The organism is Paenibacillus sp. SAFN-117, assembly GCF_051966115.1.
GTDB classification, from domain to species: domain Bacteria; phylum Bacillota; class Bacilli; order Paenibacillales; family NBRC-103111; genus Paenibacillus_L; species Paenibacillus_L residui.
In genome coordinates this window covers 1-57,671 of record NZ_JBQCLK010000016.1, presented here as the reverse complement: position 1 = coordinate 57,671, position 57,671 = coordinate 1, and the positions used below count along the sequence as shown (strand labels likewise).

The 57,671-nt window shown below is 46.3% G+C and carries 50 protein-coding genes and 2 pseudogenes (1 of these 52 running past the window's edge); 8 read left to right on the top strand and 44 right to left on the bottom strand.

What is annotated here, in order from left to right; genetic code table 11:
- The 3 genes from ACTHRH_RS12345 to ACTHRH_RS12335 all read right to left on the bottom strand — a co-directional run.
- A protein-coding gene (locus ACTHRH_RS12345) for a GntR family transcriptional regulator (RefSeq protein WP_440415770.1) crosses the window boundary here: on the bottom strand, positions 1–229 show its beginning. The gene continues 926 nt to the left of window position 1, outside the view; 229 of the gene's 1,155 nt are visible here — the first part of the coding sequence; the start codon lies at positions 227–229; its stop codon lies beyond the left edge, outside the window.
- A gap of 207 nt (positions 230–436) precedes the next feature.
- Entirely contained in the window at positions 437–1,063 is a 627-nt protein-coding gene (gene rnhA, locus ACTHRH_RS12340; protein WP_379288822.1) for a ribonuclease H, read from the bottom strand.
- 129 nt (positions 1,064–1,192) lie between these two features.
- Positions 1,193–1,642 carry an SRPBCC family protein gene (locus tag ACTHRH_RS12335; RefSeq protein WP_440415768.1) on the bottom strand — a complete coding sequence of 150 codons (450 nt, stop codon included), beginning with the start codon at positions 1,640–1,642 and terminating at the stop codon, positions 1,193–1,195.
- A 178-nt stretch (positions 1,643–1,820) separates the two neighbouring features.
- Here ACTHRH_RS12335 and ACTHRH_RS12330 point away from each other — a divergent pair, with 178 nt between their 5' ends.
- Positions 1,821–2,660 (top strand): DUF6597 domain-containing transcriptional factor, encoded by an 840-nt coding sequence (locus tag ACTHRH_RS12330; RefSeq protein WP_440415766.1) that lies wholly within the window; start codon positions 1,821–1,823, stop codon positions 2,658–2,660.
- A gap of 119 nt (positions 2,661–2,779) precedes the next feature.
- On the opposite strand, the gene ACTHRH_RS12325 is transcribed toward ACTHRH_RS12330, so the two are convergent.
- The 3 genes and pseudogenes from ACTHRH_RS12325 to ACTHRH_RS12315 all read right to left on the bottom strand — a co-directional run bounded on the left by ACTHRH_RS12325 (position 2,780) and on the right by ACTHRH_RS12315 (position 6,147).
- Positions 2,780–3,343, bottom strand: coding sequence for a beta-class carbonic anhydrase (locus ACTHRH_RS12325; protein WP_379288816.1), 564 nt, complete (start codon positions 3,341–3,343; stop codon positions 2,780–2,782).
- A gap of 90 nt (positions 3,344–3,433) precedes the next feature.
- Positions 3,434–4,567, bottom strand: coding sequence for a response regulator (locus ACTHRH_RS12320; protein ID WP_144939141.1), 1,134 nt, complete (start codon positions 4,565–4,567; stop codon positions 3,434–3,436).
- Positions 4,568–5,056: 489 nt separating this feature from the next.
- Positions 5,057–6,147 (bottom strand): annotated as a pseudogene (locus ACTHRH_RS12315) (alpha-L-fucosidase).
- A gap of 425 nt (positions 6,148–6,572) precedes the next feature.
- On the opposite strand from ACTHRH_RS12315, the gene ACTHRH_RS12310 reads away from it, so the two are divergent.
- Positions 6,573–7,016, top strand: coding sequence for an OsmC family protein (locus ACTHRH_RS12310; protein ID WP_144940112.1), 444 nt, complete (start codon positions 6,573–6,575; stop codon positions 7,014–7,016).
- Positions 7,017–7,114: 98 nt separating this feature from the next.
- Here ACTHRH_RS12310 and murQ read toward each other — a convergent pair whose 3' ends face one another.
- The 12 genes from murQ to ACTHRH_RS12250 form a co-directional block, all read right to left on the bottom strand.
- Positions 7,115–8,026 carry an N-acetylmuramic acid 6-phosphate etherase gene (gene murQ, locus ACTHRH_RS12305; protein WP_440415763.1) on the bottom strand — a complete coding sequence of 304 codons (912 nt, stop codon included), beginning with the start codon at positions 8,024–8,026 and terminating at the stop codon, positions 7,115–7,117.
- A gap of 107 nt (positions 8,027–8,133) precedes the next feature.
- Positions 8,134–8,958: a carbohydrate ABC transporter permease gene (locus ACTHRH_RS12300; protein WP_379288810.1), complete on the bottom strand. Its 825-nt coding sequence runs from the start codon at positions 8,956–8,958 to the stop codon at positions 8,134–8,136.
- A gap of 12 nt (positions 8,959–8,970) precedes the next feature.
- The gene (locus tag ACTHRH_RS12295; RefSeq protein ID WP_379288808.1) at positions 8,971–9,900 is read right to left on the bottom strand and encodes a carbohydrate ABC transporter permease; all 930 of its coding nucleotides are present in this window, start codon (positions 9,898–9,900) and stop codon (positions 8,971–8,973) included.
- Between the two features lie 20 nt (positions 9,901–9,920).
- Positions 9,921–11,219 (bottom strand): ABC transporter substrate-binding protein, encoded by a 1,299-nt coding sequence (locus ACTHRH_RS12290; protein WP_379288806.1) that lies wholly within the window; start codon positions 11,217–11,219, stop codon positions 9,921–9,923.
- A gap of 656 nt (positions 11,220–11,875) precedes the next feature.
- A complete protein-coding gene (locus ACTHRH_RS12285) occupies positions 11,876–13,030 on the bottom strand; it encodes a response regulator (protein WP_379288804.1) in 1,155 nt (384 codons plus the stop codon).
- A gap of 515 nt (positions 13,031–13,545) precedes the next feature.
- Positions 13,546–14,490 (bottom strand): VanZ family protein, encoded by a 945-nt coding sequence (locus tag ACTHRH_RS12280; protein ID WP_440415759.1) that lies wholly within the window; start codon positions 14,488–14,490, stop codon positions 13,546–13,548.
- A gap of 375 nt (positions 14,491–14,865) precedes the next feature.
- The gene (locus ACTHRH_RS12275; RefSeq protein WP_440415757.1) at positions 14,866–17,892 is read right to left on the bottom strand and encodes a discoidin domain-containing protein; all 3,027 of its coding nucleotides are present in this window, start codon (positions 17,890–17,892) and stop codon (positions 14,866–14,868) included.
- Complete coding sequence (locus tag ACTHRH_RS12270; protein ID WP_440415755.1) at positions 17,889–18,767, bottom strand: hypothetical protein; 879 nt, start codon at positions 18,765–18,767, stop codon at positions 17,889–17,891. Before ACTHRH_RS12270 ends, ACTHRH_RS12275 begins: the two co-directional genes overlap by 4 nt.
- 15 nt (positions 18,768–18,782) lie before the next feature.
- Positions 18,783–20,738: a heparinase II/III family protein gene (locus ACTHRH_RS12265; RefSeq protein WP_440415753.1), complete on the bottom strand. Its 1,956-nt coding sequence runs from the start codon at positions 20,736–20,738 to the stop codon at positions 18,783–18,785.
- Positions 20,739–20,798: 60 nt separating this feature from the next.
- The gene (locus tag ACTHRH_RS12260; RefSeq protein ID WP_440415751.1) at positions 20,799–22,376 is read right to left on the bottom strand and encodes an extracellular solute-binding protein; all 1,578 of its coding nucleotides are present in this window, start codon (positions 22,374–22,376) and stop codon (positions 20,799–20,801) included.
- Positions 22,377–22,406: 30 nt separating this feature from the next.
- On the bottom strand, positions 22,407–23,279 hold the full coding sequence (locus ACTHRH_RS12255) for a carbohydrate ABC transporter permease (RefSeq protein WP_222126726.1): 873 nt from the start codon (positions 23,277–23,279) through the stop codon (positions 22,407–22,409).
- An 8-nt stretch (positions 23,280–23,287) separates the two neighbouring features.
- On the bottom strand, positions 23,288–24,271 hold the full coding sequence (locus ACTHRH_RS12250; protein WP_440415749.1) for an ABC transporter permease: 984 nt from the start codon (positions 24,269–24,271) through the stop codon (positions 23,288–23,290).
- Between the two features lie 60 nt (positions 24,272–24,331).
- Here ACTHRH_RS12250 and ACTHRH_RS12245 point away from each other — a divergent pair, with 60 nt between their 5' ends.
- Positions 24,332–26,449, top strand: a complete 2,118-nt coding sequence (locus ACTHRH_RS12245) for a helix-turn-helix transcriptional regulator (protein WP_440415747.1) — start codon at positions 24,332–24,334, stop codon at positions 26,447–26,449.
- 177 nt (positions 26,450–26,626) lie between these two features.
- Positions 26,627–27,748: a glycoside hydrolase family 88 protein gene (locus ACTHRH_RS12240; protein ID WP_440415745.1), complete on the top strand. Its 1,122-nt coding sequence runs from the start codon at positions 26,627–26,629 to the stop codon at positions 27,746–27,748.
- 104 nt (positions 27,749–27,852) lie between these two features.
- Here the strand turns inward: ACTHRH_RS12240 and ACTHRH_RS12235 are convergent, their stop codons facing one another.
- From ACTHRH_RS12235 to ACTHRH_RS12210, 6 genes are all read right to left on the bottom strand, one after another.
- The gene (locus ACTHRH_RS12235) at positions 27,853–29,193 is read right to left on the bottom strand and encodes a tetratricopeptide repeat protein (RefSeq protein WP_440415743.1); all 1,341 of its coding nucleotides are present in this window, start codon (positions 29,191–29,193) and stop codon (positions 27,853–27,855) included.
- Positions 29,194–29,264: 71 nt separating this feature from the next.
- The gene (locus ACTHRH_RS12230; protein WP_379288791.1) at positions 29,265–29,699 is read right to left on the bottom strand and encodes a UPF0158 family protein; all 435 of its coding nucleotides are present in this window, start codon (positions 29,697–29,699) and stop codon (positions 29,265–29,267) included.
- 188 nt (positions 29,700–29,887) lie between these two features.
- Positions 29,888–30,529 (bottom strand): hypothetical protein, encoded by a 642-nt coding sequence (locus ACTHRH_RS12225; protein WP_440415741.1) that lies wholly within the window; start codon positions 30,527–30,529, stop codon positions 29,888–29,890.
- Positions 30,530–30,861: 332 nt separating this feature from the next.
- A complete protein-coding gene (locus tag ACTHRH_RS12220; RefSeq protein ID WP_144940078.1) occupies positions 30,862–31,245 on the bottom strand; it encodes a retropepsin-like aspartic protease in 384 nt (127 codons plus the stop codon).
- Positions 31,242–31,499, bottom strand: coding sequence for a hypothetical protein (locus tag ACTHRH_RS12215; protein WP_144940076.1), 258 nt, complete (start codon positions 31,497–31,499; stop codon positions 31,242–31,244). The genes ACTHRH_RS12220 and ACTHRH_RS12215 overlap by 4 nt, the downstream gene beginning before the upstream one ends.
- A gap of 558 nt (positions 31,500–32,057) precedes the next feature.
- Entirely contained in the window at positions 32,058–32,639 is a 582-nt protein-coding gene (locus ACTHRH_RS12210; protein WP_440415738.1) for a DUF4236 domain-containing protein, read from the bottom strand.
- A 260-nt stretch (positions 32,640–32,899) separates the two neighbouring features.
- Here ACTHRH_RS12210 and ACTHRH_RS12205 point away from each other — a divergent pair, with 260 nt between their 5' ends.
- From ACTHRH_RS12205 to ACTHRH_RS12195, 3 genes are read left to right on the top strand one after another with little or no spacing between them, the layout of a single operon-like run.
- On the top strand, positions 32,900–33,397 hold the full coding sequence (locus ACTHRH_RS12205) for a MerR family transcriptional regulator (protein WP_440415736.1): 498 nt from the start codon (positions 32,900–32,902) through the stop codon (positions 33,395–33,397).
- Between the two features lie 5 nt (positions 33,398–33,402).
- On the top strand, positions 33,403–33,843 hold the full coding sequence (locus ACTHRH_RS12200) for an SRPBCC family protein (protein WP_440415734.1): 441 nt from the start codon (positions 33,403–33,405) through the stop codon (positions 33,841–33,843).
- 30 nt (positions 33,844–33,873) lie between these two features.
- Positions 33,874–34,344, top strand: coding sequence for an SRPBCC family protein (locus tag ACTHRH_RS12195; RefSeq protein WP_440415732.1), 471 nt, complete (start codon positions 33,874–33,876; stop codon positions 34,342–34,344).
- A 349-nt stretch (positions 34,345–34,693) separates the two neighbouring features.
- Here ACTHRH_RS12195 and ACTHRH_RS12190 read toward each other — a convergent pair whose 3' ends face one another.
- A complete protein-coding gene (locus tag ACTHRH_RS12190) occupies positions 34,694–35,086 on the bottom strand; it encodes a type II toxin-antitoxin system death-on-curing family toxin (RefSeq protein ID WP_144940065.1) in 393 nt (130 codons plus the stop codon).
- 1 nt (position 35,087) lies between these two features.
- A complete protein-coding gene (locus ACTHRH_RS12185) occupies positions 35,088–35,381 on the bottom strand; it encodes an AbrB/MazE/SpoVT family DNA-binding domain-containing protein (RefSeq protein ID WP_379288781.1) in 294 nt (97 codons plus the stop codon).
- A 273-nt stretch (positions 35,382–35,654) separates the two neighbouring features.
- Between ACTHRH_RS12185 and ACTHRH_RS12180 the strand changes: the two genes are divergently transcribed.
- On the top strand, positions 35,655–36,467 hold the full coding sequence (locus tag ACTHRH_RS12180) for an alpha/beta fold hydrolase (protein WP_222126724.1): 813 nt from the start codon (positions 35,655–35,657) through the stop codon (positions 36,465–36,467).
- A gap of 20 nt (positions 36,468–36,487) precedes the next feature.
- Here the strand turns inward: ACTHRH_RS12180 and ACTHRH_RS12175 are convergent, their stop codons facing one another.
- The 18 genes and pseudogenes from ACTHRH_RS12175 to ACTHRH_RS12090 form a co-directional block, all read right to left on the bottom strand.
- Entirely contained in the window at positions 36,488–37,243 is a 756-nt protein-coding gene (locus ACTHRH_RS12175; RefSeq protein ID WP_144940061.1) for an RQC domain-containing protein, read from the bottom strand.
- Positions 37,244–37,281: 38 nt separating this feature from the next.
- A complete protein-coding gene (locus tag ACTHRH_RS12170) occupies positions 37,282–37,854 on the bottom strand; it encodes a hypothetical protein (protein ID WP_440415728.1) in 573 nt (190 codons plus the stop codon).
- Positions 37,855–38,433: 579 nt separating this feature from the next.
- Entirely contained in the window at positions 38,434–39,192 is a 759-nt protein-coding gene (locus ACTHRH_RS12165; protein ID WP_379288776.1) for an ABC transporter ATP-binding protein, read from the bottom strand.
- A gap of 4 nt (positions 39,193–39,196) precedes the next feature.
- Positions 39,197–41,515: an ABC transporter permease gene (locus ACTHRH_RS12160; protein ID WP_379288774.1), complete on the bottom strand. Its 2,319-nt coding sequence runs from the start codon at positions 41,513–41,515 to the stop codon at positions 39,197–39,199.
- Between the two features lie 113 nt (positions 41,516–41,628).
- Positions 41,629–42,276: a TetR/AcrR family transcriptional regulator gene (locus ACTHRH_RS12155; protein ID WP_144940053.1), complete on the bottom strand. Its 648-nt coding sequence runs from the start codon at positions 42,274–42,276 to the stop codon at positions 41,629–41,631.
- Positions 42,277–43,004: 728 nt separating this feature from the next.
- Positions 43,005–44,044 (bottom strand): annotated as a pseudogene (locus ACTHRH_RS12150) (reverse transcriptase domain-containing protein); the annotation flags it as partial.
- 578 nt (positions 44,045–44,622) lie between these two features.
- A complete protein-coding gene (locus tag ACTHRH_RS12145) occupies positions 44,623–45,987 on the bottom strand; it encodes a UDP-glucose dehydrogenase family protein (protein WP_440415725.1) in 1,365 nt (454 codons plus the stop codon).
- A 982-nt stretch (positions 45,988–46,969) separates the two neighbouring features.
- Positions 46,970–47,953, bottom strand: coding sequence for a radical SAM protein (locus ACTHRH_RS12140; RefSeq protein WP_440415723.1), 984 nt, complete (start codon positions 47,951–47,953; stop codon positions 46,970–46,972).
- A gap of 80 nt (positions 47,954–48,033) precedes the next feature.
- Positions 48,034–49,191, bottom strand: coding sequence for a hypothetical protein (locus tag ACTHRH_RS12135; protein ID WP_440415721.1), 1,158 nt, complete (start codon positions 49,189–49,191; stop codon positions 48,034–48,036).
- A gap of 97 nt (positions 49,192–49,288) precedes the next feature.
- Positions 49,289–49,759: a nucleoside 2-deoxyribosyltransferase gene (locus ACTHRH_RS12130; protein ID WP_440415719.1), complete on the bottom strand. Its 471-nt coding sequence runs from the start codon at positions 49,757–49,759 to the stop codon at positions 49,289–49,291.
- Positions 49,760–49,780: 21 nt separating this feature from the next.
- Complete coding sequence (locus ACTHRH_RS12125; RefSeq protein ID WP_440415717.1) at positions 49,781–50,986, bottom strand: DegT/DnrJ/EryC1/StrS family aminotransferase; 1,206 nt, start codon at positions 50,984–50,986, stop codon at positions 49,781–49,783.
- A gap of 3 nt (positions 50,987–50,989) precedes the next feature.
- Positions 50,990–51,805, bottom strand: a complete 816-nt coding sequence (locus ACTHRH_RS12120) for a sugar phosphate isomerase/epimerase family protein (protein WP_440415715.1) — start codon at positions 51,803–51,805, stop codon at positions 50,990–50,992.
- Positions 51,806–51,826: 21 nt separating this feature from the next.
- Positions 51,827–52,786 (bottom strand): phosphotransferase, encoded by a 960-nt coding sequence (locus tag ACTHRH_RS12115; RefSeq protein ID WP_440415713.1) that lies wholly within the window; start codon positions 52,784–52,786, stop codon positions 51,827–51,829.
- Entirely contained in the window at positions 52,773–53,741 is a 969-nt protein-coding gene (locus ACTHRH_RS12110; protein ID WP_440415711.1) for a hypothetical protein, read from the bottom strand. The genes ACTHRH_RS12115 and ACTHRH_RS12110 overlap by 14 nt, the downstream gene beginning before the upstream one ends.
- Before the next feature lie 15 nt (positions 53,742–53,756).
- Entirely contained in the window at positions 53,757–55,127 is a 1,371-nt protein-coding gene (locus ACTHRH_RS12105; protein ID WP_440415709.1) for a hypothetical protein, read from the bottom strand.
- A gap of 203 nt (positions 55,128–55,330) precedes the next feature.
- Positions 55,331–55,705 carry a hypothetical protein gene (locus tag ACTHRH_RS12100; protein WP_440415707.1) on the bottom strand — a complete coding sequence of 125 codons (375 nt, stop codon included), beginning with the start codon at positions 55,703–55,705 and terminating at the stop codon, positions 55,331–55,333.
- 15 nt (positions 55,706–55,720) lie between these two features.
- Positions 55,721–56,722: a DegT/DnrJ/EryC1/StrS family aminotransferase gene (locus ACTHRH_RS12095; protein ID WP_440415705.1), complete on the bottom strand. Its 1,002-nt coding sequence runs from the start codon at positions 56,720–56,722 to the stop codon at positions 55,721–55,723.
- Positions 56,709–57,584: a radical SAM protein gene (locus tag ACTHRH_RS12090; RefSeq protein WP_440415822.1), complete on the bottom strand. Its 876-nt coding sequence runs from the start codon at positions 57,582–57,584 to the stop codon at positions 56,709–56,711. Before ACTHRH_RS12090 ends, ACTHRH_RS12095 begins: the two co-directional genes overlap by 14 nt.
- Positions 57,585–57,671: the final 87 nt, after the last annotated feature.

Here is a 57,671-nt window from a genome sequence, read left to right as displayed (position 1 = left end):
TGGCATCGACGACGAAAGACCCCTTACCGGGCTTGCGGGCAATTAGTCCCTGGCTTGCAATCATCTCCAGCGACTTCCGGCTCGTGATCCGGCTCACGTTATATTTCTCGGCCAGCTCCATCTCCGAAGGGATCCGCTGTCCTCTCCGGTACTTGCCGTTTCTAATATCTTGAACCAGGATTTCGAAGATTTTCTCATACATCGGCTTGGAGTCTTGATCGGATAGCACCCTGTATCACATCCTCTATTCCTTCGTATGTAAATGTTATATCATGTTATATATATTTGGGAAATCCTTCCTTATACCTTCTTTTATTTTAGTGAAAAGAAAAAAGACATCCGTTACGGCGTTACGGCATGCCTTTTTCTGAAAAGCGCTAAGATTTTCGGTTAAAACTGCGGCCGACAATCCGTATATGTCGGCCGTCTACTCTTATTACTTTCGGCCGTAGTCGGCTTTGATCTCTCCCCACTTCTCGGTCTCCCATTTCAACACCTTGTTGTCATAGCTGTTGTTCTGCAGCCACGCCAGCGCTCTGTCCACCAAATCCCATACTTCCTTCGTCGCTTCATTGCGCTCCAGAGTCGTAGCGACTTTCTTCTCCCTCACCCATTTCAGAGCGGTTCTCGAATCGCTATAGACCGTCTGCGAGCTGCCCTTGTTCTTCAGATACGCCAAGGAATGGACAATCGCCAGAAACTCGCCCAAATTATTCGTCCCATTAGGGATGGGGCCGTGAGAGAACAGAACCTCTCCCGTTTTCGTATAGACTCCCCTGTATTCAATCGGTCCCGGGTTGCCTCTCGTCCCTACATCTACCGAGATACTGTCATAATCAATCTCGGCCTGAGAAGGGGCAGCAGCGGTCTGCTTCGCAGCGGCCCCTTGACCCCAATGCTTCGTCCAGCCTTCCCGATAAGCCTTCTCCGCTTCCGCCTTGGAGGAGAAGGATTTATATTTCGCATCTTTGCGTCCGTCCACCTGCTCTTTGCATTCCGGCCAACTCGTATAGATCCCCGGCTTGTGGCCTACCCATACGACATAGTACTTTTGCTTCGCCATCTTCTAGTCCCTCTCTTCCGCATACATCATTGCCTAGTCTCTATATTTACATACGGAAGGACAAGACGTCAAAAAAACCAATCCTCCAACAAGGATCGGTTTTACTTAATCGCGGCAAAGCCCGGTTGTTTACCAACCGAAGTCCAACGTTTTGCCGGTTTCCGCCAACGTCTTGATATTGCTCAAAATCATCCACCAATGTCCTTTAGCATTCTCATAAGACGGATGGCCAGGCTTCCATTGGTCGTTGACCAGCGTCAGCTTCGTGCAGCTGCCCACCGGTTCCAGGGTGAAGGTTACCCTCGTTTCCAGCTCTGCGTGGTTGGAATGGTAGGATGGGCCGGGATGCTCGGTATAGCTGAGCACTTTATACGGCTCATAGGCCAGTATGCTGCCATATACATGGACCGTTTCCTCCCCGTCATTGCCCGGACCTACATACTCATAAGGATCTCCAGGCCGGAAAGTGGAACGGATGACACATCCAAAGAAGGTTTGGCGGGTCCCCTCCGGGGAAACGAACGCATCCCACACCTGCTCCGGGGCTGCTCCGATATAAAATTCGTATTTCAAATCCATTATCTTTCACTCCTTATTGAATAGTTGATCATTTGAACGGCTTTGCGGCTGTGCTACTATAATAGTAACTTGTCCGAAAAGGGTTGTATTGTAAAAACGCGACAGCCCCTTATGACAGAGTGTCTGCCTTGCCTATTCCCTATTCTGCCGAACCATCGGCCAGGCTGGAGTGATTCATATGAATTCTAACCAAAGTTCCATCCCGGACACAGGAAGACCCAGCCTCGGGGTGTTGAATTTCAGAGAGGGCACCAAGCGGTTCTTCGAACTCACCCGTTATCCCCCCTCGGAGGATATCGGCTATTTCGTCAAGCACTTCTGGATGGTTCGCTGGGATTTAAACGGACAACCCCCTTACCTGCAGCAGGTCGTCCCCAATCCGTGTGTGAATATGGTAGTCGAGAAGAACCGGACGTTGATTTATGGGGCTGCCAAACATAAATTTTCGCGGCTGCTCGAAGGGAAAGATATGGTGTTTGGCGTGAAATTTAAACCGGGCGGGTTCTATCCCTTTGCCAAGCGGCCCATCTCCAGACTAACCGGCCGTTTCATTCGCCTGGAAAGCATTTTTAACGTGGAGACCGAATCATTCGAGGAGCAAATCTTAAGCCAGGATAGCCCCGAGAAGATGGTGGAGCTGGCCGAAGCCTTGATCCGCAGGAACCTTCCGGGCAGGGATGAGAAGGTCGTCCGAATTAATCAAATCATCGACCGGATTCAGGCTGATCGCGGTATTACGAAGGTAGACCAGGTCTGCGATGGCTTTCAGATCAATATCCGGAAGCTTCAGCGCATGTTCGGCCAATACGTCGGCGTGAGCCCGAAATGGGTCATTAAGCTTTATCGCCTGCAAAATGCGGCCGAAACGCTGGACAAAGGCCGGGCCCCGGATTGGCTTGATTTGTCTTTGAAGCTCGGTTACTATGATCAATCGCATTTTATTAGAGACTTTAGATCGATTATCGGGAAAACTCCGGAGGAATTTCTGACCGAATCCAAGGAGACGATGGAGCATTAGGAAGGAATAAACCAAGGAACCGTCCATGCATTTTCGGACGGTTCCTTGGTTCGCGACCAAAGAAAAGAACGCCCGCCGGCGTCCCATCTCTGTGCTGCACTATTTTTCTTGATACTACGCTATTCCCTGTAATCCTCCACGAGGACTTCCAGTTTCCCGGTGACCGGGTCAATAACGAATCCATGAACGGGAACCGCCTTGGGAAATAACGGATGATTGCGGATCATCTTCACGCTTTGCATAACCCCTTCCTGCGCATTGGAGAATCCGCGCAGAAACTTCTCCATACGAATCCCGGAGTTCTCTAATGTGCTGATCACCGCAGGATCAATACCGTTCTCGATAAACTTATTGACCATCCCCTGCGTGTCCAGATTCGTCATGCCGCAGCCGTGATGGCCGATGACCAGAACCTCACGCGCACCCAATTCATAAACCGCCACCAGTATGCTTCTCATGGCGCTGCCGAACGGCTGTGTTAGGATGGCGCCCGCATTTTTGATGAATTTCGCATCCCCGTTTTTCAGTCCCAGCGCCTTCGGAAGCAATTCCACAAGCCGCGTATCCATACATGTAAGAATGGCTACTTTTTTATCAGGGAATTTATTTGTCAGATAAGACTCATACTGCTTCTCTTCGACAAATTTTTTATTAAACTCGAGTAAGCTTGGAATGATAGACATATTATGACCTCCTACATGATGTCTTCTAATCTATTATTCTACAGTTGTACCGGGGGCGTCAATTCATTTTATTGGTAATAAGCCCTATGCTTAAATACAGTGTCTCCATTGCTGATACCAATCATTGACCTCCTCACTCGGCTCAACACCCAATTCTTCCTTCATATTTTCCACAAGAAGCTGATATTGATTTTTCACCCCGCTATAATCACCTATGTTTGCATAAATTTTCATAAGCCCGAAATACCCATCCTCGGTGTATGGGAATTTCTCCTGGATTTTTTGATACAGCGGCACTGCCTCTGAATATTGCTCTTCCTGCATTAAGTATTCGGCCACTTGCTTGGCGTGGTCCAACCATATTAAGCGGATGCGCTCCTGTTCCCCTTCCGACCACCAGTATTGGTGCTCCTCCAGGTAGTCGCCGCGATATAAAATCAACAGTTCCCGATGCTGCCTGATCGTTTCGGGAGTCACTGCGGAAGTCGTCTGTACGCCCTTCTCCCATTCCTCCACATCCAGCTTCATGCCGTCCAATTCTATCCGATACCCTTCGTCCTTATAGGTGACTTTAATGCCGAGCCCCTTCTGCTTGATCACCCTTCGAATTTGATAGATGGTCGTATGCAGGAGCGCCGATGCCTTGTCCATATCATAGTCCGGCCATAACAAATCCATAATGACTTCCTTGCGCACGGTTTGACCGCGGTGATGGATCAAATACGCGAACAGCTCCTGCGCCTTCAATGTCCTCCATTGGAAAGACTGAGCCGCTTGATGATCATCCAGATAATGAAGACCGGACAGACAACAAAGCATGGGCTTCTTATCCGTCATGTCGGACATGCCTTTCGCTTCCGAGTGATTTAACCGCTGGAGTGTCTTTATGATCCTATCGCGTTGAACGGGTTTAAGCAGATAATCGAGTGCGTTCAGTTCAAACGCTTCTACGGCAAAATCATTGTACGCCGTAACAAAAACGATGTGGAGATGCGGTTGTATCTCTAATAAACGCTCCGCCAATTCCATGCCGCCGATTTCCGGCATTTCGATATCCAGGAAGACCAGATCTATCTTTTCGCGTTTTACCAGCTCCAGCGCCAGATGAGGGTCCTGAAAGAAGCCTACCAGTTCAAGCGCCGGCCGGCTCCCCCCTTCTTCTTGCAATAATTTCTCCATCCTTCTGAGAGCCAAGTGCTCGTCATCTACAATAACCGTTTTCACAGCTTTTCCTCCTTGGGGAATCGGACTATACCTGTCTGGTTATATCGAACATCGTCAGCTGCTTGTGAGTCGCCTTCGTGCTGTCTGCATATCTAGTTAATCTTATTGTTACATTATCCCTGACTTAATGACAAGAAGGGAGATTTGAACTCTTTCTGGACTTTATTGGGAAGCGGCATCGCTATGGTATATCAAAATGACCGGAATGATGTCTGCCGGAAAGCCTATCCTGGAGGCCTGCCCCAGAGAACTTGTTTTCATTGCATAACGCAGCTGAAGGGGCCTATAGAATAAGAAGCAGCCCCGATCCTGTAGAACGGGGCTGCTCTTGCTTTATGCTAAAGACAAGTTCGGGAAGGGCTCTGCGGACCTGACTTTGCCATTTCACTGAATGGAAGGATGCCTGTACCGTCCTAACGGCTTGCCGTTAATCCTGAGGGTCATCGCTACCCTATAGCTTCTCCCCGACATAATGAAACGATAGTTCTCTCACAATAGTTCGCCGTTCGACTCCAGCACTTCCATGACAACCTCTCGTGCGCGGATAGGCGCGAACCGGCATATTGCCTTATGCCCGACACTCTTTCCTTCGTAAACCGGGATTAATCTCTGTGATTTCTGAGTCATTACCGAAATTCTGAAGCTTCGAATGCTCTCCCCGTGAGCAAGCTCCTCTTGAATCACTGCATGATCCAGAAGGATGGGCCGTTCCGGTCTGAACGTCCAGCACTTGCCCTCCCTTTCGCAATCCGCGAGCGTAGCGATCGGGCTGGCGAAACGCTGCCGGATCACTTTGCCGAACTCCAAAATCCGTTCCGCATCCTTATCCGGCAGAAGCCCTCTCCGGTCGGGCCCGATATTTAACAGCAGATTGGCTCCGCGTCCGACCGAGTAATAATATAGCCCGATCAGTTCGTCGATGCTTTTGACCGTATGTTCGTCATGATCGCTGTAGAACCAGTTCGCCCGCAATTGGACGTCACATTCCGTGGGAAGCCACAAGCTCTCTCCCAACTGTTCTTTCCTCTCCGACTGAATGGAGAAATCGACGGCATCCACCGTATTCCAGCAGGGGTAGGGGGCGACCCCGTCCTCGTTGCCCACCCAGCGAAAATCAGGATCCCCCATATTAAAAATCAAAATATTCGGCTGAAGCCTGCGAATCTCCCCAATAATCCGCGGCCAGTCATATTCGTGGTCTTCCGATCCGCAGCCGTCGAACCACAGAATATCTATTTCTCCATACTTCGTCAGCAGCTCCGTTATTTGATTGACGAAATAATCGTCATAGGCCTTGCCGTCATGCAGGAAGCTCTCGGCGGAAGCATCATAGGGCGAATAGTACAGACCGGGCTTAACCCCGTACTTGCGGCAAGCCGCACAAATTCGCCGACGACATCACCCTTTCCGTCTTTCCATGGGGTATGAGCTACAGACATTTCCGTATAGGCCGACGGCCAGTTGGAAAATCCGTCGTGATGCTTCGCCGTAAACACCGCATAGTTCATTCCCGCCTGCTTGGCCGTTCTAATCCACTGCCCGCAATCCAGCTCGACGGGGTTAAATGCCGACGGAGACATGGGCCTCTCATCGAAATCCACGTATCCTTCATAAAAAGTACGCAAGCCAAAATGTATAAACAGCCCATACTCCCAATCCTGAAAAGCTAGCTGTCTGGCACTTGGAATGATCTGTCTGCCGCTCATTATTAACCGTCCCTCCCTATCTTATTCGAGTCCCCCAAATAGGACCGCCTTCAACCCCAGGCTTATCCATTCCCCTAAAATCCGCTGATTGACGACTTCCCATCCAAATACAGGAAAAGTTAGTTTTCCTTCAAGTATATACCGAGAAACGTTCCACCGGATTAAAAATTAACGAAATAGAAAATATATAATTTAAAATTAAATTCATACTAAACAGGTGGGTAAAATATGTTATAGTATTATAAACCGATAATAGTTAATCGGAAGACTTAAATTTACTATACAAGGGAGTGCTAATAATGCCGGTAGAAACTTTTAAAGCAACCGCCCATTTGCAGGACGGACTGGTCGTCAAGACCCGTTCCAGAAATTTCGAACTGTTGATAGACGAACCGAAAAGCTTGGGAGGAACGGATACGGCCATGAATCCGGTGGAAGCTCTGCTCTGCTCGCTGGGCGCGTGCCAATCCATCGTAGCCCGGGTGTATGCCAGGAAGTTTGATGTTCAGCTCGATGATTTCCGGGTAGAGGTGGAGGGGGATCTGGATACGGACGGCTTCATGAATAAATCGGATGTTCGCCGCGGGTATTCCGACATCCGTTACACCTTCCATATTAAAACCTCCGCTCCCCGGGAACGGGTCGAGCAGTTTATTCAATTTTTGGAACAAACTTGTCCGGTAGGAGATACGATTGCGAACCCCGTCAACCTTAAGTTAAACGGAATTATCATTGAAGAGTAAATATCGTGAAGACAATAAGCCAGAGAGCCATTTTGTTACGATTGTGGCCCTCTGGCTTATCCATTCGAGAATTTCAAACCTCTAAACATTTCCTCGTGCTAACGTCCCGCCAACAGCTTGTCCGCCTCTCCGAAATGCTCTCCCGTCCGCTTAAGGGCATCTAGCGCCTCTTCCCTGCCGATCGCGTAACGCTGCATAAGAATCGCCACTCTCGCGTCCCCGCCGGCCCGTTCGCAGTAATCGGCGGCCGTCGGCCGATCGACACCCGTCGCATCCATGACGATATGGACGACCCGCTGCTTCAGCTTATGGTTCGTCGCCTGCACATTGACCATCAGGTTGTCGTGTACTTTGCCAAGCTGAATCATAGTGACCGTGCTGAGCATGTTCAGGACGAGCTTCTGCGCGGTTCCGGCCTTGAGCCGGGTAGAGCCCGTAACGATCTCCGGGCCGACAGGCACCTCAATCGGCCACTCCGCCGCGGCGCTCAGCGGGGTGCCGCTGTTGCACGAGATGCTGGCGGTCACCGCGCCGATTCGCCTCGCCTTCTGGATGGCCGCGATCACATACGGCGTCCGGCCGCTTGCCGTAATGCCGACGACGGCGTCATGTGCGGTCACGACCGCGGCCGCATCGCGCCGCCCGGCTTCCGCATCGTCCTCGGCGTTCTCGATCGCGTGGCGGATGGCGCGGTCCCCTCCGGCGATGATCCCCTGCACCAGCTCGGGGCTGACGCCGAATGTCGGCGGGCATTCCGACGCATCCAGAACGCCGAGCCGGCCGCTCGTTCCGGCGCCGATATATATCAATCGGCCGCCGCTCCTAAGCGCCTCCACAATGCGCTCGATGGCCGCCGTAATCTGCGGCAGCGCCTTGCGCACCGAGAGGGCGACGGTCTCGTCCTCCCGATTCATCAGCTCGGCGATCTCTTCTATGCTTAAGCGGTCCAAATGCCGGGTGCGTTCATTTCTCTGCTCGGTGAGCAGTTCACTGATGTTGGCCTGCTCCATGGTTTAGTTCCTCCATTTCTTGCATTTCTTGTGAAGTACTCTCCGGTGAATCTATCATCCGCTTGGCTATTGCTTTGCGCTTCTTCAGCTTCCGGCAATACTTTGTGTTACTTAACCGCACCTGCCGTCAATCCGTCCATGAATTGCTTGGAGGCCAGGAAGAACAGAACCAGCATCGGCAGGGAAGACAGGGTCAGACCGGCGAAGAGCACGCTCCAATCGGTAGAATATTCGCCGAACAGCGTCAGCATTCCGACAGGAATCGTCTTGCGGGTTTCGTCCTGAATGAAAATGAGCGGAAAGAAGAAGTCATTCCATACGGTAATAAAGTTCATGATCATCACCGTACCGAGAGCCGGTCTCATCAACGGCAGCAGTACGTTCCGGAAGATTCCCAAGTCCGAGCAGCCGTCAATTCTGGCGGCTTCCTCCAGTTCCTTGGGCAGTGTGCGGAAAAAGCCGGTCAAGATCAGTACCGATAACGGAATGCCGATCGCCGTATAGACGAAGATGAGCGACCATTGGGTGTTGATAATGGCCAGCTGCTTCATCAGAAGGAATAACGGCACGATCCCCAGCTTGATCGGAATCATCATGCCGAGCAGGAAGAAGAAAAACAGCGCCCCGTTCCAGCGGAACGAATACCTGGCGATATAGAACGAAGCCAATGATCCGCTGACTATGATGAGAGCGACCGAAACAACGCTCACGAAAATACTGTTCGTCAAGTAGTCCAAGTATGGAAGCTGATCGATCAGCTTGACATACGCCTGGAAGCTCAGCTTCGTCGTCAAGCCCATAGGATGCTTGAAAATATCAATATTCGTTTTGAGCGAAGAGATCAGCATCAAGAAAACCGGGTAGAGGCTAATGAAAGCCAGCAAATACGCGATGAAATACTGTGTAATCCGAAGACTTCTGCTTGTTTTCATATGGCTCCCCCCTTAGTGCTGAATCTCATTTTTACGTGTGAAGTACAAGAATAAGGCCGACAGGCTGGCAATGATGAAGAACAGAACCACCGCAAGCGCGGAACCTAAACCGATAGCCACAGAATCCCCGCCGCCGGCTCCGCCGAACGCGATCCGATAGAAGAAGATAGCCAGCGTATCCGTCGAATTGAACGGTTCCCCCTGCGAGCCCTCCATCGCATAAATCAGCTCGAAGGCTTCGAAGGCATGAATGAACGTATATACCGTTATAATAATGATCGACGGCATCATCATCGGAATGATCATCGTACGGATCATCTTGAAGCCTTTCACCCCATCCAGTCGGGCCGCCTCGATCACCTCCTGGGAGATTCCCTGCAGTCCCGCCAGGAAGATCAGCACGGAAAATCCGATGCCGAACCAGCTATTCACGAGAATGATGGCCGTAAGCGCCGTGTCCGGATCGCCAAGCCACGGTCTGGCCCATGAATCGAGCCCGACCTGCTTCAGCACCGTATTCAGAACACCGTTGTTCGGATTCAGGATGAGCTTCCACAAGAAACCGACGACAATGACGGAGAGCAGACGCGGGATAAAGTACGCCATCTTGAAAAAACCCGCGCCCTTGATTTTCGAATAAATAATATAGGCCAGCACGAACGCAATCCCGTTCTGTACAACCATCTCGAGAATAAAGTAATAAACATTATGGCCGAACGCATTCCAGAACAAATGATTGAACGGCTCTTTCGTGAACAGACTAACGAAATTGTCGAACCAGATAAAGGCCCCTTTTTGAAACCCCTGCCAATCATACAAGCTGTAGCTGAATGCAGCCAGAATCGGGTAAACGATAAACAAGGTATAAACAGCGAGGGCAGGGAGGGGGAAAAGATGCACCACCCACCTCGTTTGCTTAACGTTTCTCGTCCGATTTCCCATGTCCTCGCCACCTCACGGAATTATTTTTGCGGTTGGAACCAAGAATCAACGCTCTTCTGCACTTCATCCGCCACTTGCTCCGGCGTCATTTTCTCCAGATACATGCCCTGCAGCGAAGTTTCCAGCGTAGATTTGGAGGTCGGGTTGCCCGCTCCGAAATGAACAACGAACAGATATGGCGTCGCGATCGTATCCGCGTTCTCGGCAATCTTCGAAACGAGCGGATCGTCCGCGGTAACTCCCGGAATAGTGCTCGGCTTCTGCAGCTCGTTAATGACCAGCGTACCGAATTCTTTGGTCGTCATGAACTCCAGGAACTTCAATGCCGCTTCCTTATGCGGGGATTGCTTGTTGACGGCGAAGGAACCGTCCACCCATGTCGTCACCGTCGCTTTGCCGTCGGCGGATTTCGGAGGAACCGGGAACATATCGAGCTCAAGCTCCGGATTCATCTTCTTCATGACGGCCACTTCCCAGTCCCCCATCACGAACATTCCCGCTTGCTCGGTGACGAACAGGTTGCGCATATCATCCATGCCGAGACCGATATAGTTGTCCGGGAAATACGGGGCCAGCTCCTGCATCATCTTGACGGAATCCACGAATGCGGGGTCCGTCAGCTTCGCTTCGCCCGATGTGACTTTGTCCACGAAATCGGACCCTCCGTAGACACTTGGCCCCAACGCACCGTGAGTCAGGGACAGAATCCAGCCTTCCTTGGAACCGAACGCAAACGGAGTTACCTTATTCTCCTTCAGCTTCTCGGCCACCTGGATCAGTTCGTCCCATGTTTTGGGCTCCTGCAGGCTATACTGCTCGAAAATCTTCTTATTATAGAAAATCTGTGTCGAGCTGAACACCGTCGGTACTCCATACAGCTTGCCATCACTTCCGGTCGCAGCCAGCAAGGTATCCTTGCTAAAGACGTCGATTCCTTTCAAGTTGTCAATCGGCTCCAAATATCCGCCGTCGGCCAGCTGTCTGCCCGCCGCATACGGACGCAGATGGATAATATCGGGACCGCTGCCCGTCTGCAAAGCCGTATTCAATACGGTGTTATACTCCGTGTTCTTCGTCGGTTTAAATTCGATTTCAATGTCCGGATTGGTCTTGTTGAACTCCTTGATGATCTTCTTGTAAGCCTCTGTATCCTCTGTACGCCAACTTCCGATCGTCAGCTTAACCTTCTCTCCTCCCGGCGCCGGCTGCACGCTATTGTCAGGTGTACTGCTTGGCCCTGCATCCTGCTTGCCGCATCCGGTCAGTGCCGTTGCCGATATTAGAGCAGCCGTCAACGCAATGGTGGTCCAACGTTTCATATTATGTTGCCTCCCTTTTTAAATTTAACTTTCTTTATCATTTATTTAATCCTCTGAAAGTATGAGGAGAAAACCGCAGCGAAAGCGATTCCAACAATGATGAAAAATCCAATAACCGCAGCAGCGGAAGGAATATTCAAACCACTTCGAAAGCCCTTTCGCCAAGACAAAACCTACGGTCATAACGATTGGTTACAATGGAAATGTTTGTGAAATTTTATTTCATGTTTGAGTTAAGTATATAAAATATTATTTTTAAAATCAATCCTTTTTGCAAAATATATAGCAGTCATTTATTAGGTTTCTTCTTACGGAAGCATTGAATTCAAAAAACGCATAACGCGCCGTATAAGGAGACGTTGATTTAAATTTTATTATTGGTTATAGGGTATGCCGTTTATAAATTACTTTTTTAACAAAGGTCCATCTATTACCGCTGGAAGGAATGGGGTTGTATCATAAATCGATCTATGATTTTTCAAGCCCCGCCTAGAGTCAAATTTGGCTACTAGAAAAGGACCCCGTTCCCACACACACAGTGGGTTTAGAGGTCCTTTTTACTTCGTTTTTGGAATGTTCTCGTTTGATGCAAACGCTATTGGGACAGCCCCATTAAAGTTAAACACATGATCGCGAAGGCCAGATATAGCAGCTAATTACCTGTTTCCGCTTGAAATTAACGGCTTACTCTGATTCTTCCAGGCTTGATACCACTCCGTAATCGCAGGGCTGGGCTGCGTATTAAATTTTTCCTTCAACATGGCCCGCAATTGATTGAAGTAATGAAGCACAGACGCCCGATCCCCTGCTTCGGCCAACAATTTCATGAGAGTAAACCAAGCCTTCTCTTCAAGCGGATATTTATGGCAGATGCTCAAACAATGAGACACTGCCTTATCCAGATGATGGTTGGAATAATACCAGTCCGCTATTTTGGAAACCGTCCGAATCCACATTGCCTGCAGCCTCCGTCTCTCATTTTCCGCCCATGCATAGTTATATTCCTGCAGGTATTCTCCCGTAAACAAGCTCATGGCCTGTTCATATTGTTCGATCGTATCGCGGGATAATGGTGTCTCTGATTGGACAAACCGTTCAAATTGGTCCACATCCAACCGGATATCCTTCAATGCCAACAGATACCCCTCGGATGAGCTAATGATTGCAAAATGATCGCCGAACGGCTCAAGCAATTGACGAATATGATACACCCCGGTGTACAAACGGGCATACGCTCTCTTGAGCTCGAATTCCGGCCACAGCAAATCGATTAGTTCAGATTTGCCGACAACCTGTCCTCTATGCTGGAGCAGATATAGAAACAACTGCTGGATGTCTGCCGTCCTCCAATGCAAAGGCAATATCCCGCCCGATTCATCTGAAATCGTGACATGCGAAAACAGGTTTAATTGCAATATTTCCGTTCTTCGCAACGAATCCGGGCATAGTCCCATCTTTCTTTGCTTAGCCCGTTGAGTGGTTTTAACCAAACGCTCTTGCCGAACCGGCTTCAATATATAATCAAATGCATTAAGCTCAAAAGCCTTGACTGCAAAATGATTATAAGCCGTCACAAAGACAATAATCAATTCAGGCTTCCTCTCCAGAAGCTGTTCAGCCAATTTCAACCCGTTAAACCCAGGAAGCAGAATGTCCAAAAAAACGATATCAACATCGTTGTTTTCAATCACTCGTTTTCCAATCACCGGATCCGTGAATTTGCCTACGATATGATAGTCCGCCATCTTCAGAAGCTGTTGCTCCAAATCATCTATAGCCAGCTTTTCATCATCGATTAAGACCGCCTTCATCGTGCTCTCCTTGATTATCATGGTGTTAAATCCATGTCATTCTGCTTTCTATTCCCACGATCCGCCATTTATCAGTGCTTGGAAGGGAATTTTGAATACCGCAAAAACAGCGCTGCTCTTCGCTGCACAGAAGAATCAGACTGTTCGATAAATAAGCATTCTCGCATTAATACCTAGCATTATGAATGATAGCAAATAAAACTCTACAGAAAATATACATGTAAGTTCTGGTTATATATATTGTAGAATTTTCATCCTCTCGGCATCGTAGTCTCCAGGGTACCGCCCTCATTACAAACCCGCTCTGCCCCTTTAAATCGAACATCCAACGACGAAAGGCATCATTATTTTCTACTGTGCTTAGGTAGCTGCGTTCGTGAGGGTTGGTTGAACTTTTAAAGAAAAAAAAGCATCCCACTAAAGTGAGAAGCCTTAACCAAACTCATAAATTTATCATTTATACTTTCTATTACTTGCGTCTGAGTAGCTCGAATAATGCCGGATTATGAATTCCGCTATTCTATGAAACTAACAAGCAGCGCATGTGCTGAAAGGTTATCTTCATTGGACAACCAGACCCTTACCGAGGGAACAGTATCCGTCGAGCTCAACAGGAAGGCGAGTTCCGAAGCCGTCCCTTCCTTATATTGGCTGATGATTTCATTTTTATCGGAATGAATTTGCCGAATAATTATTTTTGTCACAGCGTTGAAGGAGACTGTCACCCTCTCGTCTCCGTCATTCGATATTTCCGATTGTGTCATCGTAACTGTATGCTTCGGAGAACGCTGTACTGTAATCGTGTCCGCATCAATGGATACTAATTCCCCAACCAAATGAGCCGCAGCCTCATCCAAGTCTTCCATTATTTCTTTATTCTCATCTATGTAGACCACTTTGGAAGAGCCAAAAGGAAGCAAGCTGCTATCCACCTTCATAATCGTTGCGCTTCCGGCGATCCCCGCCACCAGAAAAAAGACCACAAGTGCGATAAGGTGACGATCTTGGGCAGGGAATATTCGTTTCATTCCTTGGCAGATAGCAATTCCGAGTAATCCCCCTAAAACGTTCAAAAGAATATCGTCCACATCAGTGCTGCCCAAAGCCAATATATATTGAACGATCTCAATGGACAGTGAGGTTAAAAACAGAATTAACGTTTGGTAACCAAGCGATTTTTTCTTAACTGTATAGGATATAAATATTCCAAAGGGAACAAAGACCGCAATGTTACCCAAAATGTTGGTTAACGCCATCACTAGATCCATGGGTTCACTAATAAACTCGATGATTGTACGAAGAGGAATGAGATTCACACTTCTTAGTTCAAGAAGCGGATGCGTAAATGCTTTTGATAGTGGGATCGTCTTAAATAAGATGATTTTCATTGCAAAGCAAACATATACAGCAAAAAGAAGATAAAACAAAACTAGCCATATTCTTCCTGAATTTGACCTCATCCTTAATTGCACCTCTCTTGAACGGATTGAACCATTTGCATATCACAAGCTTTAACTTCCCGCACTATTCGATTGTTAGAATAAGCATACATTTAACTACCTTCTAAATCTTTAATACTATCTATAAAATGTATAAAATTTTCCTTAATTTAATAAAAAAGGTTTGCGATTCTCTACTTCTATTCCCTTTGTTCATCCAGGGGGGTGAGGTCAAGGAGCATCATCCCTCCTCATTACAAGCTCCTTTTACTCTTTTTTGAGATGTCTTGTAATACAAAAAGAGGCAAGGGATCGTCCCCTGCCTCCGAATGCTCATTCCATTACGGCTGCCATTTCTGTATAATGTCCGTTTCAATCAGAAGCTTCCTTCTTCTATTACTGCAGTTGATAGACGCGAACTTCGGCATAGGAGTTCCATTGGTTTACGCTGTTGCCGTGTCCGGTAATGCGGACATATCTCGCGTCATGCTGCCTCAAATACGTCTTTTCGATATCCAGACTTTCGCCGCTGCTTGTCCCTGTGAACGCCTTGAACCAGTTTTCGCCGTCCAGCGAGGTTTCGATCTCGTATTTGAAGCTCCGCTCATTTCCGCGAATAAAGGCGATGCCGACGCTGTTTACGGTTTTCGCTTCCCCCAGATCGAGCATGATCCATTGGTCGCCTTCCGCTCCCCAATAAGTATCGAAATTACCGTCGATCGCTTTATCCTCCGTGTTCCCCTTGTCGGCTTGCGAGGCACTGGCGGAAACGGCCGCAACCGGCAGCTCGGTCAGACGCTCCTCTTCTCCGTCAAGCGGCGTTAATTTGAAGTTGAAATAGTAAATGCTCTTGATCTCGGGACTTTGCACCGATGATACGATAAGCCTAGCGATGCCGGGAACGTCATCCGCCGGAACAACCTGCACATTGTACAGCGTATGATCGTAGACCGCTTCCACGACAGGCACATTCGTCCGATCTAACGGCAGCCGGATATCATAGCTGAATGTCTGCTCGTTAAAGCTTGGCAGAGGCTCGCCGTCGATGCTTACGCTTTGAACGACGGGAATCGTCAGTTCGCCGTCCGCAATTGTCCACTGATCGAGCGAAACGCCGGTGAACGAAGTATCCGTATCCTCCTGAGCCCCGACAATCGGGATCAACGTAACCGTTATTCTCATATCCTTCACTTCATCCAGCTTGACAAACAGCTTGCGGATACCTTCATTCTGATGCTGCTTGGGCGGATTGGGCGATTCCGGCAGCGGCTTGGCATCCATCACACCGAGCTTCGCTTCGATCGGACGGCCCGACGCGTCGTGGGCGTCGCTGTTCAATCCGACCCACAGCTTCTCCCCGCCTTTGGTCAGAATGGCCGATTGGCCGTCGTCGCTCACTTGAATGTCGGCTTCTGTATGCATGAACCAGTACGCGGTGGACGGGTTCAAGAAGGAAACCTCATCCTGAATCGTCGCTCGCGTACGGTTCGAGGCAAGCATCACGCCCCGCTTCGCCGAAGAGACATGCTTGTTATAAGCCTCCGTCAGATTGGCGATCGCAAAACCGCCCAGCGGCTTGCTTTCCGTCTTTTCAATTTTGGCAAATGCCTTAATGTTCTGCTGCGCGCCGCCATCGGGATTGATGACTAACGTGTTATGTCCCTCCGGGTTCAAACGATAATAGGTTAACCGTTCCTTATCGTAATTGGAATAGCCCGGAAGATTGTAATCGTCCTTGCCCAGATCAATGGCCCATTGCTGGCCCAACGCTTCGAATACGAAGCTGCCCAGATCGTAATGCCCGTGGCTGACCACGTTATTGCCCGCCTTCAACCCCAGGAAGCTCGTATTGGGATCGTCCCATTTGCTTCTGAAGGTGGCGACTTCCGTCCCGCTGAAATATTGGTCCAGCTCCAGTGTTTGTCCCGGCAGATAGAAATCTGGCTCGTACCACAGCATTTCGAATTCCGTACCGGCATTTCTGTACTTGATTTTATTGTCCAGATGCACGGAGGCCAGCAATCGATCTCCGTATTTCTTCGCAATCCACAATTCTTCTGCGGCAATCACTTTGTTATTCGAGGCATCGCCATAATTCAGCGAGCCCACCGCCCCGCTCAAATACGTCGGGAAATACCCCGTCTTGTTGAGTCCGGGCGTTTGGTCATATCCGTAGCTTGTCCCTAACGCCGTTTCCAAGGAAGAAATGAACCGTACAATGTACTCCAGCGTATATTTCCAGTAGCTCGGCCCTTCCGCCCATGCTCCGTCCGGAGTGAACTCCAGCAAAATAAAGTCTTCCAGCGCATTGAATGCAATATCCAGTATTTTGCCGCCAAATTGCTCCATCGTCACTTTCTCGTTGGACGGCAGCACGATCTCCTTCTCCACATCCCCGATCGCCATCAAGGCGAGCACGGACGCACCGTTACATACCGCATTCCAGTTGTTCGTTCGCGGATACGTACGTATCCACCAAACATTTTTGTTATACGCCTCTAACGTTTTGACAAGCCCCTTGTTAATAATGGCATCCTCGAGGATTTGCCTCTGCTCCGGCGTCCAGGCGTCATAGAGCCAATCGTACGCTATGGCAAGGCCCTCCATAAATTCGGCCGTGTTCAGAAACTCGTTCTCTTCGTTCCAGCTCGGGAATTGCGATACCGTGTAGACTTCGTCCCAGATCCTCTGCTTATACTGTTCCTTCTTGGCAGCATCGTCGCTCAGATGATACAGCATCCCCAGATTGATAACGAGCGGTCCCACCTGTCTGGAGCCGATCATCCTTCTGCCGTCCGGCAGGTCGTCTGTTGGCAGTGCCATATTCAGATGCTTCTCCCCCTGCTTCTGAATATCCTCGTACCACTTGACGATCGTTGCTTCTCCGGACTGAATCATCGATTTGACCCGGGCAAAGTCGGACGATGTCGCCAAAATCCTTGGATGAGCCGCATCATTGCTCTTCAACCGGGCCATCGCTTCTTCTCCGCTCGGACGGTCGTAAACGATCTCTTTGATCGCCTCCTCGATAAAGAACTTCTCGTTGTCCTTCGGCTTGACGCTCTCATCCACTCTATCGAGCGCATCGTCGAACGGCCCGGCCGTATCGCCAATGACAATGAGCCCCCTGCCTTTATAGTCCGTATATACTTGCTTCTGCAGGATCTTGCCCGCCATGTCCAGAGGAACCATGACATCATCGGATGTAAATTGAATATGGGCATCAGGATAAACTTCACCTGCAATTACGGCATGATTCTTCGTCACCGTAACGTTCCGGCCATTCATTTTGACACGCGCGCTCTTCCCATGAACTTCCACATCCACGCCGAAGGACCGGCCTACAAAACGAAGCGGCACGACAACCGTTCCCTCGATTCTCCTCGGTATATTCGGCTCGTCGATCGCATGGGCCGTTTTCACATGTCCATCAGCACGTTCGGGCTGTCGACAACCATCGCCAAGGCGCCGGCCAGCCGATCCTGAACGGAGATGCCAAGATCGTTGTCGAAATCCATTAACGAGTCGGGCACCTGGATCGCCTGCAATTCTTCCATGGTCTTCAATTCCGTACCCGAATACATTCTCATATTATCCAGCAGCGTGGTGAAGTTGTTGCTGCCGGTAACGTCCGGTGTCAGGTCGGCTTGCGGACTTCTTTTCGCCCGGACCCTCACGTAATTGATCCCCACCGCCTGATTGCCGTTTTTCAAAACAACCGAATCAAGCTTCTTGACGCCGTCCACATAGACGGATACCTTCTGGACATCCGGTCTGAAATCGATCGCAAAGGACAGCCTGTACCATTGGTTTGGATTCAACGGCACTTTGTTCCCTTCCACTCTCAAGATGCCGTCGGCACCCAGATTTCCCAGCGTAATTCCTTTATTGCCGCTGTCTTTGATTTCGAAAAATTTGCTTCCGTTGGAGTCCAGCGATTTGATATCGAAATCAAAGATGATCTCGCCCGTCAAGTCGTCGGCACCGAATCGTTTCGCCAAGCCGACATCCGGCTGATCCGCCACGGCTTCTTCAATCCGCAGGGCCACGCTGGTCCCGTTCGGAGCCGTATGTTCGTTCCGAAGAGCACCGCTCGATTTCTTGACATCCGATATGCCGGTCATTTCAAATCCGCTAGGCGGCGTACCGGTCCCGGTATAATTCTCGAAATCCTGATACAAATAGACGGCGATTGGGGACGCTGCGGCCGCCGGCAGAACGCCGACAATTCCGCTGCAGCCAATGACAATGCTTAACAACAGGCTAATGCTTCGCAACCATTTTCTCCTTGCACTCATCCTCGTTCGCTCCTCTCAAACCGGTTTATGAATGGTCATTTCCCTCTCCTTGACAACGACCTGATAACGTTCGCCGCAGTCGAATTCATAACGGCCGTCGGCGAATGGTCGAATCGATACGGCCGGGAGATGTTCCCCCCGGAAGGGCGCAAGCACCGTCAAGAAGGTCGCCGTTCCGCTGTAAGTCCCCTGGAACCGGACTCTGGTGGAGGCTCTTGCTATATCGTTGACATCGGACAGCCTCCCCGGCAGAAGCTCCGTATCTCCCCGCGGGTACGTATAAATCGCAAGATTGGCTATATCGCTTGCGGCGACGACCGCTTCCGGTACGATCTCCACTTCGGTAAAATCCAAATGAAAGTACCGCTGCACTTGGTTCTGCTCCAGCCCTTCCACGCGGTCCGCAATCACGACCAGCCGTTGATCGACCAGCGCCATATGGCGGTGATGGACAATCGGCTCATAATTCAAATGGTAAGCGCTTGCGATTTGGTAGAAGCCCCGGTCTTCCACATTGTAAATTTCTCCGATCTTCTGGGGTCCGTAGGCAAATGAGCCCAAATATTCGAAATGGTCCCTCTCGTCGATCAGAAGCGTGGAATGGTAGTTGGCGCTCTTGAATTGCTTGCGGTCCTCATCCTCCCGATAGCAGAAGACGCCGGGATCGCAGATCATGTTTTTGCCGAGCGCCGTAAAGTCGAAGCTCATGAGATCGATATGGGCATGGAAGTTTTGTATCGGACTTCTGCATGTAAACAGGAAGCTCAGTGCCTCCGAATCCCATCCGCTGCGGATAATCGCCTGATGAAGCGTCCGGTTCCAGAATGTCGTCAATTTATCGCACTCGTAACGCTTGCCTTGAAGCGCATTCAAATCGTGATAGAACCGGGGCACATCCAATGCCCGCCACACATGCTTGCCGGCCTCCCGCATGATCTCCCGGGTATCGATCAAGTTGGTCGCGAGCCCTAACCAGGTCAGATCATCCAACGCCATATATCCGTATACTCCGCCCATAATCGCCAGATGGTTCGCATGGGAATCCCCTACGGGGACGCATTTCCCGGTGGGCCGCAGAGAATAGATGGAATAGTCCAGGTTCTTGCGGAGCAGCTCCATATACCTCTCCGAGAACCTGAAATGAAAGCGCTTGGCCAGAACGACAGCAAGACCAAACCAGAACATGCAACCATTATGATAGGAAGGGCAGCCTTCGATCTGGCCGCCGTCTTCGGTCAATTGCGCCGCTGCACATCTTTCAATCCCATCGATGGCGAAGGCTTTCCACTCCTCCGCTTCCTTCAGCTCCGGGAAATAAAGCGCCGTTGTCAGAATCCCCAGGCATTCCATCAGAAAATGGTTATGATCGGCCTGCGGCCAAAGGATCGGCGATACCTTCCGCAAAATTTTGATTTGCTTGTAAACCGCCCATAGATATTGTTCCAACACCTCCTCTGTAAACAGCTCCGTATGCCCCAGATGCTCTAATACGAGCGGCCACGTCTTATAGCAGCGGATACCAAGCTCAAGCGCCCGCAGCGGATGGCATTTCGAGAAATAGTCGATCGGATAATCGATCATCTCTTCATGAATCTCGACGGTTTCAATCCAGTTCAGCAGCTCGTCGATGACCTTGCGCCCATACTTTTCCTCTTGCGTTAAAGAATAAGCCTCCAGCAAATCCTGCCAGTGCGTCATTCGATTGAGCTGCCACAGGAATTCATTATCGTTATGCCTGCGTTCCAGCCAGCACGGCGGGTTCCCTACAAATTCACGCACGCCGCCCGTACCCGGAAGCTTGATCATTCCCTTATAAGCTTCCTCTGCGTTGGCGATTGTTTCCTGCACGAGCTCCGGCATGTTCTCGGCAATGTATCGGCTCTTGGCCGCCATAGGCTCTAATCTGGAGCGCAAGTTAGCCAACAGCTCGCTTGAAGAGATCGGCTCTTTCAACAAAGCCCGGATATTCATCTTTACACCTCCTCAAGGGGTAGGCTGCAGGTTTAGCGGGCTGCAGCCTGACCAGTCTCGCTACTGCTTCATCTCGGCCATATACCGATCGTAAGCGGCCTGATTAATTTCCACCAAACGGTTGGCACCCAGCTTCTCGAGCTCTTTCACAAATGCCGCATGATCTACCGGTTTGGCGCCCAGAATCCATTGCTGCCTCGTTTCGACAATATAAGTTTCGACCTTCGGGAAGATCTTCTGGATTTCCTTCTGCTCCTCATTGGTAAATTTCAGAATAGGATATTTGTCCATAAATACATTGTTTTCTTTATATAAGTCAATGCCTTCTGTCGCCAGAGGAAGCGTCCATTGCTCTTCATAGAAATAATCCTGCTGGAAACCGAAGTTGGACTGGGCCCCTGTCTCGCGGATGACATCTACCGGCGCTTTGTCGGACTTCAATACTTTATCCGTGAAGATCGGCTTGCCGTCGACCATCGTATACGTGTCGCCTTCCATTCCGAAGTTAGCCATTCGGCGGCCCTCTTCCGTAAACCAGAAGTCGAAGTATTTAATCGTGGCCACCGGGTCCGGATTGCTGTGCGAGATCCCCCAGCCATAGTTTTTGGCACGATCGCGCTTGGAAGGTTCCTTCACCACGCCGTTGACGTCCGCCGGAGGAAGCATCGGCTCGAACCGGAAGCCCGGAATCTTGCTCGCCAACTGCTCGTTATAGTTCCCCGTCGAAGCGAAGAAATCATGCGTCAATCCGCCTACGTTATCCGCGAGCAGAATATCTCTCGCCTTGCTTCCCCGAGTGAAGATTTCTTTATCAATCAATCCTTCTTTATACCACTGGGCGATATTTTCCATGGCAACGCCGTAGTCGTCCTCCAACGGCCCGAATACCACTTTACCGTCAAATGCCCGATAATCCGGGTATGCATTCCAGAGCGCCATGAGTCCTTCAATTCCGATAGACGTATTTCTGTGGAAAAAGCCGACTTCATCCTTCTTGTTGTTGCCGTTCGGATCATTATTCACGAACGCCGTTAACACATTATGCAGCTCATCCACGGTTTTCGGTTCTTCCAATCCCAGCTTCTCCAGCCAGTCTTTGCGGATAAACCAGCCTTTCTCCGCTTCTCCATCCGCAACAAACGGGATGAACCATATGTTCCCGTCATTATCGGAGGCCGCGCTCCTTACATCGGGATTATCCTGAAGGAATTGCTTCAGATGGGGAGCATGCTTGTCGATCAAATCATTGAGCGGCAGGAAAGCTCCTTCCTGGCCGTATTGCAGGAAATCTTTGGATAGCGCTTGCATAATATCCGGCAGCGAACCCGATGCCATGACAATACTGAACGTTTCGCTGAAATCCGCGACCGTACTCGGCAGCGTTCCCTCCAGCGTGACATTGGTCATCTCCGCCGCCTTCACGAAGATGGGCCAATCGTTTTTAAATACTCCCGAGTCTTTCGTTCCCATGTGAACCTTCAATTTAAGCGGCTTCTCCGAAGCCAGGTACGGATTTTGGCTATTCTGTGCCGCCGTTTCCCCTTTGGACGGTGCAGCTTCTTTCGGAGCCTTCGAACACCCTGCCAGAGCACCCGCAATTATAGTGGTTGCCGTTAACAAATAGACGATTTTTTTCAAACCTTCCACCCCATTTTTAAAATAGTAGCATTATCCCTTGACCGCGCCTACCAGCATACCTTTGATAAAATATTTCTGAATATAGGGATACACAAGCACAATTGGAAGAATAGAGACGACGATGGTCGCATAAGTTACGGTTTCCGCCGATACCGTAGAGGTAAAGTCCAACGCGGCGGCAAACTCCGATTGCAGATCGTTCTCGACAATCATCTTCTTCAACAGCACTTGAAGCGGGATCTTGTCCATATCGGTCAGCATAATCATCGACCAGAAGTATCCGTTCCACTTCTCGATCGCATAGAACAAGCCGACTGTCGCTAATGCGGGCTTCACCAGCGGCAAGTAGACTTTGAGCAGTACCTGCAGATCATTGCCGCCGTCCACTTTCACCGATTCTTCCATTTCTTTCGGTATGGCTTCAAAGCTGGTGCGGAGCAGGATCACCTTAAAGGCGTTACAAGCAAAAGCGATTATAATGCCTGTCCGCGTATTCAGAAGCCCCAAATCTCTCAAAGTCAGATAGAACGGAATCATTCCGGCATCAAACCAGAGTGTTAACGTGACGAAGATCGTAAACCATTTTCTTCCCCTCAGACGTGTCTTCGACAGGGCGTAGGCTCCGCAGATCGTAAAGAGCATGGATACCGCCGTCCCGACTACGGTATAGAAAATGGTGTTAGCATAGGCCACCCATATTTCCGAATTGCCCAAAACCTGTTTATACGCATCGAGCGTAAAACCTTCGGGAAACAGGAGCACTTTGCCCGTAACGACGTTATACGGCATGCTTATGGACGCGGATAATACGTATATAAAAGGGTAAAGAGCCGCAAGCGCCATAATAGCTAGCAGAATATTATTGATGATCTTAAATATTTTTTCTCCTCTTGACTCAATCACACTATCACCTACCATAGGCTTGCATCGGTTACTTTTTTGCTAAGCTTATTCGCCATAATGACCAGGATAAGGGCTACGATAGAGTTGAACAATCCTACGGCAGTCGCGAAATCATATCTTCCGTCTATAAGCCCCGAGCGATAAACATAGGTGCTGATGACATCCGCTTTCTCATATGTTGCCGGCTGGTAGAGCAGAATGATCGTCTCATATCCGACGCTCAGCAGGTTGCCGACCTTCATAATGAACATCACGACAATGGTAGGCAGTATGCCCGGCAGCGTTACATAGATAATTTGTTTGAACTTGTTGGCCCCATCCATTTTAGCAGCTTCGTAGAGCTGTGTATCTATACCGGCAATCGCCGCGATAAAAACGATGGAAGCAAACCCCGTCTCCTTCCAGAGATTCATGGCCGTATATATTCCTCTGAAATAATCGGGATTGGTCAAAAAATAGATCTTCTCCATCCCGAGCTTCTCCAGGATAAGGTTAATCAGCCCGCTGTTCGGCGCCAGGAAAGTCGTTACGATTCCGGCGATGACGACTACGGATACGAAATGAGGCAAATAAGTCAGCGTTTGCACCACTTTCTTAAATCCCTGTCGCGTCACCTCGCTAATCATAATGGCCAATATAATTTGGGCCGGGAAGCAAATGATCAGTCCATATAAGCTGATGATGACCGTATTCATGAAGACTCTCGAAAAGTATTCGCTTCCAATAAACTCAGTAAAGTACTCGAAGCCTATCCAGTCGCTGCCGCCGATTCCTTTAAACAAGCTGAAATCTTTAAAAGCAATTTGGATGCCCCACATAGGAAAATATTTGAAGACTAGAAACCAGAGCAGGAAAGGAATTAGCAAATAGTACAGGATTCGATCTCGAATGATATCTTTTTTCAATTCTCTGAAATACGTTGCCCAGCTTCTCTTCGGCTTCGCTCTTTTGAATTTCGCCGACGGTTTCATTGGAGCTGCGGTATTGCTCATAGTTATCTTTCACCCCCCCCTTGGTCGGACGCGCAGAACAAGCACAACCACCAATTATATATGGATCAAGCCAGCAATTACGCGGACTTCAAGCTGCGCATTGCCATGGATTTCGTATATAAGGTTTCCACGCTGCAAAGTTTAATCGATTATCGCTATAGCGATGAAACGAGTTATTTGTACATTGCGAACCTGTACAATGATCTGATAGATCAGCTTCAAGGCTTTGGCCAGTTGGGGTTCACCCTGGGGATCACGAAGTGGACCGATAACCTGGTGATCACATCTGCCGGAACTTATAGCATTAAAGATTATTTAAACGAACTCGGGGTCCGCTCAGAGGTCTTGAACCGTTTCGAACAAATGCAGGGCGAATCGCTCGTGGCCAATACTTACGTTGTTCCGCAAGCGCTTTCCGAGAGGCCCGGCAAAATCGTGATGATTCATCAGACGATTAATTCGAAGCTTGATCCCCTCTACTTCTTTATCGTGGTAGACAGCGCTTCTTTACTGCCCGGGACATCGGAGCCGACGAACGGCAATTTCTATCTGTATACCGATCAGATCGTCAGCTCCTATACTCATAACAAGGAACTGAACCCGGAGATTCCGGCCGAAAGCGGGTGGGTCAACGATAAGGAAGATATGAACCCTATAAAGGCAGGATCGACCGTTAACTATATTTATCATTCGAAGGTGATCCCAAATCTAAACTATATTTACACCAGCGAATCGACTTCATTCAGCTCGATTTTCTTCGCCATATGGAAGACAGCGCTGTTCCCTGGCGTTGTTCTGCTGCTGCTGGGCATTATCCTCGCTTATGTGGCAACAAGGTCAAGCTATAGGCCGATTCGGCAGCTGCTACAGTTTCTGGATGAGCGGAAGGAATCGAACGGAACCGCGTCGGTGAATGAACATGATCAACAAATTCACGAGCTTGCTTACATTCAATCCAGCATTGAGCAGGTCTATTCCATCAATCATGCATTGCAGCATAAACTGGATCATTCTTTAATCCATTTGCGGGAGGATTTCTTTCGCAGGGGGATCTACGGAATCGCAAGCGAGGACTTTATTCGAGAGAACTTGTCCGCCCTGCAATTAGAGCAGTTTCAGGACGACTTGAAGCTCATGCTGCTGGAATGCGAAGGCATCGAAGCCTTGCATCAGACGATGCCCGCTTCCAATCTTCTCTTGATTTTCAATACGTTGATCAAGGAGACTCTGGACGGGTACGAGGATTTCTTTGTTCTGCCGCTGGACAAAAATAAATATGGTGTAATCTTCCACAGCATTTCATCCGAGTCCCTGCAGCGATTGGCCGAAACGGTGATTACCCGCATCGAACAGGATCTGTCGCTCGATATAACTGCATGCCTGTCCGATTCCTACCGGCTCCATGAGCTGACTTCCGCTCTGCAGGAGCTGCTTCGGTTGAGTAATTACCAGCATGCGAACGCCAATAAAGTGTTAACATCACAGGGCGTGAAAGATCTCGAAGCCAGCGTCGGCTATTATCCGATCGAGATGGAAGCGTCCCTGATTAATTACGTCCAATCGAACGAATTGGGCAAAGCCTACGATTTGCTCAGCCATCTGCTGAACAAAAATGTGAATCATTCCGCGATGGGGCCTGCAAGCCTGTCCAATCTGAAGCATTCGTTCCTGACCACCTTCAAGCGATGCTTGAATTCGAACGGTAAAACGTTGAATCAATTTACAAGGGAATATCCCGACCTGTTGAACGAGTTTATGGAGGTGCCGGTTTCGAAGTTTTCGGAAAAGACGTTCGCCTTGTTCGAATTGATTTTTAATTATTGCAACAAGGACAAGTTCAGCCTGGAGAGCTCCACCGCTTCGCAAATCTTCATGTACATCCATAAGCACTTCGATAAAGATTTGTCGTTGACGGATATTGCGAACCACTTTAATTTGTCCGAAAGCTATGTCAGCAAGCTGCTGAAAAACTCATTGGACATTAACTTCAAGCAATATGTCAATACGTTGAAGGTGAAGAGAGCGAAGGAGCTGCTTCACCAGGGCAATTATAAGGTTCATGAAGTTGCGGCGATTGTCGGATGCAATAATACCAACACCTTCATTCGAATCTTCAAGCAATATATCGGCGTCTCTCCGGGAGAATACGTCAAAAATCTGAATCAACTGTCAAGCTGATTCGGATCACGATTTTTTGCAGTCCGTATTCAATTTCTGTTCTTCGCCCAAAACCCGCGCTGCAGTGCCGTTTTTGGCGACTACAGCCAATAGTAAGGATGTACCTCGACCTCCTTAAGGATTACAATGAAAGCGCAATCTCGGCATCATTTCCAGTAAGAAAGGAGCAATCATCCAATGGACCATAGAGCGGATTGGCTGAACCATGCATATACGGAATCCTTGAACAAGATCCGGACCGTAAGCCGGAAAATCGGAGCGAGCTTCCCGCATGTATGCTTGAATGGAAGCTACAACTGTGAGGAAGCCTCCTTCTGGACTTCCGGATTTTGGGGAGGCTTGCTGTGGCTGGCCTATCGCGAAACGAAAGAGAAGTCTTTGAGAGAGCTTGCGGAAACGATCGAACAGAAGCTGAACGTTCCGCTGCATGATTTTTATGATATTCATCATGATGTCGGATTCATGTACCTGCCGACGGCTGTCGTTAACTATCAGTGGACGGGAAATGAAGAATCCCGGAGAATGGGCCTGATCGCAGCCAGCCATTTGGCAGGCCGCTTCAACCTTAAGGGGCAGTTTATCCGGGCATGGACGGATCGTGTGGACCCGAACAGCACGGGCTGGGCCATTATCGACTGCCTTATGAATCTGCCGCTGCTGTTCTGGGCATCGAAGGAGACGGGCGATCCCCGCTTCAGGCATATTGCCGTGGCGCATGCGGATACGGTGCTCAAGCATTTTGTAAGGGAGGACTGGATTGTCCCTCACATAGTAAGCTTTGACCCGGAGACGGGTGAGAAAATCGAGAACCTGGGAGGACAGGGACTCGGCCCGGATTCCGCGTGGTCGAGAGGCCAAGCCTGGGCCATCTACGGCTTCGCTATTGCGGCGCGCGAAACAGGCAAACCGGAATACCGGTTAGCAGCCCAAAATATCGCAAATTACTTCTTGTCCCATCTTCCTGAAGATCAAGTCCCTTATTGGGATTTCAGATCGGAAGACAAGGATAAGTTCGCCCGGGATTCCACAGCATCCGCCTGTACGGCAAGCGGCCTGCTCGAACTGAGTGCCCTGATGGAAGAGGAGTCCGAGAAGTCCTTCTACTACGAAAGGGCCCTGGCTATACTCAAAGGGCTGTATGACAACTACGCCGACTTCAGCAGCCGACAGGATGCCATTCTGACCAAAGGAACCGTATCGTATCCCGTCAACAAACATGTTAACGTGCCGATTATTTATGGGGATTACTATTTTGTAGAGGCACTCGGCAAGCTGCACGGTCACCCCGGGTTGTTCTAACCTGCAACAGCCCCCCGGCCATAGATGGTCAGGGGGGCTTGAATCGCAATTTTTGCCGACGAGCTAATTTCTCCGTTCCATATTTGTAATCCTATTATTACGCTTCATTCCCCTATCCACTGCTCTAAATCAAAATGTTTCAGCTTGGCTGCGCAACAAAACTTGAACTTCTGACCGCTGCCGCATGGACATGAAGCATAGACATTGGATGGGGTGAGTTTTTGCATTAGTGCTTTTCTAAGGTCGGATAAGTCTTCCATGTAATTAATTTCGACGATGCATGGAAGCCCGTATCGGTCACAGAGCCGCAGAATTTTCCCAGCCCTCTCTTCGGACCTTACATAGGCGACGATGGAGTTGTCGCCCTTACCTAACGGAGTTGCCAAACGGTCCGAAGCCGGCTTCATCCCCCCCTGCTTCGCTCGCCGAAGATAGGTATCCAGAGTTCTCTCACTGGGTGGAATTTCTTCCTTTCTGGGCCCCAAATACATTTCCGCTATTGGGTAGAAGGATTCCGGATCGTCCGGGAATACCTCCAGGTCCTGTAACTCCAATATCTGGTGCTCAGCCCCTGCTGCCGCCTCTTTAAAAGAATCCAGTGCCTCAATTTCTTCCTTGATCGGTATAAATGGAATGTTGTGGCCTGATTTCATATGAATATCAAATGAGTGCCACAGTCCGATCGCTAACATTTTCCTTAGATCAAGAATGGGGAGCTTGGTATAGTTCTGAGCGTATATCAGCATCATCCTGTAATGATAAGCCGCTGCTTCGGGCTCGTCCACCTCAATTAATAATTGGCCGAGTGAGTAATGAGATTCTACTTGAGTCGGGTCTACTTCAATAGATTTCTCGTAAGCTGCAGCAGCCAGCTCCGGTCTCCCCCCTTTCGAGTACAAGTTGCCCAACCGATTCCACAAATATCCGTCCTGACTGTTTTCACCAAGTTTTTTCAGAAAGTTATCTTCCGCGTCGGTTGCCCATCTAGGAGTAGTACCGTCATATAGTTGAATTTGGCCTATCATGAAGCTAGAGGAATCTTCCTCCTCGCCTGCAGTCGCCTTTAACAACCAACTTAATAGAAGAAACGGATCCTTGGTCTCCCAAAGGCCTGCTCCGTTACATTGTTTGCATCGAAAATATCCCGTAGTTTGTATATGATCGAACATGCTTTCATGTTGATCTTGACTATTTGACTGCCCATGTCCCACATTGAAAGCAATTAATCCGAGATCGTATTGTCCTTTTCTCCCACAATGACCACAAATTAACATCATTTTGTTAGCCTTAAACGGGGGGCTTATTTTCTTTTTATGCTTGGCAATAAGCTTCGCAAGTTTGCCGGGCAACCATTTGACCGTCGGAATATTCGGAATACCTGAAAGGGGTTCTCCTGTCAAGGTAGCGATCAGCAAAGGATTAATGGCCGCATGGGTATTTGCCATATAGATTTCCCGCCCTTCGTATGATGATTAGGTCGATCACTCGATTGGTAATTTTCCGAATATCCGCTATCCTAGTGATTGGCCTTGTGCTTTTCGTTCAGTTCATTATAGTCGATATCGAGCCTCTCCATCCAGGATTTAATCATTTCTTCCGCATGCTTGTATTCGAATTTGTTCCATTCGTCCCATAGATCCAATTCGTAAAGCACATCCTTAAACCTGCGAAAAGGTCGATGGCCATTAAGAGCGTCGAACAGCCTGTCCTCGGGATCGGATTCGGTACGCTGGGCAAATTTCGTCATCACATAAAATGCCTCATTCGAATCGATCTTTGGAATGTCGATATAACGTTCTTCATTCTCCTCGTCATCCCAGTCGATGCCAGGCTCCCCTGTATAAGCTTCGTCTATATCCAAAATAACTTGTCCGGTATACAGATCCAGGTAATAAGGATGCTCGAAGTTGTTATCCAGGTAGGCATCAACAAGCTCATCCATTAACTTCATATCAGTCAAACCCTCTTTCGATTTCAAACATATACTTATAGTTTAGCAGAATGATATCTGGTTAAACATTTGTTTTTCTGTGGTCAATGAAACATTTATGATAACATTGAACTCCGCACAGCTTCCGAAATTCATGCAAGCACATGGAAAAAGACGCCCAAGAGAGCGTCTCAACATGGTTAATGTATTTATTTACCCGGATTTTTGAGGGCATCCGGATACTCTATCGTTTTGAAAACTTCTTTAGTACTCTCGTCTTGAAGCTTAATAGCTACTTTACCCTCGTCGGACGCGCCTTCGAATATTTGATAGTACATAGCCGCTATAGCAATGCCTATGGATGCGAATCCGTCGAAGCTCTTTTCATAAGCAGCCCTGTCTACCACAAAGGTGACCTCCGAAAAGGATTCGTTAGGGATCACATCTTTGATCGATTTAAAATCTTGTCCGCTTTTCAACTCATCGATGCTTTGGTTAAGACTATCTCTCATTTCACCCAAGATCTTGGAATGAGTTTCCTTCGACATCGTATAAGTGAGTGATCCGTCATCATTCTTCTTTACCTCGTCAACACCCTGTTCTTTAGCTTTGGCAATGGTGTTTTCGATATTTTGTTCACCTTGGAACATGGATGCGGGTAATGTAATTTCTACAGTGGCGGGTTTGTTCTCCACCTGGGGAGTTTGTTTTGTATCCTCTTTCCCCGTTTCCCCCTTATTGGCGCCATCCTCGACAACAGGAGCATTCTCCCCGCTCTTCTGTTTCGGCTCCGAGCAGCCTGTAAACATCAAAGCAGCAACCGACAGAACAACAAACAGTTTTCCTCTCACAACTTCCACCCTTTTTTATTTCCCAGATCGGCTCCGGTATTCTCTCTCTAAATGACAGTCCATCCTATTTTATTACAAAATCTAGCAAATTGCGACTAGATTTTTGGGAGTAGGGAGTGGTTGACCTGAGTGAGTCCTTGGGACAGAAGCACCCCTTCCAGCAAATAAGAGAACCACCTTTACTGCTCTTATCATTTTTTCTTGAAGCTAAATGGAATTGATTTCATGCAATTGCAACAGATCTCTTGCTATAATATAGAGGCGATCTGTGAATTACAAATCCACAATTCGCCTCCGCATGTAGTTTATTTTGTTTTGGAGAGTGGCTCAACTCAATCTCTTTCAGCCACTGTCAATTCTCTGCAATCAATCACTAAACCGGCAGAATGGATAAAATCAAAGCCAAGGATGCCGTCAATCTCCATGCCGTAGTTCATTTCTCCGATCTCTACTTCAAAGCCTTCCAGAGTAACTTCCCCAATCCTTACAAAATCAAATAATTTGGAATAAACGACTTCTACTCCACCTACGCCCCTGATTCTGTTTAAAAAGTCACCCGGCTCAATCTTAACCCCAATGTTACCTACTACATCTGCGTTGAAAATCGTTCCTGCCGACCCTGTATCCAACAATACATTCCTTAAACGAAGATCTTCACCACGGTAACAAATGGTAACTTCGATAAAAGGTAGTCCGTACCTCACATGAATGTTCATCTAGGCCCGCGAACCCCCGCCCATTTCTCCCGAAGCTTTAGCTTTTTGCGAGATGTGTGAAAAAAACCGTACTCCCGGTAAGGCTGTGCCCGATGCAACTCATAGTAGCGTTTCATGGCGACACTTGAATCTTCAAATCGGTCAATGACAGCCACCTCATCGATAAGCCAGTATCCGTCCTCCGAACGGGACTTTATCGCCTCGCACACCACCCACTCGTCAGGAAATTGCTCACGAACCTCTTCCCATCGCATCTTGGCCACCTCCGGAGACTTGATTTGTATATACTTTCAGTATAGCATAATGCCTAGCCGAAGATAGATGCGGATAGATAGTATAAATGATGATTTGATTAATGGGTCGCGACCGAAGAGTGTGCTGAACTTAATCTATCTTTTGTATAAGAAAAGTCATACTCATTCAAATACTGCTTTAATCCGTTACCTACACCAGGCCGCGAAACGTGAACTAACTCATTTAATCCAGTATTGCTGCTAAAATGAAGTTGTGAATAAAGGACTATAGGGAGCTGCCTGTTGTTTTTAAACCTTCTATCCGGCCCTCCATTTTTATTTACATACCTCCAGGTATGATCCACAACCGTTGTATCTCCGGGTACCGCGCCTTCTTCAATAAATCGGGTTTCCGTGCATTCCACTCTAATACGACCGTAACTAACAGCACCAACTTGTCTTCTCTGTACAATTAAGATTTTGTCGGGAAAAAAATAGAGTTTCTGCTTCCCAACCGGGATACAAGGCACTTTAACGTTCGTTCTTATGTACTTGGGTATGGAGTAATTAATGGAAATACTACTTCTCGCAATGAACCGATATATGCCACTTTCTATCTGCACTCATAATGTCATTGAACGAATCATAAAATGCTTGTATTTTTGATTCTGTTGCTTCATCAATATCATATATTATTGTGGTGGTTTTCCTGTATCTATCTAGCAAGATAGAGGCAACAATCGACAACAGACCTAAAAACATATATGATGACGAGCTAAGCAGGGCCGCTATAGCTACTCCTAATGTCCACAGAGGAAACTTTTTATATTTCCGATTAATCTCACTTAGTATTTCCTGAGAACTGGAGTCAAAGATCTCTAGCGCATCCCTGCTTTCAATTTCATGCATGATAACATCGGAAGGCTGGTTGATAGTTCCGTTGCCGTATGAGGCAGGATTATCCCGTGTCCCCTCCCGACTTTTCCCTTTTCCGATCATGGTTTTGTAAGAAAGCCCATTTGTACCGATACGAATGTAGTTACCACGTGGCCCTGTCCCAATACGAAATCCTCTAATGCCCACCGAAGCCCCTATTCCCGACTTGGAAAAAGTCAATCTAACTCCACCAAACGACACTGATTTTCTTGAATAAAAGCTCATCTTAACCCTCCTCGTCACAAGCCTGCTTAAGGTATTTCTATCGAGAGTTAAAATTTCTAGTTAAGTAGCAACCCTTATTCCTTATTCGCTATATACTTCCACACCATCCGGTAGTTTCCTTCTCTCAAAATGACAGTCTATCCTATTTTATTACAAAATCTAGCAAATCGCGACTGTATTTTAACACTTACACGTGACGTAACGTCATGTTTTATAGTATAGTTACCGGTAAACAGATGCGCAGCCAAAAAGAGGTGATTATGAAGCCGCTTTGGAAGGTGGGAGAGCTTGCTAAGCTCACGGGGCTCACGATACGAACATTGAGGTTTTACGATCAGATCGGCCTGTTTTCTCCGTCGGCACATTCCGATTCGGGGCACAGGCTGTATAACGAAGCCGACCTGTCGAGATTGCAGCAAATTTTATCGTTAAAGGAGCTCGGCTTATCGCTGGAGGAGATTAAATCCATAGTAACCGGCGGACACTTCAGTCCGCTGGAAATCGTGTCGCTGCAAATCGCCCGTCTGAAAGAAACTATCCGGATACAGCAAAAGCTTCTGGCCGAACTGGAATATGTTTCGAATCAGATGCATTTAAAACAACCTGTGACCGTCGAAGATTTTACAGCATTATTAGAAATGATGAAGAAGAGCCGTGGAAAAATGATCCTCGAACGTCGGATGACTTGGGAGCATCACCTGGACCTGCTGGGCGACTTCCTCGACATAGATCCCGACGAATCGAATCAAGGGAGCTGAAAATCATGAACGAACGATCTGCCGTTCATAACACTTTCGTTGTCGAACGGGTGTATAAAGCCTCGCCGGCTAAGGTTTTTGCCTACTGGTCGGACTCCAGCCTGAAAGGGCAGTGGTTTTCGAAAGCGGATGAGTTTGACTTCCGTGTCGGCGGTGGAGAAAGCAGTCAAGGAGGGCCTCCCGGCGGACCGATATTTACCTTCGATGCCCGGTACCACGACATTGTGCCGGACGAGCGCATCGTTTACACCTATACTTTGGATATGGATGATACGCGGATTTCCGTTTCCGCAACGACCGTAGAGTTCAAGCCGGAGGGCGGAGGCACTAAGCTGATTTTCACCGAGCAAGGCGTCTTCCTGGACGGCCACGATACGCCGGATCTGCGCGAGCACGGTACCAAGGAGATGCTGGATAAGCTTGGTGTGCAGTTGGAGATCGGCTAGCCTACCTTAACATGCGAAGGAGGATCGGACATGACGGAAAACCGTGCGGCAAACAACGAAAGCAGTGCAGCGGAAGAATACGAATTGGTAACAACGCGGGTGATCAATGCATCCCCTGCTCTCGTTTACGAAGCCTGGACAAAGCCCGAGCATTTGGCACAGTGGTGGGGTCCGGACGGATTTACGAACACCTTTCACATATTTGATTTACAGCCGGGAGGAATATGGGAGTTTGTGATGCACGGACCGAACGGAGTCAATTATCCCAACAAAAGCGAATTCGTCGAAATTGGGCCCGAACGAATCGTGCTGCGGCATCTTTGTGCCCCCTATTATCAGCTCACGGCAACCTTCGAGGATATTGGCGGCAAAACCAGACTGACTTGGCGCCAGCTTTTCGAAAGCGCTACCGTATTTAACGCCATTAAGAAAATCACACTTCCAGCCAACGAACAAAATCTTGACCGGCTCGAAGCGCAATTGCAGAAGATGTCCGTCTGAGAACCACCCTGGCACCTTTTCCACGAGATCGCGCCGGCCGAAAGGCCGGTTTTTTCATGTACAAATAAAGTACCGTGACGTCCCCCGCCAAAAGATACAGTTTTTTTGACTAAAGGGCATCACCAAAAATATATAAGCAGGTTCAAGTTATGCGTGATATTACCTTTTGCCAAATTGTCTTAATAACTCAACTTTCGCAGGGTAAAATCGGCTTTTTAGCTTGATGTGATGAACAAAAGATAAGCTCGGTTAGTAAACTTAACTCGTTAAAAACGGAGGTGCACCAAATGAACGCCCCAATGCCACAGGCTTTCTACCGATGGTCACTTGGGCATTACTCCTTTAAAAATCACCTGTCAACGGAATGCTCTTCCAGAATGTGAGTGATAGCCTCTAATGTATGCACTCCTTTGGCAATATCGACTATAAACTCTACTGCATATTTCCGTTCCATTCGCAGATGATATCCGTTCAACAGCAGGAATGATTTTGTGACCAGATAGGCTGTCCGCTTATTGCCATTATGAAAGCAATGATTTTTGACCAGGGATTCCAACAATGCAGCAGCCTTATCAAATAAGGATGGGTAAGCATCTTCTCCAAAAACACTTTGTTGGGGGCTATGTACCGCAGAGTCCAGCTGACCGTGGTCCTTTACTCCCGCTTGCTCCGCGTCATTCATCCTCTTCATCATGAAATAATGTGCTGTAATTATCTCTTCTTTCGTCAAAAACTTCGTCATATCATCTATCCCTAAGGTCTTCAAGAATACCTTCGTCTTCTTCAAATACATCAAAGAAAGCTTCTAAAACTTCAGGACGGACATTCTCAGGCAATTTACTTTGCCTTACTTTTTTTAGCACAACTTCACCATGATCATTCTCGATAAATTCAATTTCATCTCCTTGGGAAACCTCTAACCTTTCAGCAAGTCTTTTAGGCAAACTAACGCCCAAGCTGTTTCCCATTCTCCCTACCTTCCGGGTATAACGAGTCATTTTCCGCTTATCGTTTGGCATTTTGACCACACCATTCATTTTATATTCTCCGCTTCTATAGTATGATCAGCGTTCAAACAGTTATACCTTATAACAGTAATAACTTTTATAACATACTTACATTTTATCAAATCTTTCTGAGGACATAAAGCAGACATTCGCAGTTTAAATAGGGGATTTAGCGGGCTCCTTTGCATTGTAAAATGCCGCCTTTTTTGATTAAAGTAGCATTAATTGACCGTAACTATCGTTCTATGGAATCATATAGTTATTCATTATAGAAGAAAGCCTAGGTGGGGGAGGATTAATTTTATGGCTAGGGACTATTTAAACTTAAACGATGGGCAGCTTTATTATACCGTTTCGGGAAAGGGCGATTCTGTTGTTCTGATACACGGAAATTTCAACGATTCTCAAATCTGGAACGAGCAGGCTGCTGCTTTGTCCACATATTATAAAATCATTCGTTATGATTTACGGGGATACGGTCTTTCCAGCACGCCAAAATCTTCATTCTCCAATGTCGATGACTTGAAAGCACTTATTGATTCCTTAAAGCTGCATAAAGTTACTCTAATCGGCTCTTCCTTGGGTGGAGGCGTTGCTATAGACTTTACTCTCACGTACCCTGACCTAGTTCAAGCCCTTATTCTGGTCTCACCCTCCATAAACGGTCATCCTTATCCCAGGAATATGATGTGGCAAGGAATTAAAAATTATATCCTTGTTCGTCTGAAAGGACGCGAGAAGGCTATCGAATCCTTCATCACTAATGATTACTGGCAATATTTCTTTCCTTCTGAGAAAAAAGAAGAGGCTCTACGAAGAGTCCTCACCAATGTCAGGAACACTAACAACTTCTGTCGATTCTCCCCAAATCTCTCAGTTCCTGCTAAACCTTACGCCATCAGCCGATTACATGAGATTAACATCCCGACCCTTATCATCATTGCCGATCAAGACCATCCATTTAACATAAAGACGGCTGAAACCTTACACCAGAACATAAAGCAATCGTCTAAAATTATGATGGAGGACTGCGGACACCTCCCATTTATCGAGGAGCCCCATGAATTCAATCATTCGGTCCTTGAATTTCTGTTAAATAGAAGCACTGACAGATAAAATGTAATCATTTCGGCGTTTTAAAGACGATCTTCCACGCAGCTTGGACACTCGTCTGGAAACCGTAAACCTTCACTCGTGTAATATTCAGGATTCGTCTCATCAAATACAAATGGCCCGCCGCATGACTGACACGCCAATATTATCGGGTCGCGTGAGCGAATAATTAGTGATTGGGCCCGTTCCTTCAATAACTGGTTCCATTCCACATCATCCATATCATCGCTCTGTTTCAGTGCTTGGATCACATTACGAATTTCAGCCTGAACTTTTTTAAAATCGATGCGTTCCCACAAAGTTAAAAACGGAATATACTTCTTATTTCTGGAGCATAAAATTTTGTACAAAAACAAGAACATCATGCCCCGATTTCGTTCTTTCAAGTACTCCATGTTGAGTGGAGCTACGCTATTCTCCAGCCAGTAATCCCACTCCTGCAGGAACTCCTCAGCCCTTCTTTCCCTTTCGATCGCCCATCCACGCGAAGTAAATACAATTGTAGAATACTTGCCATAGACCTCCGTTGCCAGAAAGCCTGTCCGAATCATATGATCCACTTTATCCATGATCTGTTCTAATGTAAGGTCCTTATAGTAACCATACGAAGGATTTCGATCTAATCCAAGTTCCAGCAGCTTTCGTTCCTTTGAACCTTTCAAAATTTTTGAGAGAAGCGTCCTTCCGCCTTCGCCAATGATGTCATCGGCCGCTCGCAGAATAGCCCGCAGTTCAGGATCCGGCAATGGTTTCATTTGATTTTTCATTTGTTTTTTCATTGGTTTTCAGGTTCTTCCTTTCCTTCCCGTTTAATTTGTCAAAACTTCGTTACTGATTTGTCTGCCTCGGCGTGATACCGCAAAAACTCTTCAAGGTCAAAAGGCACCTCCTCGCCTTCCGGCCTTGCGATAAACCAGATCTCATCCGTTTGGGGGTGCGGTGACTTCCATGTTCGGGGAGGGAGAGTAGCATCAAGGCTGTCCTGATCGGCAAACCTCTCCATTTCTTCCCATGTAATACCATACGGAAATCCCCATCCCGTATACCCGGCAATATATGCAAATGTCTCGTCAGACCACGGATCTTCGCCTCCTTGTCGCTCTTGCCGGCGTTGCAGCCTCTTTTCCTTGCGGGCTTGTTTTGCTCTTGTAGAAGCCTTCTCACTTTCTTTAGCCTTCCGAACGGCATCATCGGTTAGCGGCACTCCCAGTATACGGAGCTCTGCAATGGCCGTTCCTGCGTCAACGCCAAAATATTTGCGATAAGCACGGATGTGGCAAGTCCCGTTATAAGACTTGAGCCAACTTGCTGCAGCTGACTGCAGCCGGCTGTTTCTGTTCATTCTTTTGACTCGCGGTGTACTTGCGCTTTTCTTTCTCTTCTTCCCCAACGAATCCCCTCCCACAAAATTGCGGTCACTACCATTTAACCGCCTTTATTAATCCACTTTCTTCATCATAACTCTTCCAGAATAGAGGGAGTTACCCCACTAACCCATTATCTAATGTGCATTTTTCATTATTTTTGATCGCTGTTATCTATAATTCTGTATTTATAATCATTTTTGGGTTAAACTTTCCCTACTTCCAATATCAACAAGGCTATTTAAATCCATTCATCTAACCCTTATGTCAAATGAAGTGCGTAGAAGTAATCGTTCACCTGGGGAGTACAGAAAGATTCAAAATTTTATTGGCAAACTCATCGATGCTATTTACCAAAGGCCTATCTTTACTGTCCACACTATCTCCTCTGCAGCGGAAGTCTCAGAAGCAAACATGCAGGAGATATTTATCCATCTTAGAGTCGAACAGAATTATTTTTTCCGATGGAAAACAACGTTATAAAACATACTATTATTATAATTTACTTGATAAATTAAGGTAAACACACCTCCTCTGGAGACAGATCCGAACGTAAAAAGCGACCTGGCACGGTCGCTTTTCTGTTTGTATTGGTGGAGGCGAGATTAGATTCCGATTTCCCTCATTTTCATCGTGACTTTCTCGACCCGGCCATCCATGCCCGTCCCATCAAACTTCGGAAGCTGCAATTCGCTGACGATGGCTCCGTCACGCATGAACATAATACGTTCCGTCCTGGCCGCAACCTTGGCGTCGTGGGTTACAAGCATTACCGCCGTACCCTCCGCATTGATTTCGGTAAAGAGGTCCATAATCCCCTGCGCGGAGCTGGAGTTGAGCGCACCCGTAGGCTCGTCGCCGAATATAATTTTCGGGCTGTTCATAAGCGCACGGCATATGCCCGCACGCTGAAGCTGGCCTCCGGATACCTGTGTAATGTCGCGATTTTCCAGCTCCGCAATACCTACCCTTCTCATAAGCGCTCTAGCTTTTTTCGTAATTGCTGCAGCGTTTTTTCTGCTGCCCCGCATGGATGGGAGAATGATGTTGTCGAGGATATTCAGAGTTTTCAGCATCGTCGGCTGTTGGAAAACAAATCCCATTTCGGTTCGGCGCAAATCCGCAAGCTCATTCTCCCCCATCTCCGATAAATCCCTGCCGTCAACAACGACTTTCCCGCCATCAATCCCGTCCGTCCCGCTCAGCGCAAACATCAGCGTCGATTTTCCCGAACCCGAGGGTCCCATCACCGCCACGAACTCGCCCTCGTTTATATAGGCGGACACCCCGTCGAGAACATTGCGCTTCTCATCACCCTCGCCGAAAGTTTTGACGATACGATCTCCGATAATGATCTTCTTCATAGGCCTACTCCTTTATATTTTCGGAAATTTTAATTTGTCCCGCACCGAACGTGCCGATGATTGTTGCGATCAGTACCGAGCCTATCATCATCACCGGACTAAACAGATAGGAAGCAAGCGGATTGATCGTAAAATGAAACGTCGATGCTCCAAAGGAGGAGATCACCGCGCCCGCAAGCTTCTCTCCGAGAGTGTTGGCCAGAAGGGTCCCGAGGAAAATTCCGACAACCAGAACGAATACCGATCGCGAAATGTACTGCGCCTGAATATCCGAGCTGGTCAAACCGAACGCTTTCATGACGGCAATGGAATATCTGTCTTTGGCGACAAGCATTTTCATAAACAACAGGGTTACCAACACCGCTATAACCAAAGCAACAACCATGGCTGAATTGGAGGCCTTTGCGACAGAGCTTATTGTAGAGCCGAAGGTCTGCGCAATATATTCATCAATGTCCGAAACCTTCGCATAACCAAATCGACCCGCATATTCCGAAACCTTACTCGCGATTAGAGACGGATCTGAAAGCTCCGCACTGATCACGTACCACATAATGTCCGCCGAAGGAGCGGTGAGAACAGCCTTGGCCGTCTTCCCTCCGTTGGTAATGTCGGAATAAATTCCGCTTACCGTGAGATCTTTTTCCTTCCCCTCCATCAGCAGTGTAATCCCATCGCCGACCTTTATGTTCAGCTCATCAGCGTTCAAGGTGGACAGAGCAATTTCATCTTCATTGGCAGGCGCCCTGCCCTCGGAATATTCTACAGGGAAAATGGAATGGTCGCCGAGCTCAATTTTCAACCTTTCCTCCGAGCCATCCGCCGTCTTGACTTTGAATGTTTTGGTTGTCAGCACAGCATACTTCGAAATGGCGCTGTCGCTTTTCATAGTCTCGATGATTTCAGCCGCTTTTTCCGAAATTTGGTCGGTCTGCTGAAGGTCAATGCGTATATCGCTGCTGCCGATCCCCATATATTTGATGAAGCTTTTGGAGGAAATCGTGTTGTGCAAGTTCTGCGGAACTATAATGAGAAATGTTGAAATCACAAGCACCGCAAGCATGGTGGCGTAAAGCTTCTTCCGGGCGAGAACATCCTTGACCCCGAGAAAAATATTAAGGGGAAGCAGCCGGTTTCCACTCAGGCTAAAACGCTTTGTGCCCGCGGCTTTTTCCTGTGAAGTGCCAAACCGGATAGCTTCGGCGGCCGATATTTTCCGAAAGCGTCTCAGCACTCCATTTACATAGGCAATGATGGCAAGGAATACAAGCAAAATGCCGATGATTCCGAAAAACATGGCAAAAGATGAATTTTCGCTCTCCCCCATATAAAGCCGGATATTTTCAAGAAGCGTGCCCTGGAACACAAAAGAAAGGGCAAAACCTAGCATGCAGCCTATCGCCGCCATCGCCGCGTACTTCGCCACATAAATCTTCTTAATTTCGGAGATGCGCATCCCTATAGCCTTCATAACGCCAATTTCGCGGTAATCGTCTTCGATTTTCGCCAGGAGCGTAAAGCGTATGCACATCAAGGCAATGGCAACGACAAGCACGCTGACCAAAAGAATGACCCCTATCATCATCCCGTCGGAAATGGCATTGATCATTTTGAACAGCGGATAGGTCACCGTGGGGCCGTTCGCGTCAAGTCCTGCGGCAGCATAAGCCGTTTCGAAGTCTTTGAGCTTCGACAAATCCTTTAATCTGAATTCGATCAGATACTCTATATTTCCGGCATTTTTTAGCTCCTCGAAGTCATTGGTGCTGATCAGAAACCTTTTGGAAGAGGCGAGCGCGGAATTCATCTGCGAATCCCGAAGAAAACCGGCAACCGTAAATTCCTTCCCGCTTATTACGGCCTTGTCGCCGACCTTGGTGATGTTGTCCTTAAAGTAGCTAATAGGAACATAAAGCTCCCCGTCGGATACGTCGATAACATTACCGTCAAGATCAAGGAGATAATCGAACTTCTCGCTCTGGATGCTGAATCCGTTGTCCTGAACGCTATTCGCAAGCGTACGGTCGCCAAATCGAATTTGCGAACCGTCTATATTAAGAAATTCAAGCACCTGAAATTCATCCACATCGGGATGTTGCTCCGCGAAAGCATGAAGCCGATCAGTATCGATTTCCCCCGAGTGCATCTGCAGAAAATGCGGCGTTTTCGCCGTTATCATGAGTTCATTTAGCGCTCCTGAAAGATTTACGAACAGGATGGCCGCAAGCGAAACTAGCATAGCTGCAGCAGCAACAAATATTGTAGTGGTCAAGGTGATCAGCTTGCTCTTGGATAGATCATTACGGATTATTCTGTAATACATAAGTCACCTCTGGATTCAAGCTTTTTAGCCTAAACGACGTAAGCCCGTTGCCTATGGCAGAAACAAACTGACCCGACCACAATAGAAGAAACTTTCGGAACGATTCGCCGGAGTTACTCATTCGCTGCTCCATCGCCTGCACCAAACATCTTCATAACGCCCATCAAGCTTCCGCTTTCGGCACCGAGCAGCCTTTCTACATTGCAAATAAAGGCCAGCATGCGTGACAAACGCTCCTCGTCCGTCAGGGTAACTAGATCATCGTCAAAGACTGTATTCGCATAGATCACAACCATTTCCATGCACTCATACGGGTACGGCGTGTTGAACATTCCCTGCTCAATGCCCTCGCGGATGATGCCCGTCAGGATCGGCGGAACGCCATGAATGATGACCTTCTGAATTTTCTGATGCATAAGCGCGTTCTGCGGCTTGTGAATATGCTCCATAATTTCCCGGCTGCTTCCGCCGTTAAGGTTCATTGCCCTAACCACACGAATAATACGCTCGAGGATGGGAATGCTCTGGTCTTCGGCAATTTCCCGAGCCGCACCCAATAGACGAACACTATACCGCTCAATCAGCGCGTCCATAATATCTTCCTTCGACTTGAAGTGATAATACAGCGTTCCCCGCGCAATGCCGACCTTCTCAAGAATATCGTTGGTACTCGTGCCGTCAAAGCCCTTCTGACCAAATAGCTCATCCGCCGCATCAAGGATTTCGTTCCTGCGCTCATCAGCTTCTTTTACCACTCTCATATTTAGACCCCCAGTTTGTAGACCGACTGCCTGTCGGTTAAATGGTAACATATTATTTGGTGGTGTCAAGGGGGGGATAGGTTTGTAAAAACGGGGTTTTGCCACGAAGTATTTATTAAAGGCGGGCGTGTGCTTATTAACTTTGACCGTCTAACCTATAACTTCAAAAAATTACGCAACAATTGACAGCCAACCTCACACACTCTTTGAACACTTTGTCTTATGGTCTTGTCCTGCATGGACTTGCGTTTGTTGTCTGGAGCAGACTTATTAAGCTCCTCTAGCCCTGTGAAGCAGTACCTGATTGTCTTTCCATAAAAATGGCCCCCACAACGGAAGACCAAATGAGGTAGGTCTAAAAAAATTGTATAGCGCCTCGGTTTTCGAATCCTAATGGTTTTCATTCAAGTTATCACTTGTATTGATAATCATGGCAGTAAGGTTGCGATAGAGTACCTTCAGATATTCCAAAAGGAGCTACAGCGATAATCGTATAAGTATAGTTGTAGGTTCGTATCCGGGATTATTATCTACCCAACTCTTATAGAAGTCGTAGCGGTAATTAAGGCTGGTTGGGGCCTTGAAAGATTGCTTCGTTAACTGCTTTCCAAGTTTAAGGAATATCCATATTCAAGCTACGGAAAAAAAGTGATCGTAATTGTATAGCATTTTTGAAGCTGCATCTGCCAGTATCGAGTAGGAGGAGCGGCTACGGCGGTTCCAAAAGGTTAACAAAGCTCCAAATATCGAGAAAGTAAACTTTTCAGCCCTTTCGCTTCCCAATAGGAAGTCGGAAGGGCGTTGTTTGTGTTTCGAGGCATTTCCCATGCTCCTCGCCTGGAAATGGCCATGACAAAGTATTCCCATTCTGGAACACCGAGTGCACGTAGAATTCGGGTACGCACACGTTTCTATTGTTTCCAAAGGCACATGCGTAACTTCCTGCGAATCCATTGGTCGAATTTCTCGCAGTGATATTTGGCCGATGCAAGTCGGAAATAATCCATCCACCCCATTAAATAACGGTTGTTGGGCAATCCGGGTCTCCATGGGCATCGAGCGAGTTCGGGTTATCAGTTCCCGAACCTTTTCCTTAAAGCGAGCGATCGTTTTCGGGGCTAGCCGAATGGTCGCCTGCTTATTCGCAGGAAACTAAATCCAAGGAATTCCGATTCCAAGGACTGTCTACTGCACTCTTGTCCCAATATCACTATCAGTTTTCACTTCCCTTCCACAAAGCGAATCACCGATTCTATTACGCGTTCACCCGTGCGCTTGCTGGCAACGAATATGTTGCAGTCGTCCACATAGCGGACGACTCCCAAGCCTCGTCTAGTTAATGCTTTGTCTAGATCGTCCAGGAGAATGTTTGCCAGAAGCGGCCTTAAAGGGCCGCCTTACGGCTGCCCACTTCTGTCCGTTCCAGTGGCTTCTTCCTCCATAACTCCTGCGTTCAGGTAGGCTCCTCAGCTCTAGGACTCGCTTGTCCGTTCCTCTCCTTGTTTTCCTTGCCATGAGCATGTCGTGGTTGACCCGGTTAAAGAATTCCTCCAAGTCCATATCTATCGTCCATCGGTATCCTTTCTGTATGTAGATTTGGGCTTGCTTCACCGCGTTATGCGCTCGTTTCCCCAGCCCTGAAGCTGTTGCTGTACCATGAGAAGTGTGCAGCGAAGACCGGGTTCATCACTTGTAGAAGTGTCTGTTGGAGAAACCGGTCCATCACGGTCGGAATTCCAAGCAGCCGCACGCCGCCTCCGGGTTTAGGATTTCCATCCGTCTGATACTGCCTTTAATCCAATTTGTGTACCTTGGCCCGTGAATTCGCCTCCGGATACCTTCAGATTCCCCCTCGCGGCAGACACCCTCGCCCTTGGCTACGGTGAGCGCTCGCCAGCCCCCGTTCGGGACTCTCACCCTAGAGATAACGCCCATGCTGGGCGTACTATCGAAGTTTATTCCCAGAACTTTCTGGCAAGCTTATCATTCCTAATTATACTTATAGCAATTTATTGTTTTAGACAATATTAAAATGGCTGATTGGTACCTATAAAGTCTGACAGGATTATGGGTTAAGTCACATTTTGACGAAAGGCATTAACTTTCACGGTAAATCCTTCACCATGTTTTCAAGCGACATATTTTGACACATCACCGTAAGGACGCGGCCCATTCTTGCGATAATGCCGTTGTACAGGCGGAACCCCTTCGTTGATATCGGTCATTGCCGCGCCAATCGAACATTCCTCCCAGCCGCAACGACCGAGAATGAGGTGATATCTAAAGGGAAGATAACTAGGTTTTACGAAGCACGACGTAGCGAACAAACAGACCGCCGAGAAAGCGTTAATAAGAAAATTGTTTTTGTATTTGCGAGGTTATTTGGGGCTTCCCGCTTGTTCTTCCAATAGAGTAATATTCGACTGCAGCCTTTTCCATCTCCTTCACGTTATAGATATTTCGCCCATCATACACCAGTGGGGTTCTCATTAACCTTTTGAAGGTAGAGGGGATAATTGATACGATTTCATCCCATTCTGTAAAGATAAAACAGATATCGGCACCTTTTACTGCCTCTTCGACATCGTGAACATATTTTATACAACCTTTACCAATCTTTCCTTCAGGATATATAGTACCAATTTTTGCTGCGCCGGTTGGGTCAAATGCGTATATTTCCGCCCCTTCTTCAAGTAGCAACTGAATGTTTTCAACCGAGGCGGATTCTCTTATATCGTCCGTTCCAGGCTTATAGGTCAGTCCCAATACCGCTACTTTAAGACCACTGAAAGTAATGAGTCTTTTTCTTGCCTTCTGGTAGAGCATTCTTTTCTGGTCTTTATTAACTTCAATAGCTGCTTGAATAGTCCGTAGCTCATAACCATGTTGTCTTGAAAAATACTCTAGGGCTTTTGTATCCTTAGGAAAGCACGAGCCGCCAAATCCTATTCCCGCATTCAAAAACCTATTTCCAATTCGAGTATCGTAACTCATACCAATTGCCACATCCTGGATATCCGCACCAACACACTCACACAAGTTTGCGATATCGTTTATGTAAGAAATCTTTAGCGCAAGAAAACTATTTGCTGCGTATTTTATCATTTCGGCTGATCTTCTTTTAACAGATACTATCGGCAACTGAAAAGGTTTATAGATCTCCCTCAGCATTTCCTCAGCCCACTTGCTCTCAGTACCAATAATGATCCTTTCCGCATTAAGGGTATTCTGAACAGCTGAGCCTTGCGACAAGAATTCTGGGTTCGATGCTAATTCTATCCGAACATCATGTAGCAAGAAATCCTGTATAAACTGTTCAATTTTTTCGGCTGTTCCTACCGGGACTGTAGATTTTACGACTACTAAGCAATCTTTCTCTACAGTTTCCGCTATCTGCCTTGCTACTTTCGCAATATACGAAAGGTCCGCAGATCCATCCGGTTTTTCAGGTGTGCCTACCCCAATAAAGATTGCGTCAACTGTCTTATATGCAGATTTATAGTCTGTAGTATAGTCGAGCTTTCCAGCCGCATAATTTTTTTGCATTAATTTCTCCACATCTGGCTCATAAATCGGGGATCTTCCTGCACGTAAGAGATTAATTTTATTCTCATCAATGTCGACACAAATCACTTGATATCCGACTTCTGCTAAGCAAACACCCGTGACTAATCCAACGTACCCTGTTCCTGCAATTGCTATTTTAAACATAATTCCTCCAGTAAGAAACTTGAATGGACAGCCTGTAGAACGGACACCCCTTTGTATTGGGACAGCCTTATTAAACTATTTCCTCATACAATTATTATCGTGATATACACAATATAAGAGTCATTGCAATGAAAATAATGAGCAATTTTGGCCGCTTCTTACAATATGCCAGTTTTGATTAGCCTCTTACATAACCTTTCGTCTTTAAACATATGTAAGTAGGAGCTAGTTTCCAATGCTACGTCCACGTAAGTCCAAACAAAATAACCAAAAGGAGTTAGTTTCTGCCCCAAGCTTACCTTTCGATAGCCTTTTCTCTGCACAGCGTCCTGTCACTTTTGCCACGAATGATGTCTTCACCTTACTCAAATTCGAGGTCTGCTCGCTTCGGCCACTAAGCGTTCTGCAAAAAGGTTAGGTTAGGTTAGTTTAGTTTGTTTTGATTACAGTAGATTTTATTGGCTAACGACGGTGAGATAATAGGCAAGTAGCTTTCTACCCGCATCGTCATCATAATCAGAATTTCCATGATGCAGATTCGTTCCCGATAATAATACGTGACAAGGAGTCATGAATGGTATCCATCTACATACGTGGTATACAAATATGGGGACTTGCAGGTGGTATTGCCGTCGCCTAAAGGGCTTCTTGAAAAGTCAACTATAAATAGCCACATGCCCTCAAGAAAACGTTAAAAACCAATCATTTGGACATTGAGCGATCAAGTGATTCCATTCCCGGCGATGGGGTCAAGTAAATTCCGGTTTTACAATATTTTATAGCTATAACCGAAAGGATTTCTCTATTAAAGGGATGAAAATTAAGCAGAAACACTCTAGGGCTCCATTATTTATATAAACAGAACCCTAAGCCATTGTGCTCCTATGACAATTGTAGATTGCTCTTTCAGGCAACGGGTTAGAGCTAAACTAGAACATTAGTATCTGTCGAAGACATTAAAATCGCTAAAATAATAAGTAGATTAGACACTAGTTTTTAGATTGCAGCAACGTTTGCATTCTTTTCTAGGTCCACAATTTAAAATATAATTTTTAAAATCGTTATAATTTGTTCCACTGAGAATTTCGCCCATCGAATTGTCCTTAAGATTTCCCACCGCTTCTTCAATACATGAGAAAACATCACCAAATGAATTTACTCTGAGTTTTGTTTTTATATAATCACATCCTTTCCATTGCAGGAACTTACTCGTGTTGTACCAAGTGTCTAGATCATCCATTCGATCGGATGATACATCAAATGGGAAGAACTTTAACTTCATTCCATTCGCGAGCGCTATTTTTTTTGCTTCGTGAGCAACTTTCAATAATTCACCTATTTGCTCCCTTGTCAGCGGATTAGGTGATTGTGGACCATCCCAGGTAAGGTGTTGGAAAGAAAGCGACCGAACACCACATTCAATCATATCTTCTACATGTTGAATCAATTTGAATATATTTTGTTTTGTCAAGACAGTATTGACGTGCACAGATGGAATCATATTCAATGCATTATAAAAATCAATAGCTCGTCTAAGATTGTTTACGGTTTTGTCATAACTACCTGCCCCGCGATATAAATCATGGTCTTCACGTACGCCATCAATCGATGTCTGAAGACTTATATTTCTCAATATTTCTTCATCGTTCAATATAGTATCAACATTTACCGTCAAATTCGACTGTATCCGACAGTCTAAATCTAACCCAATGATATGTTTTATAAGTTTAACGATATCTTTCTTTATTAACGGTTCTCCACCCGATAAAGTTACTTTCTTTAGTCCCATCGTCAGTAAAGGATTAACGACTAAGTCAATAAATTCATCCACAGTCATCTCTTTCCGTTTATCTTTTGTTCTAAAATGATTATACATGCCCTCTTTTTCATAGAAACAAAAATCACACGTTAAATTACATCGATAGGTAGTTAATAGCATAACTGACTCGATCGTAATATTACTCATCCGTAATTCTCCTTCGCCTATTGGTAACTAATTGATACCGAAATGGTTTGAGTCTTTTCCGTTGTTTTCGTCTTCAGCGTCTATACAAGAGACTTGCTTTTGTTTTGTATACCCATGCCGCAGATCGCATTGATAATGGAATCAAGGCCATCTGTCCCTACTCTCTCGATAAAGGAATCCTGGAAATCTAACTCACTCTGTGTCTTCCCAATGTCGTTGAGTCTGCTATGAAGTAGATTCCTCAATTTCAACTGTTCACTTCCAGAATTACTAAATTGATCAATGCGTTCTTTCACTATCTTAACAGCGAGATCTTCAGGAGTATTATCGGGAATATGGAACGAGCGTTCGAAATAATCCCAGTTTGGCAATTGTCCTGGATAATTTTCGCTGGTTAATCCACGTAATATTAAGTACTGACTATAATTTTGGGGTGGTAGGAATACCGTCCTTATCCTTAATTGGAACGCTTCCAATATTGTCGTAAGCCCCGGTGCCGTTAGTAAAAGATCTGATTCGGCCAACAGACTAATAAAACTTTTGTGTGATAAAGAGGTAAACTCCCCTGGAAAATCTGGGAAAGCAATTCTAAGTTCGTCTGCTATTGTTTCACTACATACTACAATTACCTCATCATATTTCTGCCATAAATCGCGCAGATCATTAAGTACTTTTATAACTACAAATGGGTACTGAATTTCTCTTATCGGCACATAAATATTTTCTACACCGCCAAGATGAATTACAGCCCTGTTTTTTCGAATCAAGGTTGTTATCGGTACATCAATGACACTTCCGATTAAAACTGGGTTATATATTTGAAACTGATCCACCTTCTCTTGTGCCGCAAAAGTGTTTTGAATAAAGTAATGGCTTACCTCTCGTAAGCGAGGGTTTTGGTCAAAAACGGTTGTATCCCACATCCAAAACAAAGAATCCACATAACCAATTTGAATCTTATCCGAACAAATATTTACAAAATCGAAGTCCATTGATGTGAGTCCATAACTAAAGTTTTGGCATAGCTCAGAGAGCCGTTCGGCTCCATCGGAATTATAGAAATTTAATTCAATAGCCTCACTTATTTGCTCGCGCTTGAAATATTCATAGGCAACTCCGCAGCCAACAAAAACGCACTCAATTTTTTGTTGAACCAATTTTCTCGCGACACTAGCTATTTTTGAAACTGGTCCATATCCGAATGGAACCGCATTTAAAAGAACACGATGGTTGTTCAATGATATACCCCCCAGTCAAGTCTGTATTCTGTCATTGTCTCGACCTACTTTCAATAGACTACCAATGATCCATCGGAACATACGTCACAAGTTATTTCTACGCATTTGTAAGTAGTTTTTTTCTATATGCTTCCACTTCATTCGTAATCATGGAAACCAGCCTATCTAGATCCTCATTGCCAAACCTAACCTCTTTTACTTGTGTAACCGTGCCGAGTCCCATAACCAATGGCGAATACTCTTGTTCCTTGTGTAGGAATAGGATTAATGGGCGAGATAGTGCAGAAGCCCATCCCAATTCAACATGAACACCTCCGGAAATCGGAAACCATCCCGGAAATGCCACTACAAGGTCAGCTTTTTGCATTTCAATAAAATCAAGCTTTGTTGCTACTTCCGGTGTCATCAACTCTAAGCCAAATGCTTCCCTTTTTTGGGCAGAAAACACACTATAACCATTTGCAGTTAATGCATCGATAGCTTGGTTAAGGAAGGATGTTGCCTTACCTTCCAATAACCCATCCTCTCGTAATAATTGTGTAAATGGATATGCTAAAAATATTCTCATGATTATCTCTCCCTAGATCCATTATTTGTTTTTTAAATACCATGTCATAACTTTACGGACAGCTTTTACCGTGTCCTCCATGTCGTCTATGTTCAGCCCAGGCCCTAATTCTAGACCGATTTGACGCGCCATTACATCCCTAGCAACCGGGCAAGAATTTAGATCATATTTTGGCCTAACCTTGACTTCTTGAAGATGATACAAGACCGGCTCCTGCTTTTGTAGCCAAGGGATCTCTAAAACATATGGATGGGCTGGGTCAGCACCTAGATTTTCTTTCCGAATGGCATCCGTTATTTCATTTCGATATTTAGCCAAACGCTTCGGAACCAGAAAATTAAACTTAAAGTAAGCGTGCGTGGAGTTCTCGGGTACAACTGGGAACTCCAACTCCAATCCTCCTAATTGCTGCTGCACAAAGACTGCGAAATTTTGTCTCCTCGCTAATTCCTCAGGTAAACCGCGTAAACTATGAATTCCTAATATCGCTTGTAATTCTGTCATATTGTAGCTGTATCCCATATAAAAATAGTCAAACCAGCCTTCGCCTTTTCCCTTGTGAGTATAAGCATGTCCCAGTTCCGATAATCGCTTGGAATCGGAAATAACCACACCCCCTTCACCCGCAGATACATGTTTACGGCAGCAAATGCTATAGCATGCAGCAATCCCAAATGTGCCAGTCACTTTCCCATTCCACAGCGCACCATGTGACTGTCCGCAATCCTCAATAACCTTCAAATTATGTTCATTGGCAATCTCCATAATTTCATCCATCGGGCAAGGTTGTCCGTACATATGGACTGGTACGATCGCACTTGTACGTGGCGTAATCTTTCGACGAATATCTTCAGGATCCATAACCCAACTCGTTGGATCTATATCTACTACCACTGGAATTAGATGGCACTGTATGAGCGCAGAAATAGCAGATATATAACAGTTGGCCGGAACTAATACTTCGGAAAATAGGGGAAGTTCTGCCCCTAGGTAAGCGATATGAAGAGCCGCCGTTCCAGAGTTTACAGCAATCCCATATTCTCGATTAAAATGCCGAGCATATTCTTTCTCAAACTGGTGAACATAAACACCTCCATAAAACCTAGCTAAATAGCCCATATCTAGCGCCTTCATTACTTCTACTTTTGCCTCATTCGATATATGCGGATATGTACTTTTCTTTTTTTCACGAACGGGCACTCCACCATGGATTGCTAGTTCCACCATGATTTACTCACTCCTGTATTCATCTATTAGTCGTTTGGTTAGTAAGGCTTCGCTTAAAGGCTCTATTTCAAGTACTGCAGGAACACCGGTATGGATCATGTCGATAACTGATTCCCAGTAGCTTTTATTTGCATCAATATCCACTTGCCTTAGTGAATGATGATTATCGGTAACTCCGTCATTACAATGCAAGTGAAATGCTTTAATCGAAGAACACAATACACGTAATGTATGTTCCGGGACTTGTTCAATTAATGCATGACCCGTATCGAAAATAACCCCCGAGCGATCTTCGGGTAATGCTTCTAAGCAATATAGTAAATCGTTCGCATCATCCCCAAGGTAACACTTCTGACTCGCTTCGGGTAATCTTCTTTGATTTTCGAGTAGTAACAAAGGGCCATCATCAACTGCTTGCACGATCTCTCCAATAACGCCTTTTGCAATACCAACTCTATCTCTCTTCTTTGATGAGTTTCCGGACTTAAAGCCAGCCGAACCAAGTTCCATAACTAACCATTTTGCCTTCAAGTATTCACTTGCTTGATACAGTTCTTTCCATAGTTGTAGAGATACTTGGCGAAGCGGCATGACCTTCTCAGCGATGCTTAACCCGTTGGGCCCAGCTATACTAATGGTCAAACCATATTGGGAGCAAATATCCTTCGCGTACATCAATTCTTTTGTCGAAGGCACCGGCGATTTACTATTACCATCCCACTTCCAATCCCACTCAAGATGTCGGAAGCCACTACGTACTAGTTGTTCTAGAAGGGGTTCCGTTAACTCGCGTCTTCTAACCCGATAACCTATTATCATTTACATACTCCTTAACAATTATCACCCAAAGGTTTCCATCACAAGCTTCAACTGCTCTAACTGTCTTTGGTAAGTTTCCAAGGTCCCTTTTCCTTCTAAAAAGCGGTTACGGTGATACCAGTAACTATCAAACTTTCTTGCAAGTACCGCGACTTCCAAGGTAGCAGGGTCAACGTACCCTCCCCCACCTTCATATGCTTTAATTATTTCCGACAACAGTTTAGCCGGTTCACTCAGTCTTGAGCGTGTAAGTAACGTAAGTACTACAGTTGCAAGATCCAATAACGCTGGGTCTGCACTACAAAATTCTAAATCGAGTACACCGATTAGTTTGGTATGATCCTCCTTAATTCTAAGATTAGGGTGTGTAAAATCTCCATGGATTAACTGAATAGGCAACTCCCGAACTTTGTTGAAATTCGTGGACAATTGAAGCGCTGCATTTTTAATGAAAAGGATATTTTCCTCCTCAATTGCCTTTATCGCCGAGTCCCCGCATATATCCCAAGATATGTCCCCGATCATAGAAACGTACGCTCCCACGGTCTGTACCAATTTTGTACTTGTTACTGCAAAGTCTAAGGGGACTTCACGAAGTTTTCTATGGAAATGACCTAAACCGTTTGCAAGTATGGGGTACAACTCGGCATTTTCTTGTGAAGGCATCACCCCTATCATGTTTTTGCTCAATTTCCATAGGTATGTGCCATCATCGTATAGACGGTGGCCTTTTGTAGTTCGTATAACCTCCGGGTAAAAAAACATCATGTCAGAGTCACTGAGTTGCTTTGTAGAAAGGTATTCATATAAGTCCAATTCGCGAATGACTCGATTCGTTTCATCTTTATCGTACCTAGCAAGCCAAGCCACCTCCCCCACTTGCCATGTAGTATTATTTACCCCTATCCTCTCCATTCTTACATCCAAATCTATCTTCCATCCGGCTTGTAATACCTTTTGCACCTCATTAATCATTCTCATCTAACCCTTTCTCCGTAAAACTTTCAACAAAGATATCCACAAGAATGTCCAGTTCAACTTTCGTTGCAAAAGAAGATATGAAACTCTTCAGCAAACTGGAACTCTCAACAACGTTAGATATATTGGTTTTACCCAAATGTGCCGGAAGTCTATCATTTCCCTCCGCTCTCGACATTCGAATTCCTCCATTTGGGGAAGGAGTCGTAACAAATACGAGTTGACGATTGCTTGAAGGATTAAAACCAAACCATTTAGAAGCAGAGTAAAACGCCCGAATTTGCTGAATATTTTCAACGTGAAGTAATGAGTGAAAGGAGCGATGGGACAGCTTTCGCAGCACTTCAGGATGATACGCAAGTAAATTATCGTGATAACTGCGAATTAATGAACGGTTCATCTCCCCTTCGTAAACGTAGTCCAGCGGGCGACTAGATTGATACAATGATCTAAGTAATGGGGATTTCTCGTCAAAAGGATGAAGCATGCGCATATGCTCAAATACATAATCTTTTTCCCAAATCCGGACGATATGAGTATAATCCTCCGGGTATTTCACTAGCCGACAAATTTTATGTACCAGACTACGATACCCCTCTCCAAGCTGATTCCATGTATCTATTGTGTCTTCTTCAAGCAAACATGGTGACATGATTAATAGCAGGATGGGAACTTCCATTACTCTCGCCTGCTTTATAAGTAATAGCGTTTCTAGTGCAATTTGGAAACTTAAACCTCCTGCTCCCTCCCCTACTGCATGATCCATACATGGACCACTAACTAATAACATACCTTCTTCTCGAATACTTGATTCTAAATCCATGAATGTGCTAGTTGCTATTAATGGTGAATCAATGGAGTTAACCGGTTGATAACCATATGTTTTCATAAACCATGCAATCGTACGATCATACATTCGGCGGATGATTGCGTTCTTATTAAATCCCTGGTTTTCCATAGTCTGATGAACTAATCACATCCTATCCACCGGTGTTTGCTTCAAAAAGAAATCTTCGATTGCCTGTATCATTTCATCGGGATGCCCATTACCGGATAATTCCAGGGAAGGTGCTGTCGGAAAATGGATTGGTTTGTGTTTCCACCATCTCTCGGTTCTTAACCAGTTTTTGCGTAAATCACTTTGATTATTGAGGATGTTGCTATGAAGGCGTTCCATCATTTCAGACTTCTCTATGGATCGGTAACTAAAAGAGGATTCCTCCGTATTTCTTCTAAGAAAGATATATCCTCCTAAGGGGTAGGGCCCCATCTGAATCCGACCTAAAATTCTAGATAGAGCCCGCAACGGGATTCGCAACTTACTGTTACCCAAAGTTTTATAATCAAGTGAATTGGCAACCCTTTCTCGAAAATTAGGGACCAACGTTAGTGTATGAGGTTCTACCTTCATTCCACCGGGCCATCCGTTTATAACACCCTTACCTTCTCCGAAACATATAAATGTACGATCGGTACTAACTAATTTATACCCTTTTTCCAACAAAGCACATTGTAGAGTAGTTTTACCTGCTCCTTTTTCACCAATAATCACCCAAGATGTATCGTGATGAACAACCGATGCAGCGTGCAATAGAGTCCATCCTTTGCCCTCCATCCATCCACGCCATAAAGTCCTAACCGCTTCTTCTACAAGGTAACCCGCGCCATTACGCTGCTTCGGTCTTCCAATCACAATCAATCTCCTTTTTACCGTTGAGATCAGGATGATTGTATCTTCACGAAGAACAGATATAATCTCCCAATCGTTATAACAAAATATATGGCCAACCATGTGAATACCATTGGCACTGCGAATAAGATCAACGGGTACACCTGCATCCTTAGGCAATTGTGGCAAGTCCTTAATCATCCAAGTAATGCACCACTCTTCTTCACAATGTGTTTCCCTAGTATTTATGGGACGAAATGTCTCTAAAATATCTTCCAACGCACCTGGATCTGTACTATTAAATCGTAAAGACAATCCGTTATTGCTTATTTTCGTTCCGTCTTGGATCCGATTGGAACAGCTAATAATATCTTCTAATCCATTCGCATTCCGCCAGTCAACCTTTAAAGGACGAGTAACTTTTAAATCAGGAATCATTTCTCGTTTTCGCGGTGTATTTTGAACTAGAAATAACTCCCCAGCCTCAATTGTAAACTCGACAAACCGTATTTCCTGATAATATTGTTCCAATGTTGCCATGATTGTTCGCAAATGCCAATAAGCATTCGGAAGTTCTTGCAGCAACAGGGACAAATCATTCTTCTCGGGTCTATTCTGCATTTCAGTATCAAACGCCCGACCTGAGTAGCCTAAAATGTAGCGACCGTAATCCATTTCCTCCCCTGAATTAGGGTTCCGCGTATATGCAGTACCGTGTCCACTGTTGGGTAATCCAACAGCACAGGCCGTTCTTTGTAACAATACATATGGCTTGGATATTCCCAGTTCACACATCCTTTGATAGCCAAGCCATGCGATAGATTCTGCTAGTTGAATAGGGCTTTGTTTTAACCAAATTTCATGTTCATTTTCACGGCCTAGTCCCCTAGAGAAGTCCCTAAGTTGTAGGGTAAGTTCTCTAAGTAAAATGGGTGTGGATGCACTATATAGGAAACCGATAAGGGCTTGCTGCTATCACTATGTTTGTCCCCAAAGCGGACAGTTAACATAAGTGGGACCTCTCTTGAATCTACGGTTCCTATAGGCCGCCCTTCTTGATGGACAAGCCAATGGGCCATTTCGGAAATGGTAGTTCTTACTGTACCTTCATCCAGCCCATTTTCAAAAAATGCTAGCACGCCGTTCGGAATTTGGATACGCAAGGTCGCAGCAACACTTAAGCCATCAAATTTTAAATCCCCACCTTGCGTCATTTTCCAAGATTCTTGCAAAGGCAACCATTTCGATTTCATTATTAATCATCATCCTTAACGTATAAAAAGTTTAATGAAATCACGCGCTTCTTGTTCAATAACCGATACTGGCAAATCTGAACTTACTCGTAACATCAAACCATGTTTTTTCCAATTGTTCACACTACCCCAAGTACGGGAATAGGACACCGCGTATAATTTTTCAAGCGGCAATAGCGGCCACCATGTTTGAATTGTTTGAGACGTCCTCACCCAATTCTGAAACGTTTCTATTTTTGTGAAATCCTGCTCGTTAAACCTTACTACAAGCTTATGTGGAACCATATGTGTAAAAGGTAAAGGGGTAATTATTTCCCCCTGTGTATCCTGAAGGAGTGTTTTCCAGATAGTCGCGCGATGCAGCCTTTCCCTTCGGTTGATCGGCCAACCATCAAACGATTTCTTTAATTCCGACAATACTGGCCTTGCCATCCTAAGATTACGGCCGACTAATCTTCGATCATAGGTGCCTTGAATCCTGCCACTGTTAGAAAAGCATTCAGCACGTTGAATGTACTCATAACAATTTGAGAGAAGGGCGCCACCTTCACCGCACTCTAGCATCTTTCCATCAGCGAAACTGAAAACTGTAGCATCCGCGTATTGTCCAACATGACGTCCATCGATAAATGTTTCGAACGCTTGCGCACAGTCAGCGATCACCTTTAATCCGAATTTTTTATAAGTCATGATATCCGATGGTGTTACACCAGGTACTACCATACCAAATGGGTAAACTAAAATAATTGCGCTCGCACGCTTGCATAAATCTTCATCAACCTTAGTTTCAAGAACATCGCCAACTTCGTAGTACAATGGCTTCAACCCTGAGAGTATTACGCTCATCGTTATAGCGTCACAACCAATCGATGGCACTAAAATCTCGGAATTTTTCGGTAATTGCAGGGCATGTAGAGCCAATTCAAGTGCCGAGGATCCGCTATTAACAAAGATGCAATGTGATATTCCGGTAAAGTATTCAAACTCCTTCTTAAGAAGACCCTCAATGTTTGACATAGTCCCATTCAAAGGTATCATATTGTTCTTGAGATAATAACTGACTCATATTAAAATTGAATTTCACATTTGCTGGATCACACCCAGTGCATACTTTCGGCGCCACTTTAGCGAACTCTTGACGGTTTTTCGCATAATCAGGGTCGTTCCATATATCGGAAAAACTTCTCGTCCAGACTCCTTCAACGCTAAGTGGTTTCCCTCTTCGATGAGATAAACAGTTACATGCTGTCATAACGCCATTCTTTGCATCAATATAAGCAATATAGTAAGGAACTACACAGCAAGAGTGAGTTAGTGCGCGTCCAGATGAACTTCGCTCCATATCAGCTTGCTCAGTTCCAAATATTTCTGGCCGCAAAGCATTAAGTCCCACAGAAGATGTCTGAAGACGTTCATCAATTCTTCTTGCGATTGCATTAAATTGTTTAATTTGTTCTAAATTCAAAAATAAACCCCGAGCATCCTTAATTGGATTAAAGCACCAAGAATCTACCCCAACCGATTCCAATATAGGTATAAATTCATCAATATGGTCAAATGTCCGATTCGAAATAATTGTATTTACGGTTAATCGCAAGGAATAGTTTCTCTCGACACGCATTTGGTTAGCAATCGCCAATCCAGCAAGCGCTTTCTCAAGTAAGCCAGGTGTTCCTCTAAGGTTGTCATGAACCTCGGCTCTTGGCGAGTCGAGAGAACATGTGATACCACTTATACCCGCGTCAATTAACTCACGAATTTTTTCCTGCAAGAATGCTCCGTTCGTAATAACACTTGCTTGCATATCTAATGAACGAATATAGCGGATCGCCTCAGGCAATTCTTGATAAAGCGTCGGTTCGCCACCCGTAAATCGGATCTCCTCTGTCTATAATGGACTAAGAAAATTAGACAGCAAAAAAGGAGTTTCTTAGTTGTATGGCAACGATGAGGAGAAAGTTCACAC

Excerpts from the sequence above, each read along its gene's own strand:
- ACTHRH_RS12195 (WP_440415732.1), top strand. The coding sequence starts at position 33,874 with ATGACGGAAAACCGTGCGGCAAACAACGAAAGCAGTGCAGCGGAAGAA.
- ACTHRH_RS12095 (WP_440415705.1), bottom strand. The coding sequence starts at position 56,722 with ATGTCAAACATTGAGGGTCTTCTTAAGAAGGAGTTTGAATACTTTACC.
- ACTHRH_RS12325 (WP_379288816.1), bottom strand. The coding sequence starts at position 3,343 with ATGTCTATCATTCCAAGCTTACTCGAGTTTAATAAAAAATTTGTCGAA.
- ACTHRH_RS12300 (WP_379288810.1), bottom strand. The coding sequence starts at position 8,958 with ATGAAAACAAGCAGAAGTCTTCGGATTACACAGTATTTCATCGCGTAT.
- ACTHRH_RS12180 (WP_222126724.1), top strand. The coding sequence starts at position 35,655 with ATGGCTAGGGACTATTTAAACTTAAACGATGGGCAGCTTTATTATACC.
- ACTHRH_RS12175 (WP_144940061.1), bottom strand. The coding sequence starts at position 37,243 with ATGAAAAAACAAATGAAAAATCAAATGAAACCATTGCCGGATCCTGAA.
- ACTHRH_RS12265 (WP_440415753.1), bottom strand. The coding sequence starts at position 20,738 with ATGAATATCCGGGCTTTGTTGAAAGAGCCGATCTCTTCAAGCGAGCTG.
- ACTHRH_RS12115 (WP_440415713.1), bottom strand. The coding sequence starts at position 52,786 with ATGAGAATGATTAATGAGGTGCAAAAGGTATTACAAGCCGGATGGAAG.
- ACTHRH_RS12100 (WP_440415707.1), bottom strand. The coding sequence starts at position 55,705 with ATGAAATCGAAATGGTTGCCTTTGCAAGAATCTTGGAAAATGACGCAA.
- ACTHRH_RS12130 (WP_440415719.1), bottom strand. The coding sequence starts at position 49,759 with ATGAGAATATTTTTAGCATATCCATTTACACAATTATTACGAGAGGAT.
- ACTHRH_RS12230 (WP_379288791.1), bottom strand. The coding sequence starts at position 29,699 with ATGAAGTTAATGGATGAGCTTGTTGATGCCTACCTGGATAACAACTTC.
- ACTHRH_RS12160 (WP_379288774.1), bottom strand. The coding sequence starts at position 41,515 with ATGTATTACAGAATAATCCGTAATGATCTATCCAAGAGCAAGCTGATC.
- ACTHRH_RS12185 (WP_379288781.1), bottom strand. The coding sequence starts at position 35,381 with ATGAATGGTGTGGTCAAAATGCCAAACGATAAGCGGAAAATGACTCGT.
- ACTHRH_RS12290 (WP_379288806.1), bottom strand. The coding sequence starts at position 11,219 with ATGAAACGTTGGACCACCATTGCGTTGACGGCTGCTCTAATATCGGCA.
- ACTHRH_RS12335 (WP_440415768.1), bottom strand. The coding sequence starts at position 1,642 with ATGGATTTGAAATACGAATTTTATATCGGAGCAGCCCCGGAGCAGGTG.
- rnhA (WP_379288822.1), bottom strand. The coding sequence starts at position 1,063 with ATGGCGAAGCAAAAGTACTATGTCGTATGGGTAGGCCACAAGCCGGGG.
- ACTHRH_RS12200 (WP_440415734.1), top strand. The coding sequence starts at position 33,403 with ATGAACGAACGATCTGCCGTTCATAACACTTTCGTTGTCGAACGGGTG.
- ACTHRH_RS12295 (WP_379288808.1), bottom strand. The coding sequence starts at position 9,900 with ATGGGAAATCGGACGAGAAACGTTAAGCAAACGAGGTGGGTGGTGCAT.
- ACTHRH_RS12140 (WP_440415723.1), bottom strand. The coding sequence starts at position 47,953 with ATGAGTAATATTACGATCGAGTCAGTTATGCTATTAACTACCTATCGA.
- ACTHRH_RS12245 (WP_440415747.1), top strand. The coding sequence starts at position 24,332 with ATGGATCAAGCCAGCAATTACGCGGACTTCAAGCTGCGCATTGCCATG.
- ACTHRH_RS12215 (WP_144940076.1), bottom strand. The coding sequence starts at position 31,499 with ATGCGATGGGAAGAGGTTCGTGAGCAATTTCCTGACGAGTGGGTGGTG.
- ACTHRH_RS12240 (WP_440415745.1), top strand. The coding sequence starts at position 26,627 with ATGGACCATAGAGCGGATTGGCTGAACCATGCATATACGGAATCCTTG.
- ACTHRH_RS12210 (WP_440415738.1), bottom strand. The coding sequence starts at position 32,639 with ATGAGCTTTTATTCAAGAAAATCAGTGTCGTTTGGTGGAGTTAGATTG.
- ACTHRH_RS12285 (WP_379288804.1), bottom strand. The coding sequence starts at position 13,030 with ATGAAGGCGGTCTTAATCGATGATGAAAAGCTGGCTATAGATGATTTG.
- ACTHRH_RS12125 (WP_440415717.1), bottom strand. The coding sequence starts at position 50,986 with ATGGTGGAACTAGCAATCCATGGTGGAGTGCCCGTTCGTGAAAAAAAG.
- ACTHRH_RS12220 (WP_144940078.1), bottom strand. The coding sequence starts at position 31,245 with ATGAACATTCATGTGAGGTACGGACTACCTTTTATCGAAGTTACCATT.
- ACTHRH_RS12250 (WP_440415749.1), bottom strand. The coding sequence starts at position 24,271 with ATGAGCAATACCGCAGCTCCAATGAAACCGTCGGCGAAATTCAAAAGA.
- ACTHRH_RS12120 (WP_440415715.1), bottom strand. The coding sequence starts at position 51,805 with ATGATAATAGGTTATCGGGTTAGAAGACGCGAGTTAACGGAACCCCTT.
- murQ (WP_440415763.1), bottom strand. The coding sequence starts at position 8,026 with ATGGAGCAGGCCAACATCAGTGAACTGCTCACCGAGCAGAGAAATGAA.
- ACTHRH_RS12270 (WP_440415755.1), bottom strand. The coding sequence starts at position 18,767 with ATGAGTGCAAGGAGAAAATGGTTGCGAAGCATTAGCCTGTTGTTAAGC.
- ACTHRH_RS12165 (WP_379288776.1), bottom strand. The coding sequence starts at position 39,192 with ATGAAGAAGATCATTATCGGAGATCGTATCGTCAAAACTTTCGGCGAG.
- ACTHRH_RS12330 (WP_440415766.1), top strand. The coding sequence starts at position 1,821 with ATGAATTCTAACCAAAGTTCCATCCCGGACACAGGAAGACCCAGCCTC.
- ACTHRH_RS12235 (WP_440415743.1), bottom strand. The coding sequence starts at position 29,193 with ATGGCAAATACCCATGCGGCCATTAATCCTTTGCTGATCGCTACCTTG.
- ACTHRH_RS12310 (WP_144940112.1), top strand. The coding sequence starts at position 6,573 with ATGCCGGTAGAAACTTTTAAAGCAACCGCCCATTTGCAGGACGGACTG.
- ACTHRH_RS12190 (WP_144940065.1), bottom strand. The coding sequence starts at position 35,086 with ATGACGAAGTTTTTGACGAAAGAAGAGATAATTACAGCACATTATTTC.
- ACTHRH_RS12205 (WP_440415736.1), top strand. The coding sequence starts at position 32,900 with ATGAAGCCGCTTTGGAAGGTGGGAGAGCTTGCTAAGCTCACGGGGCTC.
- ACTHRH_RS12280 (WP_440415759.1), bottom strand. The coding sequence starts at position 14,490 with ATGAGGTCAAATTCAGGAAGAATATGGCTAGTTTTGTTTTATCTTCTT.
- ACTHRH_RS12145 (WP_440415725.1), bottom strand. The coding sequence starts at position 45,987 with ATGTTTAAAATAGCAATTGCAGGAACAGGGTACGTTGGATTAGTCACG.
- ACTHRH_RS12110 (WP_440415711.1), bottom strand. The coding sequence starts at position 53,741 with ATGGAAAACCAGGGATTTAATAAGAACGCAATCATCCGCCGAATGTAT.
- ACTHRH_RS12155 (WP_144940053.1), bottom strand. The coding sequence starts at position 42,276 with ATGAGAGTGGTAAAAGAAGCTGATGAGCGCAGGAACGAAATCCTTGAT.
- ACTHRH_RS12105 (WP_440415709.1), bottom strand. The coding sequence starts at position 55,127 with ATGGATTACGGTCGCTACATTTTAGGCTACTCAGGTCGGGCGTTTGAT.